The 52003-nt window shown below is 58.6% G+C and carries 48 protein-coding genes and 1 pseudogene; 23 read left to right on the top strand and 26 right to left on the bottom strand.

Annotation, left to right across the window (positions count from 1 at the left end; genetic code table 11):
• The coding region (locus HMPREF3039_RS14255) for a hypothetical protein (RefSeq protein WP_231863817.1) at positions 1–361 on the top strand (361 nt) is incomplete at its 5' end.
• 7 nt (positions 362–368) lie between these two features.
• Positions 369–1235, top strand: coding sequence for an IdeS/Mac family cysteine endopeptidase (locus tag HMPREF3039_RS01495; RefSeq protein ID WP_197483350.1), 867 nt, complete (start codon positions 369–371; stop codon positions 1233–1235).
• A gap of 14 nt (positions 1236–1249) precedes the next feature.
• On the opposite strand, the gene HMPREF3039_RS01490 is transcribed toward HMPREF3039_RS01495, so the two are convergent.
• Positions 1250–1603, bottom strand: a complete 354-nt coding sequence (locus HMPREF3039_RS01490; RefSeq protein ID WP_067573422.1) for a YkgJ family cysteine cluster protein — start codon at positions 1601–1603, stop codon at positions 1250–1252.
• A 9-nt stretch (positions 1604–1612) separates the two neighbouring features.
• A complete protein-coding gene (locus HMPREF3039_RS01485) occupies positions 1613–2446 on the bottom strand; it encodes a hypothetical protein (RefSeq protein ID WP_067982209.1) in 834 nt (277 codons plus the stop codon).
• A 129-nt stretch (positions 2447–2575) separates the two neighbouring features.
• Here HMPREF3039_RS01485 and HMPREF3039_RS14005 point away from each other — a divergent pair, with 129 nt between their 5' ends.
• The gene (locus tag HMPREF3039_RS14005; protein WP_067573426.1) at positions 2576–3484 is read left to right on the top strand and encodes a hypothetical protein; all 909 of its coding nucleotides are present in this window, start codon (positions 2576–2578) and stop codon (positions 3482–3484) included.
• 71 nt (positions 3485–3555) lie between these two features.
• Here the strand turns inward: HMPREF3039_RS14005 and HMPREF3039_RS01475 are convergent, their stop codons facing one another.
• From HMPREF3039_RS01475 to tatC, 9 genes are all read right to left on the bottom strand, one after another.
• Positions 3556–4155 carry a hypothetical protein gene (locus tag HMPREF3039_RS01475; RefSeq protein ID WP_167506759.1) on the bottom strand — a complete coding sequence of 200 codons (600 nt, stop codon included), beginning with the start codon at positions 4153–4155 and terminating at the stop codon, positions 3556–3558.
• On the bottom strand, positions 4142–4642 hold the full coding sequence (locus HMPREF3039_RS01470; protein WP_231863816.1) for a hypothetical protein: 501 nt from the start codon (positions 4640–4642) through the stop codon (positions 4142–4144). Before HMPREF3039_RS01470 ends, HMPREF3039_RS01475 begins: the two co-directional genes overlap by 14 nt.
• 113 nt (positions 4643–4755) lie before the next feature.
• Positions 4756–5301, bottom strand: coding sequence for a hypothetical protein (locus tag HMPREF3039_RS01465; protein ID WP_067573431.1), 546 nt, complete (start codon positions 5299–5301; stop codon positions 4756–4758).
• Positions 5302–5649: 348 nt separating this feature from the next.
• Positions 5650–7755: a sensor histidine kinase gene (locus tag HMPREF3039_RS01455; RefSeq protein ID WP_067573435.1), complete on the bottom strand. Its 2106-nt coding sequence runs from the start codon at positions 7753–7755 to the stop codon at positions 5650–5652.
• The gene (locus HMPREF3039_RS01450) at positions 7752–8543 is read right to left on the bottom strand and encodes a response regulator transcription factor (RefSeq protein WP_067951860.1); all 792 of its coding nucleotides are present in this window, start codon (positions 8541–8543) and stop codon (positions 7752–7754) included. Before HMPREF3039_RS01450 ends, HMPREF3039_RS01455 begins: the two co-directional genes overlap by 4 nt.
• Entirely contained in the window at positions 8543–9652 is a 1110-nt protein-coding gene (locus HMPREF3039_RS01445) for a vWA domain-containing protein (protein WP_067573437.1), read from the bottom strand. Before HMPREF3039_RS01445 ends, HMPREF3039_RS01450 begins: the two co-directional genes overlap by 1 nt.
• A gap of 669 nt (positions 9653–10321) precedes the next feature.
• Positions 10322–12610 carry a VWA domain-containing protein gene (locus HMPREF3039_RS01435; protein ID WP_067573440.1) on the bottom strand — a complete coding sequence of 763 codons (2289 nt, stop codon included), beginning with the start codon at positions 12608–12610 and terminating at the stop codon, positions 10322–10324.
• 346 nt (positions 12611–12956) lie between these two features.
• Entirely contained in the window at positions 12957–13793 is an 837-nt protein-coding gene (locus tag HMPREF3039_RS01430) for an undecaprenyl-diphosphate phosphatase (RefSeq protein WP_067951858.1), read from the bottom strand.
• Positions 13794–13817: 24 nt separating this feature from the next.
• On the bottom strand, positions 13818–14966 hold the full coding sequence (tatC, locus tag HMPREF3039_RS01425) for a twin-arginine translocase subunit TatC (RefSeq protein WP_067573445.1): 1149 nt from the start codon (positions 14964–14966) through the stop codon (positions 13818–13820).
• A 173-nt stretch (positions 14967–15139) separates the two neighbouring features.
• On the opposite strand from tatC, the gene gltX reads away from it, so the two are divergent.
• On the top strand, positions 15140–16441 hold the full coding sequence (gene gltX / locus HMPREF3039_RS01420; protein ID WP_067573447.1) for a glutamate--tRNA ligase: 1302 nt from the start codon (positions 15140–15142) through the stop codon (positions 16439–16441).
• A 525-nt stretch (positions 16442–16966) separates the two neighbouring features.
• Here gltX and HMPREF3039_RS01410 read toward each other — a convergent pair.
• Positions 16967–17305: an RNA recognition motif domain-containing protein gene (locus HMPREF3039_RS01410; protein WP_067573451.1), complete on the bottom strand. Its 339-nt coding sequence runs from the start codon at positions 17303–17305 to the stop codon at positions 16967–16969.
• A gap of 378 nt (positions 17306–17683) precedes the next feature.
• On the opposite strand from HMPREF3039_RS01410, the gene HMPREF3039_RS01405 reads away from it, so the two are divergent.
• The 3 genes from HMPREF3039_RS01405 to queC are packed head-to-tail and all read left to right on the top strand — an operon-like array spanning position 17684 to position 21274.
• The gene (locus HMPREF3039_RS01405) at positions 17684–20143 is read left to right on the top strand and encodes a mechanosensitive ion channel family protein (RefSeq protein ID WP_067982203.1); all 2460 of its coding nucleotides are present in this window, start codon (positions 17684–17686) and stop codon (positions 20141–20143) included.
• 39 nt (positions 20144–20182) lie between these two features.
• Positions 20183–20590 (top strand): preQ(1) synthase, encoded by a 408-nt coding sequence (queF, locus tag HMPREF3039_RS01400; protein WP_067573455.1) that lies wholly within the window; start codon positions 20183–20185, stop codon positions 20588–20590.
• Positions 20591–20605: 15 nt separating this feature from the next.
• Positions 20606–21274 (top strand): 7-cyano-7-deazaguanine synthase QueC, encoded by a 669-nt coding sequence (gene queC, locus HMPREF3039_RS01395; RefSeq protein WP_082770142.1) that lies wholly within the window; start codon positions 20606–20608, stop codon positions 21272–21274.
• Positions 21275–21359: 85 nt separating this feature from the next.
• Here the strand turns inward: queC and tmk are convergent, their stop codons facing one another.
• The 3 genes from tmk to HMPREF3039_RS01380 form a co-directional block, all read right to left on the bottom strand.
• Positions 21360–21980, bottom strand: coding sequence for a dTMP kinase (gene tmk, locus HMPREF3039_RS01390; RefSeq protein WP_067573457.1), 621 nt, complete (start codon positions 21978–21980; stop codon positions 21360–21362).
• The gene (locus HMPREF3039_RS01385; protein ID WP_067951856.1) at positions 21977–23347 is read right to left on the bottom strand and encodes an MBL fold metallo-hydrolase; all 1371 of its coding nucleotides are present in this window, start codon (positions 23345–23347) and stop codon (positions 21977–21979) included. Before HMPREF3039_RS01385 ends, tmk begins: the two co-directional genes overlap by 4 nt.
• 217 nt (positions 23348–23564) lie before the next feature.
• Positions 23565–24377 (bottom strand): hypothetical protein, encoded by an 813-nt coding sequence (locus HMPREF3039_RS01380; protein WP_067573458.1) that lies wholly within the window; start codon positions 24375–24377, stop codon positions 23565–23567.
• Positions 24378–24782: 405 nt separating this feature from the next.
• Between HMPREF3039_RS01380 and HMPREF3039_RS14250 the strand changes: the two are divergent.
• The 4 genes and pseudogenes from HMPREF3039_RS14250 to HMPREF3039_RS01360 all read left to right on the top strand — a co-directional run.
• Positions 24783–24881 (top strand): annotated as a pseudogene (locus HMPREF3039_RS14250) (DUF1232 domain-containing protein); the annotation flags it as partial.
• Positions 24882–24998: 117 nt separating this feature from the next.
• A complete protein-coding gene (locus HMPREF3039_RS01370) occupies positions 24999–25691 on the top strand; it encodes a DUF4230 domain-containing protein (RefSeq protein ID WP_067573462.1) in 693 nt (230 codons plus the stop codon).
• A gap of 83 nt (positions 25692–25774) precedes the next feature.
• Positions 25775–27022: an NADP-dependent isocitrate dehydrogenase gene (gene icd / locus HMPREF3039_RS01365; protein ID WP_067573464.1), complete on the top strand. Its 1248-nt coding sequence runs from the start codon at positions 25775–25777 to the stop codon at positions 27020–27022.
• A gap of 100 nt (positions 27023–27122) precedes the next feature.
• Entirely contained in the window at positions 27123–27785 is a 663-nt protein-coding gene (locus tag HMPREF3039_RS01360; RefSeq protein ID WP_067573466.1) for an ankyrin repeat domain-containing protein, read from the top strand.
• Positions 27786–27790: 5 nt separating this feature from the next.
• Here the strand turns inward: HMPREF3039_RS01360 and HMPREF3039_RS01355 are convergent, their stop codons facing one another.
• The 5 genes from HMPREF3039_RS01355 to nrfD are packed head-to-tail and all read right to left on the bottom strand — an operon-like array spanning position 27791 to position 33890.
• Positions 27791–30109 (bottom strand): cytochrome c, encoded by a 2319-nt coding sequence (locus HMPREF3039_RS01355; protein ID WP_067573468.1) that lies wholly within the window; start codon positions 30107–30109, stop codon positions 27791–27793.
• Complete coding sequence (locus tag HMPREF3039_RS13995; protein WP_067573470.1) at positions 30106–31335, bottom strand: hypothetical protein; 1230 nt, start codon at positions 31333–31335, stop codon at positions 30106–30108. The genes HMPREF3039_RS01355 and HMPREF3039_RS13995 overlap by 4 nt, the downstream gene beginning before the upstream one ends.
• Positions 31336–31351: 16 nt before the next feature.
• On the bottom strand, positions 31352–31999 hold the full coding sequence (locus HMPREF3039_RS01345; RefSeq protein ID WP_067573472.1) for a c-type cytochrome: 648 nt from the start codon (positions 31997–31999) through the stop codon (positions 31352–31354).
• Complete coding sequence (locus HMPREF3039_RS01340; RefSeq protein ID WP_067573474.1) at positions 31996–32556, bottom strand: quinol:electron acceptor oxidoreductase subunit ActD; 561 nt, start codon at positions 32554–32556, stop codon at positions 31996–31998. Before HMPREF3039_RS01340 ends, HMPREF3039_RS01345 begins: the two co-directional genes overlap by 4 nt.
• Complete coding sequence (gene nrfD, locus HMPREF3039_RS01335) at positions 32553–33890, bottom strand: NrfD/PsrC family molybdoenzyme membrane anchor subunit (protein WP_067573475.1); 1338 nt, start codon at positions 33888–33890, stop codon at positions 32553–32555. The genes HMPREF3039_RS01340 and nrfD overlap by 4 nt, the downstream gene beginning before the upstream one ends.
• Before the next feature lie 187 nt (positions 33891–34077).
• On the opposite strand from nrfD, the gene HMPREF3039_RS01330 reads away from it, so the two are divergent.
• Together HMPREF3039_RS01330 and HMPREF3039_RS01325 are read left to right on the top strand one after the other, a co-directional pair.
• Positions 34078–34947, top strand: coding sequence for a hypothetical protein (locus HMPREF3039_RS01330; RefSeq protein ID WP_147549748.1), 870 nt, complete (start codon positions 34078–34080; stop codon positions 34945–34947).
• A 60-nt stretch (positions 34948–35007) separates the two neighbouring features.
• Positions 35008–36015, top strand: a complete 1008-nt coding sequence (locus HMPREF3039_RS01325; RefSeq protein WP_167506758.1) for a chorismate-binding protein — start codon at positions 35008–35010, stop codon at positions 36013–36015.
• Between the two features lie 21 nt (positions 36016–36036).
• Here the strand turns inward: HMPREF3039_RS01325 and HMPREF3039_RS01320 are convergent, their stop codons facing one another.
• Entirely contained in the window at positions 36037–38448 is a 2412-nt protein-coding gene (locus HMPREF3039_RS01320) for a glycoside hydrolase family 31 protein (protein ID WP_067573481.1), read from the bottom strand.
• A gap of 219 nt (positions 38449–38667) precedes the next feature.
• Here HMPREF3039_RS01320 and HMPREF3039_RS01315 point away from each other — a divergent pair, with 219 nt between their 5' ends.
• The 4 genes from HMPREF3039_RS01315 (at position 38668) to HMPREF3039_RS01300 (ending at position 42665) form a co-directional block, all read left to right on the top strand.
• A complete protein-coding gene (locus tag HMPREF3039_RS01315) occupies positions 38668–39966 on the top strand; it encodes a glycosyltransferase (protein WP_067573483.1) in 1299 nt (432 codons plus the stop codon).
• 53 nt (positions 39967–40019) lie between these two features.
• Entirely contained in the window at positions 40020–41189 is a 1170-nt protein-coding gene (locus tag HMPREF3039_RS01310; RefSeq protein WP_067573485.1) for a glycoside hydrolase family 57 protein, read from the top strand.
• Between the two features lie 388 nt (positions 41190–41577).
• Positions 41578–41907: an autorepressor SdpR family transcription factor gene (locus tag HMPREF3039_RS01305; RefSeq protein ID WP_067573488.1), complete on the top strand. Its 330-nt coding sequence runs from the start codon at positions 41578–41580 to the stop codon at positions 41905–41907.
• Positions 41908–41912: 5 nt separating this feature from the next.
• Positions 41913–42665: an SdpI family protein gene (locus tag HMPREF3039_RS01300; protein WP_067573489.1), complete on the top strand. Its 753-nt coding sequence runs from the start codon at positions 41913–41915 to the stop codon at positions 42663–42665.
• A 519-nt stretch (positions 42666–43184) separates the two neighbouring features.
• Here the strand turns inward: HMPREF3039_RS01300 and def are convergent.
• The 4 genes from def to HMPREF3039_RS01280 are packed head-to-tail and all read right to left on the bottom strand — an operon-like array spanning position 43185 to position 46083.
• Positions 43185–43733 (bottom strand): peptide deformylase, encoded by a 549-nt coding sequence (gene def / locus HMPREF3039_RS01295; RefSeq protein WP_067573491.1) that lies wholly within the window; start codon positions 43731–43733, stop codon positions 43185–43187.
• A gap of 26 nt (positions 43734–43759) precedes the next feature.
• Positions 43760–44188 carry an ExbD/TolR family protein gene (locus HMPREF3039_RS01290; protein ID WP_067573493.1) on the bottom strand — a complete coding sequence of 143 codons (429 nt, stop codon included), beginning with the start codon at positions 44186–44188 and terminating at the stop codon, positions 43760–43762.
• A gap of 7 nt (positions 44189–44195) precedes the next feature.
• A complete protein-coding gene (locus HMPREF3039_RS01285; protein ID WP_067573495.1) occupies positions 44196–44819 on the bottom strand; it encodes a MotA/TolQ/ExbB proton channel family protein in 624 nt (207 codons plus the stop codon).
• A 49-nt stretch (positions 44820–44868) separates the two neighbouring features.
• Entirely contained in the window at positions 44869–46083 is a 1215-nt protein-coding gene (locus HMPREF3039_RS01280; RefSeq protein WP_067982183.1) for a hypothetical protein, read from the bottom strand.
• Positions 46084–46265: 182 nt separating this feature from the next.
• On the opposite strand from HMPREF3039_RS01280, the gene HMPREF3039_RS01275 reads away from it, so the two are divergent.
• The 6 genes from HMPREF3039_RS01275 (at position 46266) to thiM (ending at position 51612) form a co-directional block, all read left to right on the top strand.
• Positions 46266–46763, top strand: coding sequence for a single-stranded DNA-binding protein (locus HMPREF3039_RS01275; protein WP_067573499.1), 498 nt, complete (start codon positions 46266–46268; stop codon positions 46761–46763).
• A gap of 513 nt (positions 46764–47276) precedes the next feature.
• Positions 47277–47717 carry an Rrf2 family transcriptional regulator gene (locus HMPREF3039_RS01270; RefSeq protein WP_067573627.1) on the top strand — a complete coding sequence of 147 codons (441 nt, stop codon included), beginning with the start codon at positions 47277–47279 and terminating at the stop codon, positions 47715–47717.
• Between the two features lie 138 nt (positions 47718–47855).
• Positions 47856–49142 (top strand): O-acetylhomoserine aminocarboxypropyltransferase/cysteine synthase family protein, encoded by a 1287-nt coding sequence (locus HMPREF3039_RS01265; protein ID WP_067573501.1) that lies wholly within the window; start codon positions 47856–47858, stop codon positions 49140–49142.
• Between the two features lie 37 nt (positions 49143–49179).
• Positions 49180–50109, top strand: coding sequence for a cysteine synthase A (gene cysK, locus HMPREF3039_RS01260; RefSeq protein ID WP_067573504.1), 930 nt, complete (start codon positions 49180–49182; stop codon positions 50107–50109).
• Between the two features lie 21 nt (positions 50110–50130).
• The gene (gene thiE / locus HMPREF3039_RS01255; RefSeq protein WP_067573506.1) at positions 50131–50745 is read left to right on the top strand and encodes a thiamine phosphate synthase; all 615 of its coding nucleotides are present in this window, start codon (positions 50131–50133) and stop codon (positions 50743–50745) included.
• Positions 50746–50796: 51 nt separating this feature from the next.
• Positions 50797–51612, top strand: a complete 816-nt coding sequence (thiM, locus tag HMPREF3039_RS01250) for a hydroxyethylthiazole kinase (protein ID WP_067573508.1) — start codon at positions 50797–50799, stop codon at positions 51610–51612.
• An 83-nt stretch (positions 51613–51695) separates the two neighbouring features.
• Here the strand turns inward: thiM and HMPREF3039_RS13990 are convergent.
• On the bottom strand, positions 51696–52003 hold a 308-nt coding region (locus HMPREF3039_RS13990; protein ID WP_197457868.1), incomplete at its 5' end, for a PEP-CTERM sorting domain-containing protein.

Here is a 52003-nt window from a genome sequence, read left to right as displayed (position 1 = left end):
CGGATTTGGAATCCGGAGTCAAACTACAATTTTGAGAGGAAAACATTTAGGCTCATTCCTGGCGTTGGGTCAGGAGTCTTTTTCACTTGGAAAACGAAGCTTGCCGCCTTCGCCGATGAATGATTTCCAAATCTGCGCCACGGAGAATTTTTCTTTCGCCTGTGCCGTTCAAGACTTATGCAGGAGAGAAGAGAGCTCCTTTACTCCCAGTAACTTGTATTTATCAGTAAAACCGGGAAAATTTACTGCGGCACGGGAACGTCAAATGCTGAAGCAGACCGAGGAAAGAAATGGCTTATTCCCGTACAGGAACCTTCCGGATTCCAAATCCGCTAAGGATTACACAATATCTCCAACTTGACATGATCATGAAGCCTCTCTCCCTGATCGCAATTTGCACATTTGCCGCATCTTGCGCAAACGCCGAACTTCTGGAAACCTGGACCTGGGGCGTTTCTCCGCAGAAAGGATGGTATGACGCCAATAAAACGCTTGCTCCGGGAGACGACAATCTTTGCTGGGCCGCCTCCGCCAGCAATATTCTCAACTGGTGGCAGGACAGGTACGTCATTCCATCCGGAACTCCCACCGGAGAGGCCGTATGGACAACCTTCAAGGATTCCTTCACGGATTTGGGAGGAAACGCCTCTTATGCGTTCCAATGGTGGCTTTCCGGGAATTATCCGCCTGCGGGATTGGAAGGATGGTCCCAGCTTAAGGAAGGCGCCGCCGCGGGAGGATATTACCGGAGCATTTTTTCTGAAAATCAGGCGTTTTTCTTGACCAGCGCCTACAATGCCACTTCCTATTCCGCTTCCTCCCAGTATATTCTGGACCGTTTGAATGAGGGATACGGCCTGACGCTCAGCATTGGCGACACTCTGGGGAAAACGGCGCACGCCATCACCCTGTGGGGAGTGGAATATGACGACCAGACTTCCCTGCTGACGAAAATGTATCTGACGGATTCCGACGATCTCCAATACGGCTACCACTCCTCCAATGGTATGTTTGAAGTGGCCTGCTACACAGGCGAAGACGGCGGCCTGTACTTCCAGACGACGGAAGACGGCTGGTACCAACGGGAGGACCGCGAATTTTTCATCAAGGGAGTGTACGGGCTCTCCACGGATGTAGGCAATGCGCTGGCGCTAATTCCGGAACCGGGCACCGCCACTTTGAGCCTGGCCGCCCTGCTCTGTCTGGCATGGAAACGCCGCAGGCAGGCTTGTTGAGACCGTCTTTCCTCCTACCGGGGTTCCGGTGTCTGATTCACTTCCCGCGCACGGCACAACTCCCGCCAACCGGGAAAGTTCCATTTATTGGGGAAATCGCGGCACTGGCGCGGTTTGACGGGATTGATCCGGCAGCCGTTTTCCGTCAGCATCAGGCAGGCGCCGTCCGCCGCATCCTTGATGGACAAGCCTTTGCGGTTGGCCCGCAGGCGGCAGCATTCATTGATGAATGCCTGTTCGTCCATCTCCAGGAAGAGGGCGATTTCACGTACTTCATCCTCCTCAATGCATACGTCGCCGGCCCAGCGGCAGCAGGCGCCGCACCGGGTGCATTCATACCATGTAGTTGGACTGCCCTCCTCCGCCATGGCTTCTCTTTAAGTAAAAATTCCCCGTATGACGCCTATGTTCATATGGGCATCCCGCCAGCGGGGGTTGTTGACGGCATTTTCAAAATCCTGGGGAAGCTTGCCGATGTTTCCCTGGGCCTGGGCCAGCCCCGCCAGTATCTGCCTCATTCTGGAACGGGCAATGAGCGTGGGCTGGTTGGTCCATTCGAAAACCTCGCTGTCAATGATATACCCCCCTTCGATCTTCCTGATGTACTGGGGAAAACGCAGATGAGGGTTCTGTTCCACATACACGCAGCGGCCGATGGAACGCTTGGAACGGACGGGGTGGAAGAAACGGCGCATGCTTTTGATCCAGTCCGGCGCTTCGGACAGGCCTTCCGCATGCATCCACAGGGTGGCCAGTTGTTCCACAGGGTAAAAATAGGAGTACGTATAAGCCGCCTTGTAGCGGGTGCTTCCGCGCCAGGCATGGCGCAGCCTCACCATGTCCGCCTGCCCGGAAACCAGCAGGTCCAGCGCCTGTTTCAGTTGCTTTTCCAGCGTTTCCCCGCGCAAATGCTCCCATACCATGCAGTCGTCCTCCGCCAGCAGCACGTAATCCGTGTCCAGTGTAGTGACAGCCGTAGCCAGGGCTCCGACGAATCCGCCCTCCATGCTGGAGGGCACGGCGGGAATACCGCAGACGCGGGCCGTATGCTCCACTTTGTCCCCCCCTTCCGGATAAACGACGCATGCGGCATCCAGATAGTCCAGCAATCCGGTCCGTTCATAAGACGCCAGTGTCATGGCAAGCGTATAGGGCGCATTGTCGCACAAAAGGGCAAGGCCTATTTTTTTATCTTGAAAGAGAATACCCATCGCGTAGAACGTTTTTGCAGTTTAAGACAAAAGGAAGTCGCGTTCCAAGCAAAAATATTTTAAACAAATGTGCATTTCTTTCAGCGCTTTTCATGTAAAGGGAGACAAACCCTGAAAGAATTTAACATCATGAAAGTATATGACCTTCTGAAAAACTCCATGCTGGCGGCGGCCGTAGGCTGTGCCCTGTCCAGCTGCTATGATCCTTACTACGACAATTTTAGCGTAGCGGGCTCCTACAGCAGCGGCGGTTCCAGCGTTTCCTACATGTATGACAATTCCGGCTATCCCATTTACGGGTATTACGGCGGCAGGCCCATCTATGCCTATGACACGTTCGGCAGCCCCATTTATTCCATCAGCCTGATCCGGCCCAATTACTACATTCCCACGTGGGGACCGGCACCCTATTACCGGGGCCATTACATCCGCCCTCACAACTGCCGCCCCATGGCAAGACCGCCCATGAAGCCCCAGTACAGGCCCGACCATTTCCGTCCGAACCACCGCCCCGGCGACAACAGGCCGGGAGTTCAGCCCGGCAGGCCCAATCATCGGCCGGAAATCAACAGGCCCGGCTCCCCTTCCCGGCCTCCGGTAGTAAATCCCGGCGGAAGCCATAACCGTCCGGGGGTCAATCGTCCCGGAGACAACAGACCCGGAATTCAGCCCGGCAGGCCGAACAATCGTCCGGAATTCAACAGACCGGGCAATCCTTCCCGGCCTCCGCAGATCAACAGGCCCGGCGGCAGTTCCCACCGTCCCGGAGTCGTCAACCCGAGCAATAACCGTCCCGGAATAAGCAGACCGGAAGCCAGCCGGCCAAGCCGCCCGTCTGCCCCGCAGATCAGGCCGAGCGGCCCGCGGCCCGGCAATTCCGGCATGAGCAGGCCCAGCAGTCCTCCCCCTTCCAGGCCGTCCTCTCCGCCACCTTCCGCCAGTGCGCCTCCCCGGCCTTCTTCACCTCCGGCCGCGGCACCATCACGCCCTTCCCCATCCGGGGGCAGCCCGTCACACGCCGCCCCGTCCAGAAGATAACGGCGCCAGCTGAATAAAAATGCCATCCCCCGGTTCCGGCAATCAGGAACCGGGGGATTTTTCAATCGTCATTAAGGTTTAGTGACCAACGTTGTCGTTCCCTTGTACACCCTTCGGACTCCCGGTTCTCCGCGTTCATCTACAAACTCCACTTCCAGCAAGTAGATTTCCCCCTTGGACAAACGTAGCGTTTCAGGGATAAAGTTCACCAGCAAGTAAACGTCCTTAATGGGTACTTCATGTTTCTCCCCAGCTTTCAAGGTAATAAAACGGATGTTCTGAAACATCTTGTTAACATGATAAGCGCCTATATACGAACCAACTAATTTTTTCTTTTTTCCTGTTTGCCGGCTCCAAAGTTCTATCTTGATACGCGGACCTAACGTTGGCTCAGGATAAAAGTCATCATAAAGACGAACAGGCTCTTTTCCCTTATTGGTAAAAACGAGTGTAAAATCCCTCAGCCTGTCTCTTACGTCAAAGAAAGTTTTTTCCATCTTGATGGTGCATTCCAAGCCGTTGTCAGCCTGATCACCCAAAGCGGCTCCGGCAAGCAACAGGCCAACCAGCAAATTGACGAAGAGACAAACCTTGTTCATAACTGTATGGAGAAATATTCCGTTTTCTTCTCCGCTGACCGGAATAAAAACAAATGTTCTATCGTCGTTCACCGGGATATTGCCCTCTATAGGGAGATTGATCTACCATGCTAAAATCCTGTTTTCCTACATATTCCCTCCAGAAACCCGGGTCTCCATATCCGTCGTAAAAACGTACTTCCAGCATATAATCTTTCCCGTTGGCCGCATGCTGCATATGTGTTGGAAGATACACCAACAGCAAATGAACATCCTTGATAGGAACGTCGTGCTTCTCTCCGGGCTTCAATATAATGAAATTCATGGGAGTTGCCAAGCCACGTTGAATCTTATAATTCGCATAATATACAGCTATCTTTTTCTTTTTTTCCCCCTCCTTCCTGTAAACTCTTATGATAATATTTGGTCCATCTTCTTTAACAGGATAGAAGTCGTCGAAAAGGCGAACGGTTTTTTCGCCCTTGTTCGTGAACACCAGCTTAAAGTCCGGGAAAGCCTCCCTCGCATCAAACCGGGTCTTTTCCATCACCACGGAGCATTCCACTCCGTTGTCGGCCATGTCCCCCCATGCTACCGCATGGAGGAATAGGCTTGTTAGAATTCCAAAACATAGGAAGATTTTTTTCATCACAGCACAAGTTTAAATGTTATCCAGAGAGTCCTATGAAACGACTATGGAGAATAAACTCCTTTTGGGGCCCGGCTCACCGTCTTAAAATCTGCTTTCCCTACATAATCCGTCTGAACACCGGATTCTCCATATCCATCATGGAATCTTACTTCCAACTCATAGCTCTCGCGATTGCGAAGATGTTCAAGATACACCAGCAACAGGTAAGCTTCCTTGACGGGCACTTCATACTTTTCTCCCGGCTTCAATGTAATGAAACGCATCAAGGCCCCTACCCGTTCGATTTTATACATGGGACTGTACCAGGCTAGAGGACCTTTTCTCTCTCCATTTACCTTGCGCCATATTTCGATGTGGATATTCGGCCCGTCATCCTTCAGGGGATAGAAATCGTCGAAAAGGCGCACGATTTTTTCGCCCTTGTTGGTGAACACCAGCTTGAAGTCCGGGAAAGCCTCCCTCACATCAAACCGGGTCTTTTCCATCACCACAGAACATTCCACTCCATTGTCGGCCATGTCCCCCCATGCCGCAGCATGGAGGGACAGGCAAACCAAAATTCCTAAATACCGTAAGATTTTTTTCATTACAATAAAAGTTTGGATATTGCCCGTAGAGTCCCCAGAAAACAATTTTTACCCTGTTGATTATAATAGTGCGTTTCGAGTTCACAAGAACATTGTTTCCAGTTTTCCAGCTTGACTTCATCCAGGCACACCGGAATCGTGACGCTGTATTCCTGGCCGGGGGCAAGCTCCCGGTAGTCCAAGGGCTGTGGGAAAGTCATTGTTCCCATTTCAGCGTTCAGAATGCGGACATCTACACCTCATTCAAGCCCCTGGTTGAATGGCCCTGTTTGCACCAAAACCGCCTTCCGCATCATCAATGAAGCAGATGCCCTGCCGGGTGTTCCATCTCTGAATGGAGATTGACGGTTAGTCCCTGACAAGCGGCAGCTTGAGGGCAAAGCGGCTTCCGTTTCCGGAGCTTTCTTCCAGCCACAGTTCTCCTCCCATGCCTCTGGCCAGTTCACGGGACAGGGCCAGGCCCAGCCCCACGCCAGGCTGTTTTCCGGCCGCTTCCTCCGCAGACCGGGAAAAGGGACGGAATAATTTCCTCCGCAGGGATTCGGAAATGCCTTTCCCTCCGTCCTCCACCCGGATCACCAGAAACCGTTTTTCCCGGGTCAGCTTCAGTTTCAGGATGCTTCCGTCAAACCGGGCGTATTTGGCGGCATTGTCCGCCAGATTGTACACGATCTGTTCCACGGCAGTCATGTCCGCCATGACGGATTCCGACTGGAGTTCCGGCGCTATGAAGAGCTGGGAATCCATGCCGGAAGCCGCCAGACGGGGAGAAATGCGGGCAATGATGGAAGAAGCCAGGGCCGGAACGGAAATTCTTTCCGGCCGGAGGGTTACGGAGTTTTTTTCCACGCGCGCATAGCTCAGCACATTGTCCACCAGATGCGTCAGCCTGGATGCCTCTTCCTTCAGAATGTCCACGTACGCCATTTCCCTGCCCTTGGGGACCAGGCCGGAGGAAAGCATTTCCGTGTACATGTTGAAGGTGGTCAGGGGAGTCCTCAGTTCATGCGTCACGGCGGAGACGAATACGGCCCTCCGTTCGCTCAAGCGGATGATACCGACCATGAAGCCGATGACGCCGCACAGCGCCAGAATGCCGCAGAACCACGCCATGGCAATGGATTTCCAGACCGTGCGCAAGGAATTCCCAGCCATGTCGGGCAGGCCTCCAGGATTCAGCATGGCCGGTATGCCCGCGAGCGTCAAATAACTTTCCTCCCCTTCTCCGGCAGGCTCCAGAGTGGCTTCCGGCAGAATATCCGCTACGGATTTCAACAGATAGCCGGACAGTTTCTCCCAATCCAGCCAGATACCCTGTACCCATACCTGCCCGTGGTCGGAGACGCGGCGCGTCAGGAAACATTCCTCACCCTGACTCCACTGGGGCTGGAGAGAGGAAATGGAGAGCTCCTTGTAGCTCCCCGGAGCCTTGGAGAGTTCCACGCACATCTCTTCCCTTCCCTTTTCTTTCAGACTTTCCGGAAAAATTTCTCCGGCATCATCCTGCACTGCGGAAAACGCTTCCCCGTCTGCTTCCTGTTCCCCGAATTCATCCCGCATGCCCCCCACTTTGCCGAAATGCAACACCCCATTCTCCGTAGAAAAGCCGCCCCCGATTGCGGAACCTTTAACTTCCTTCCTTTTTTTTGAAGCCAGGGGCAACGCTTTCGGCGTGGCCTTGTCCTCTGCCGGTTCCGTACCGCCCCTGAATGGAGATTTTCCCTTTTCCCTGGCCAGCTCCCCGACTTTTTTCTCCACCGTGATGTTGTATTCCACCGCCTGGCTGTTGGAGAGGTTTTTGCGCATGTTGTAGTCCTCAATGCCCTGCTGGAACGCCTTCTGACTGTCCACGGCAAGTTCCTGCTGCCTGGCTTCCTGCTGAACGGGGGAAAAGGCCACCTGCTTCTGACTCCTTTCCCCGGACGCCTTCTGTTCCGCCTGCATTCCGTCGGGATGGACTGATCCGGAAACGACCACATGCTCCGTTTTTTCCTCGTTTTTCCGTGGAACGGGCGCCGGAACATGCTGGTTTTTCACGGTCCCCAGCAACAGGCACACCATGCCGGAACGGTTCAACTGGTTTACATGGACCACGCTTCCCGGCCCCGTCTGGGGAGAGGAGACATTCCCCGACGGGTCTATCTGAAAGTACAGCTTGGCAAATTCCGACAAATCCGGCACGGAAGCATCCTTCCTGCCGGAGTCTCTCGTTCCATCGTTTTGAAGAAAATATTCTCCGGGAGACCTGTTGTTCTCCGCGGCAATCATGGCGGCCAGCAGGGAATCCATGCGCCACAGGGCCAGGCGGCTCTGCTCCACCAGGCGTATCTGGTGCGTTTCCGCCAGCCTCCTCTTTTCCGCATTCAGCATGGAATGGCTCAGCCACCCCATGACCCCCACCAGAATCAGCAGACAGGACCAAAGCAGGAAATGAAAGGAAAAACGGCTGATCATGCGGTTTCCTCCCAGACGTATCCCTGCCCCCGCAAGGTGCGGATGACGGCGGCATTCCTTTTACCCATTTTTTCCCGGAGCCGGGCGATGGTGGTGTCAATGCTGCGCGTTTCCACCAGGCGGGGGTCCATTTTCCATACCCTGGTCAGGATTTCCTCCCGCGTGATGATTCTGCCGGCATTGGCGGCCAGATGGCGGGCCAGGTCAAATTCCTTGGTCGTCAACACAATCCGCTCCTCTCCCAGCACCAGGGAGCGCGTGGGAAAATCCAGGTATCCCTCCGGCAGCCCCACCCTGTCCAGCGTCCGGGGCCTTTCCGGGGACCGTCTCAGCACCGCCTCTATCCGGGCGAGCACTTCCAGCAGACTGAACGGCTTCACCACATAATCGTCCGCTCCCAGCTTCAGCCCGCGCACCTTGTCCGCTTCCGCCCCCTTGGCGGTCAGCATCAGAATGGGAACGGTCGCCCGGTCTTCCCGGATGAGCCTGAGCAGGTCAAAACCGCTTGCCCCGGGCAGAACCACATCCAGCAGCGCCAGGTCGTAATCCTCCGCGTGGATCACGTTCAGGGCATCATAGCCGTCCTTGACGGGCAGCACGTCGTAGCCGGACACCGTAAGAGCGTCCGTAAGCCCGTTTCTGATGGCGTGATCGTCTTCTACGACCAGAATGCGGTAGCGGTGCATGGGAAAATAAGTATAGGAAATGAAGTACGGAATAAAAGTTTTTTCAGCCGGAGCATTCCTGCGGGGCCGCCGGAAGACCGGAGACCCCGCAGGCGCACTCATTACTGCTCTTTATTCATAGGGGAATTTTCATATGGCACGTTCTCCTCCACAAAGGAGAACTTCTTCCTGCCGGCCTGCCGGCGCACGGCCTGGATGATGGCGTCGTCCAGCGTATTCGCCTTGCCTCCGCCGGAAGCGCTCTGCTCCGCCTTCCATTTGTTCAGCCACGTATCACGCTGCCTGCCCACATCGGCAATTTTCTTCTGCAATCTGGCCCGTTCCTCCGCCTTCTCCTTCACGACCGCTTCAACCTCCTTCGCGCTCTTTCCCTTCAACTCTTCCGGGAGAATTCCGGTGTTGCCCAATTCTTCCACAGCCCGGGAGCCCTGTTCTTCATAAAGGTCCACCAGGTCCCAGGAAGTGTTGCGGTAAGCCGCCTTGTTGGCTTTTGCCGCGATCCGTCCGGCGGCAGCGGCGGGGGAAGCGGCCTCCGTCAATTTGTCCTGCCGGGCCTGTCTTTCCAGTTTTTCCGCCCGTACCTCCTGGAAGCCATACGCCAGATAAGTCCCGTTCAGGGAAACGTTCAATGTGGCAAGTTCCGCGTCATAGGGGGTTTCCGGTTCGGGAGGAGCGGCGTTGTGGTCAATATTGAGGAAACTGCCGTCCCCCTTTCTGGCTCCGTCCTTCCAAAGCACGGAATCGCCGTCTCCCGCGCTTCCGCAGTAAATGGTGTTCACGGTAATGCCGCATTCCAGTCCGCGGGCAATCACGGGGGCATAGGGCACATTGCCCTGGTTGAAGGGTTCGTTGCCCGCAATGAAGATCAGCTTCAGGGCGTCGGGATTCTCCGTATTCCATTTCAATTCCTTCAGGGCCCGGTCCATCACGGCGCCGCAGTATTCTTCACTGCCTCCGGTCTTCAACTTGAACAGTTCATCGGACACCTTGTCCAGATCGTCCGTAAAGGGGAGCACCTGGCGGACCCACGCATCTTTGGAGGACAGCCTGCCGCTCCCGTACTCGTACAGGGCGATCTGGATGGCGGGAAGTTTGCCGTTCTGGCGCGCCAGCGTCATGTCGTTGACAACCTTCCACAGATACGTGCGGGCCTGATTGATCAGCCCCTGCATGCTGCCGGAAGTGTCCAGAAGAAGGGCTATCTGAATCACGGCGCGGTCGTCCTTTTCCGCGGCGGCGTGGCCAGGGGCCTTTCCATCGTTTTCCGGCAGCGGGGTTGTTCCGACCTTTTTTTGCTGGTCCGCAATGACGGAACCGGGTTCCGTGCCAGTCGTCTGTTCATCTCCCTTTTTTTGAGAAATGGTTACCGTAAATTCCCCCCCCTTTTTCGGGTTTTGCGGCCGTGGTGATGGAATAGACCGCTTCCGCCACTCCCTCATCCCCGGAAGCCTTGCTGGTGGCAAGTAAAGCCGGAGGAATTGACTGCCGGTCCGGACCGGAGGAAACCTGGCTTATGGTGAGAACAAAGTCCCCTGCTTCCGGGCTGTCCGGACGGGACTTTGAAATGGCAATGCCCGGAATTTCCCGAGGTTCACGGCGGAGTTTCCGATCTTCCGTACGTTCTATTGCGGCATATATTTTCCGTTTTTCGGCGTCGCTCTTCTCTGTTCCCGCTCCGATGAAGGAAATCGGCCTCAAGTCAGGTGCAGGCAGCGCCCCGGTTCCGGCCTCCTGTTCCGGAGGTGGAACGTTTTCCGGCCGTTCAGTCTTTGATTCAGCAGAGGCGCAAAGCGCTCCGGAGCCCAGCAAAGCCAGCGAGTATTTGACAGCATGGTTCATCATGATTGGTGTGTTTGTTGTTAGATTTATAGTTGAAAGGATTACGGGAACGAGTTCTGCATCAGCACGGTTTCCCCGTCCAGGCGGATCATGACGGAGCCGTCCAGGGCCAGAAGCCCCTGGCGGTTCGTGCTGATCAGCTTGTCCGCCACGGCGGCGTATTCCGGCGTACCCACTTGCACGGTGCGGACGGGACTTTCCTTGTCCGGAGTGCGCAGGACCGTATTTTCCATCCATACTCCGTTCTGATTGAAATAACCGTTCTGGGCAATCTGGGCCGTTCCTTCAAAGGAAACGGAACGCCCGTGCTTGTCCATCTGGCGGTTGAATTTGTTGACGGACAATTCCCTCTTTTTTTCCACGGCATTTCTCTGCAGGGCGATGGAACCCAGCCCTTCGCGCGATTCCTGCATCACCCGTCCATAATCCCGGAACCTCGAGGACGAGGGGGAGACAGATTCTCCCCGCCACGGAGCGGAACTGCCGTCGTCCGCAAAGAAGGAGGCCGCCGAACTCAGTATTCCGAAATCCCGGGAAAGCTGCATGATTTCCTCAACCAGTTCCCGGGTCCGGGGATCATTTCCCAGCACTCCCGTATGGGCGGGGTCCGCTCCCATGTCCATCAGGGCGGTTTCCAGGCTGCCTATTTTGCGCGCCGCCCACATTCTGGCCGTAAAGTCATCTTTCACGCTGGAAATCCGTTCCGGCTCCACCACTACGGAAAACGACTGTTCCCTGTTGCTCCGGTCCAGACAGGTTCCTTTCAGCAGAAAAGGAGACGTGCCCACATACCTGCCGGCCAAAACGGCAGGCGCTCCGGAATAGATGTCCGGCAGCCGCCCGGAAGGAATGGCATCCTGCACCCTTCCCGGCTGTTCCCTGCCGTCCAGGGAGCAGACGGAATAGCGCACGTTCCGGAACACCGGGCCGTACAACTGGTGGAATACCTGCGCCAGCTTGAGTTCCAGGTTTTCTCCGGAAAGAACGTAGGAGGGCAATCCGCCGGAAATTTCCGCCATGCGCCTCAGAAGGGGGGCGTTTACATCCTCCCCCACTCCGATCGTGAAAATGCGCCGTCCTTCCCTGTTGCCCTCTCCGGCCAGGGAGGCAATGGATTTCTCGGAAGTCCGGCCGATGGTCGGCAGGCCGTCCGTCAAAAACAGCACGACCGGCAGCATCCCTTCGCGGGAGGGCTGGGCCAGCGCCGTCGCCAGAGCTTCATGAATGTTCGTGCCGCCGCGCGCCACCACGGCATCCAGCCACGCGTGCGCCGCTTTTTCCGTAGCGGCGTTCCTTTCCACGGGAGCCGCCTCAAACAGATTCACACCTTCGTTATAAGTGATGATATTGAAACGTTCCCCGGGATTCAGACCGGAAATGATCTGCTTGGCCGCCTCCTTCATGCTGACGAGCTTTTCCCCGCGCATGCTGCCGGACCTGTCCAGCACCAGGGTAAGCTCCCGGCGGATTTGCTTTTCATTCCCCGGGCTATCCTTTCCGAGCATGACCAGAAAATATCCGTTCCTGCCGTTTTCCGCATCCGGAGCCGCATAGACGCTGATGTCGGGGCCGTAAAAGGCCTCCCCCTTTTTGGCGGCGGATTCCATCCATGACAGGCGGAAAGGCCCCGGACTCATCTTCTCCTCCGCCAGGGTGAGGACGAGGGTTTCATCCTTCAGCCGATGGCGTTCCATCGGATGGGAGGGAGTGAACACATTGCCGATGCCTTCAGTTCCGGGGGAGATTTCCACCCTCATGGTCCATGCCGCATGGCCAGAAAGCGCTTCCGTCCGGGGGAGCACGTAATCCAGGCGTCCGTCCACCGGAGTCAGCAACTGTTCGTACACCACGCCCAGCTTCACGGAAGACTTGGCGGGAACGGGGAATACGCTGGAGCGAATGGCGCCGAATCCGGCGAATTCCAGCAGGGCCGGATCCAGCCTGCGCGCCACAATGCGGTCATACAGGCGGCGCGCTTCGTCGGCGGGCATCAGGGAGGCCTGCCAGGACGCCTTTCCGTCTCCGTAATAAAACCCTTTGACCACGACTCCTTCCGGAACGGGAAGAACAAGTTCCGCCTCCGTGGGAACGTTTCCGCCATTATGCACGCTCAGTTCCAGGGTGGTCTGTGCGCTGCGTCCGTTGACGCAGACAAGGGCGTTCACCTTTTCCAGAGTGACGGGCTGGCGCACGGTCCTGTTGACGGGCGGGATCACCCGCCGCTGCGGCAGGACGATGCTCCTATCGCCAATGTCTCCGTCAGGTGTCTGGGAATGTCCCAGCCCGGCCAATCCCGCCACTACGGCAATCAAGCACGGCATCAGTTTCATGCCCTCATGATGCCACAAGAAAAGATGCCGTGTGTTACAATCAGGTTACATTTGCGGAAAGATGCATCATCCTCCGGAATTTCCGTTGAAAAACGCCTTCCATCCATGGATGACGTTCAGCATCCCTGTTTGCAATCAACGGCGCAATTTCGATACTGCGAACGTTTTATGAAGTACTCGCAAAGACACCATTCACCTGATATGAGCCGAAATGAAAAGGATTGCAGCGCCAGGAATTCCCCGCGGAAGCCTCTGCCGGGAATGGAAGGCTTCCAGCTTGTACGGCTTCTCCCATGCGGAATGAGGTATTTTTCCTCCCCCGGAAGAGAAGGAAGAGAACAAAGGCTCAATGCACCAGTCCCCGGGACAGCAGCACCAGAGTCACGATGCCTATGGCAATGCGGTACCAGCCAAACACCGCAAAGCTGTGTTTCTGAAGGTAGGAGACCATCCACTTCACGGCCAGCCAGGCGGAGAACCAGCTCACGACCGTTCCGACGGCCAGGGCCTCCCAGCCGAAGGCTTCCAGCATCAGGGCTCCGTCCTTGTACGCATCATGCACCGTGGCCGCCCCCAGCGTGATCAGCCCCAGCAGGAAGCTGAATTCCACAGCGGCTTCCACGCTCAGTCCCACGAACATGCCTCCCAGCATGGTCATCAGGCTCCGGCTGGTGCCGGGAACCATCGCCACGCACTGGAGCACGCCTACGGTCAGGGCCTTGCCCGGCGTCAGGGTTTCAATGGAATCTCCCTTGCTGCCTTCATTGCTCTTTCCCTGCCTGGCGCGCCAGGCGCAGTAGGCCAGAATCACGCCGCCGCCTACGATCCACGAGTACGCCACCGTGTACGTGTTGAACAGGTATTCCTTGATCAGGGAGGCGCAGCACAATCCCACCACGGCGGCCGGCAGAAAGGCGAGAATCAAATTGACCAGAAGCTTGAATCCGGCGGGATTCGTGCCGCGGACACCCTCCACCATCGTCTTCACGCGCGGGTAGTACAGGCTCAGCACCGCCAGAATGGCCCCGCCCTGAATACAGACGGCCAAGGCATCCAAGGCTTCCTTGCTCTGGGACATGTTCAGCAGGGATTCCGTCAGAAGCAGGTGCCCAGTGGAACTGACCGGCAGATATTCGGTCAGGCCTTCCACGATGCCCAGAATGATGATTTCCAGAAGATTCATGGTAATGATGGTTGGATGTATGGCTTAGGAGTTGTAGGGAGAATTGTCGTTGTTGAAGTCTTCTTCAAAGCGCGCCACCTCTTCGCGGGCGCGGGCGGCTTCCTTGCGCTCATGCAGCCACGCCAGGATGATGCAGATTTCATACAGGGCGTACATGGGAACCGCCATCAGCATCATGGTAGCTACGTCCGGCGTGGGCGTGATGACTGCGGCCAGAATGGCTATCGCCACAATGGCATAGCGGCGGGTGGCCTTCATCATGTCGTAGGTCAGCACGCCCAGTTTCACGAAAGGCATCACTACCACGGGCAGTTCAAACGCCAGGCCGAACATCAGAATCATTTGCGTAGCGAAGGAGAGGTAGTAGCCGATGCGCCATTCGTTGGAAATGCCGAATTCCAGGGAATACGTGTAGAAGAACGTCAGCACCCTGGGAAGCACCACAAAGTAGCAGAACAGCGTGCCGGCCAGAAACAGCCCGAAGCCGACCGCCATGCACTTGTACAGAAGCTTGCGCTCATGCTCCAGCAGGCCGGGAATGATGAACTGGAGCAGGAAGTACAGCAGCAGGGGAAATGAGATCACCACGCCCGCATACAGGGAAAGCTTGATGGTCAGCATGAACGCCTCGCCCGGCTGGAAGGCGCTCATCATCTTCAGGGCCCCCCTCCCCGTTCCGTCCGTCAGCACGGCGTCCTTGGAATGGAGGGCTTCCGCCAGTTCCCGCACGGCGGGGGCCGGGCTGGCTTCCCTGATAAAAATTTCCTTCCTGTCGTGCGGCAGGGCCTGCGCTCCACGGAGAACCAGGGCGGCTTCCGTCAATTCCGCCAGCCGGGGGGAAATCTCCCGGAACAGGATCCGGCGCTGGGCGGCGTCCAGCCCCACGGCGGCCGTGGCCGTTTCCTTGGCCTTTCCCCAGGCGTCCAGGTCTATTCCGGCGGGAAGGTGGGATTCCTCGAACATATCCCATACCTGGTTGACGGGGCGGCGCAGAATGTCCATCAGGTTGGAGGCGAACCCGGCACACAAAAGCATGCTGACCACCAGGCAGAACACCATCCTCAGCAGCATGGTGCGCAAATCGTCCAAATGCTCCAGAAAAGGCTTCTCTTCATCATCCCGCTGGATTTGCCATTTTTCCCGCAGCCGGAATATGTGCTTTAAAAAGAACACGGCGTTTAATGAAGCCTAAAAGGCCGTGCCGCGCAAGCCGCAAGGCCGACAACGCCATAAAAAAATCCGGGAAACGCCTGCCTTCCCGCTCCGTCCGTCCACAGGCCTTTTTTGGCATGCAAACCCTGTATCTGCTTGACGCGGGAAGGCAGGCTCTTACTCTCTAACGCATCATGAGTCACGTCAGAACAAGATTCGCGCCTTCTCCCACGGGTTATCTCCACATCGGCGGTGCGCGCACCGCCCTGTTCAACTGGCTGTTCGCCCGCAAGATGGGGGGCACCTTCATTCTCCGCATTGAGGATACGGACACGGCCCGCAACACGGAGGAAGCCACCCGCGCGATCTTCACCGGCATGGAATGGCTGGGCCTGGACTGGGACGAAGGCCCCATGAAAGGCGGCGACTGCGGCCCCTACTTCCAGAGCCAGCGCAACGATATTTACGACGCCTACTTCAAAAAGCTCCAGGACGCCGGGCGCGTCTATGAGGACGACGGCGCATGGCGCTTCCGCTTTGACCGCTCCAAGCCCGTCACGTTCCACGACATGATCTGCGGCGACATCACCATCGACTACCGGGACGCCTCCAACACCCCGGACATGGCCATCCGCCGCGCGGACGGCTCCTACATCTTCCACTTCGTCAACGTGGTGGACGACATTGAGATGAACATGACCCACGTCATCCGCGGGGAGGACCATATCATGAACACGCCCAAGCACATCCAGCTGTTTGAGGCGTTCGGCGTCACACCGCCCGTGTTTGCGCACATGCCGCTGATTCTGAACCAGGACGGCTCCAAAATGTCCAAGCGCGACGTGGGGGCGGCCCTGGGCACCTATCCGGAGGAGGGCTTCCTGCCGGAAGGCGTCATGAACTTCCTGGCCCTGCTGGGCTGGTCCCCGAAGGACGACACGGAAATCTTTTCCCCGCAAGAGCTGATCGAACGCTTTTCCCTGGAAGCCGTCAACCACTCCGCCGCCAAGTTTGACATCACCAAATGCCGCTGGGTCAACCAGCAGCACATCATCGCCCTGCCTCCGGAAGAATTTGCCGCCAAGGCGCGGCCGTTCTGCCTGAAGGCCGGCCTGCCGGATTCCGGCATTCTGGATGAAGCTATCGCCACCGTGCAGACGAAAGTCCAGACGCTGGCGGAAGTTCCGGATAAAATCCGTTTCTTCTTCGATCTTTCCATGGACCCGGAAGCGCTCGCCAAAGTCCAGCCGGAAGCCTTGGAACTACTTTCCAAACTGGCGGACAGGCTGGAACGGGAGCCGGAATGGGACGGCCATGAGCTCATCGGCGTGCTGAAAGCCTTTGCCAAGGAAAACGGAGTCAAGATGGGAGCGGTCATGTTCCCCGCCCGCGTAGCCCTGACTGGCCTGAGCGGCGGCCCGGACCTGTCCGCCGTTTTCTCCCTGCTGGGGAAAGAGGAATCCTTGAAGAGAATCCGTGCCTTTTCCCTGAACTGAACGGGGGCAGTTACAGCCTTTTGATCGGGATGCCGTTTCTCCCCAAGAGGAACGGCATTCTGCTTTTGAATTGCTCCGGAACTCGGAACAGGAGGAAGCGAAGAGGAAGGAGATTTGTCCAAATCCCTTCCCGCGGGTGCAGGATTCCCTGCGCGGTATTATCTTCATGATTTGACAAGCCGCCTCTCCGGACGCATGCAGGAGGCGCCTGCTCTTTTTCTTTCCTGGCTGAAGGCATGGGAAAAACACGGCCCGGGCTTTATTCATCGTCGTCCAGGCTTCCGTTTTCCCATTTTTTACCTCCTTTCCTCATCCTTTCGGCTCCCTTTATCCTCATTTGCGGCATAAGCGCAGCATGCCTCTGAGGCACAGGACAGCCCCCTGCTCTCTTTTTCTTTTACCCGTTTCCCCCACCACCATCCGCTGGTGGAACCGTCCTGCTTGAATAAAATAATAAGAGCCAGGTACATAAAGAACCTGGCTCTTATGAAAGGAAGAGATCAATGCTCTTCCTTTGCCATTTAATTAATAACGGCGGTTGCGGCCATAGCCGTTGTCGCCACGCCTGTCGCCGCTGTTATTGCTGCGGTAGTTTCCTCCGCCTCCGCCCCTGTTTTCCTGGGGCTTGGCTTCATTGACAACCAGGGCTCGTCCCTGAAATTCCTGGCCGTTCACGGCTTCAATAGCGGAGCCCATTGAATCGGTGGAATCCATGGTTACAAATGCAAAACCTCTGGGTCTTCCAGAGTCGCGATCTGTTGGCATGAATAGCTCAGTCACTTCACCATAAGAACCAAACAGATCTCTCAAGTCTTGTTCAGTGGCATCAAAGGACAAATTTCCTACATATAATTTTGTGTTCATATTACGGGGTTGACGGCCGACCTGAATTCTCTTAAATGCGCTCCCGAAAATCCGGGATCTGAATCATCAAAATTTCGAATAAAACAAATACTACCGTCCGGAGAACTTTATCTTATAAATAAAAAAAAGCCAAGGATATTTTACGTTAAACTAAACATTATATCGACAGGCGTCCACAACAAATTTCCGGAGGACAGCCGTCCTTCTGCACCGGACGGGGGATAAAACCGCAAAAACATATTCCAAAAACTCCTTGCTATTCCATCTCCAGTCCGCGGATTCCCGCCACGCCAGCAGCGGAAGGTACCTGCCCGAATGGAAAAGGCGGGAATATAACCCTTGACCATGAAGCCCGCACCCCCTAGAAATGACACATTCATGAGCATGCCTGATTACCGGTCATTTTTCCGCCGTTCCGCCTCATTCGTGCTGGCCGGTTTTCTGGCCGCAGGTCAGACGCTCGCCCAGCAGCCTCCGGAAAACGCGGCTCCCGTCCCGGACGCGGCCCAGTCCCAGGAAGCCGGGGAGGAACTGACCGCGGAGAATGCGACGGAAATGGACGTCGTCATCCTGGCGCTGTGCCATGAAATCTCCATTCTGCAAAAGAACGTGGAGAAAAGAATAGCCATCCGCGAAAGCCTGGTGACGGAAGCGGATAAGACCTACAGCTTTTTTGACACCAGGGTGTATGAAATGTCCGCCGTGCTCTATGCGCTGGACGACCAGAAGATTTTCACCATGGCCTTTTACTGCAAGGCCGCAACGAGGCTGGTGAAGCTCTACTATGAACGCAGGCCCGATTTCCAGGGGCAGGAAGCACGGGTGGGGGAAGAAATGGCCCGCATTCAAAAACTGATTCAATCCCTGGAGGAAGTCAACACGGACGGCCTGTCGGAAACCTCCATGGTCCAGCGGGACGAAGCCCTGACCACCTGCCATTCCCTGCTGGAAAAACTGGAGAAGGAAAAGGAGCAGCTAGCCTGTCTCAAGGAACTGTTCAACAATCTGGGCAACAAGGTCAACGCCCTGAACGCCGAAAGCAACAAACTGTTCAATACGTTGTTCAGCAAGGTATTCTACACGCCCTCACACATTGCCAGGTACATTTTCCTGAATCCCGGCATGATCTACCGGGCATGCATGTCCGCGTGGGAATCTTCCGCGGACAGCAAGCTTCAGCTCCCTTCCGACCGCGGGACCCTCCAGCATTATGGAATGGTCCTGCTGGGCATGCTCCTGTGCGCCTACTTACTCTCCCGCGCCATTGTATGCTGGGGCTTCAAAAAGATGCTGGAAAAATCGGGGAACTACGACAAGCGCCACGCATTCACCAATGTCACCACCATCCTCCTGATAGCCGTGCTGCTCATCATTTCAGAAATGCAGAGCACGGACTACCTGCTGAAAAGCGCGGCTTCCCTGGGAGCCGAATTCCTTCTGCTGACCAGCGCCATCCTTTTTTCCCTGGTCACGCGCCTGAAATACGGCACCATCAACGCGGGAATACGCATCTACATGCCCTATCTCCTGCTGGGCGGCTTCTTCATGCTGCTGCGCATGTTCATGGCCCCCAACATCGTGGTGAACGTCTCCATGCCCGTCCTGTTCACCCTGGTTTCCCTTTTCTCCCTGCTGACCTGGGTGCGGCAGCGGCACAGGCTGCCCCGTCTGGACCGCTTTTTCGCCACCATTTCCCTGGTACTCACCATCCTGGGCAGCATCCTGTGCTGGGCGGGCTTCAGCTTCATGGCCTTCCTGGTGCTGATGACCTGGATCATGCTGATGACCAGCATCCTTCTCCTAGTGGGCCTGTGGGACCTGCTGCACCATTATGAAAAACGCCGGAAGGAGCGGAACAAAAAGGAAATCGTCTGGTTCCGCCCCTTCATCTCCAAGCTCGTCCTGCCCTGCCTGGCCATCTTCCTCATCCTGTTCAGCCTGATCTGGCCCGCCGCCACCTTCGACATGGGCGACCTCATCATCAGCAAGATTTACACTACTACGGAAATCAAGGACCTCATCACCTTCAGCTGGAGCCACGTCATCCTGGTCATCCTGATCGCCATCGTGCTCAACTACCTCATTTTCCTGGGAAAAAACACGCTCCGGGAAATCTACGGGGAAAACTATGAAGTAGGCACCATCCCCACCTTCGTCACGCTCTCCACCCTGTTCCTGTGGGGGCTGTTCGTCTTCACGGCCCTGGTCATCATGAATGCCAACTACAACGGCATCCTGATGGTCATGGGCGGCTTGAGCATGGGGATAGGCTTCGCCCTGAAAGACACCATTGAAAACATCATCAGCGGCCTCTCCCTGATGCTGGGGCGCCTGCGGCAGGGAGACATGATCGAATGCGACGGCTACCGGGGGCGCGTCTCCTCCCTGGGGTACCGTTCCACGATGATCGAAACGCTGGACGGCTCCATCATCGCCTTCCAGAACTCCCAGCTCTTCAACAAAAACTTCCGGAACATGACCCGCAACCACAAATTCGAATGCGTGAAGGTGGAGGTGGGCATCTCCTACGGAACGGACGTGGAAAAGGCGCGCGGCATCATTCTGGAAACGCTCGCCTCCCTGTCCTTCCTCTCCAAGATCAAGAAAACCAGCGTGGTGCTGGACAGCTTCGGAGACAGCTCCGTGAACCTGGGCGTATGGGTATGGATTCCCGTCATGACGAAATCCTCCAGCCTTTCCACGGTGCGGGAACGCATCTATAATGCGTTCAACGAGCACGGCATCTCCATCCCCTTCCCCCAGCAGGACCTGTACGTGAAAGAATTCCCCGGCAGGCAGCCTGGGGAAGAACCCAACGCTTCCCCACGGGAAGAATGATCTTCCCGCCCCTTCATCATTCCACCATATCAACCAACCATGTCTGACAATCTGACCCTTCTCGGTTCCCAAAGCTCCTTCTTCACCAGCCCGGACGACGCCAAGCTGGAATCCTTCCCCAACCACGGCACCCGCCCCTACACCATCACGCTGGACACGCACGAATTTTCCTCCCTCTGTCCCGTCACCGGCCAGCCGGATTCCTGCCACCTGACGATCACCTACGTGCCGGACGGACACTGCGTGGAAACCAAGTCCCTCAAGTACTACCTGGCTTCCTACCGCAACTATCCCGCCTTCAACGAACAAATCGTCAACCGCATCACGGACGACCTCGTGGCGGCCATCTCCCCCCGCTGGCTGAAGGTAGAGGGCAGGTTCTCCCCCCGCGGCGGCATCCAGCTCACCGCCATGGCCGAACACAACCCGGAAAACCGCCCCCTGTAACCCTTAAAAACCGCCATGGAAAGAATGGAAACCGCCGTCCTGCTCAGCGGGGGCCTGGACTCCAGCGCGGCCCTGCACTGGGCGCACAAAAACCACCACGTGAAGCTGGCCCTCAGCTTTGACTACGCCTCCAACCACGCCGCGCGGGAACTGGAATGCGCCGCGTGGCAGGCGGCCAGCCTAGGCGTGGAACACCGCATCATCGACATCACCCCCATTGCCGCCCATCTGAAATCCGCCCTTCTTTCCGGCGCGGATGACATTCCGGACGGAAAATACGACACGGAGCTGATGAAACAGACCGTCGTTCCCTTCCGCAACGGCATCTTCCTGTCCATGGCGGCGGGCATTGCGGAAAGCCACGGCGCGCAGCAGCTCGTCATTGCCGCCCATTCCGGGGACCACAGCATCTACCCGGACTGCCGGGAGGAATTCATGGCCGCCATGACGGACGCCATCCGGCTGGGGACTTATGCCGGGCTGGGCATCCTGCGCCCCTTCATCCACACCTCCAAGGGGGGCATCGTCCGGACAGGCCATGAACTGGGCGTGGACTTCTCCAGAACCTATTCCTGCTACAAGGGAGGCCGCATCCACTGCGGCGCCTGTTCCACCTGCCTGGAACGCCGGGAAGCCTTCCGGGAAGCCGGAATCCCGGATCCGACGGTTTACGCGGACCAATAAGCCCGGTCATCAAAAATCAAGGGGCAGAGAAGCCAGAGGAAAATATCCGGACTCTAGCGGTGATACCCGGTCCGGCCCTCAATCCTTATTCCGCCGTATTTTCCGGCAAAAGCTCCCGCAGGGCCTCCCGGACTCTCCGCGCCACCTCCTCCTGTCCGGCGTCCGCATCCACGCGGAGCATCCAGGGTTCATGAACGGAGGCAAAGACGTTGCGGCAGGCGGTCAGCCCGGCCTCCGTTTCAAAGGCGTCGCGTTCCCCGCGGCTACCGATGCGCTCCAGGGCCACGGAAACGGGAATATCCAGCCAGACCACGGCATCCGGCACGGGCGCGAATTCTTCATTGGCGGCGCGGATGGCGGCAGGGTCCACCCCGCGTGCGCCCTGGTAGGCCATCATGGAAAGGTAATAGCGGTCCAGCAGCACCCACGCGCCGCGGGCCAGCGCCGGGGCAATCAGCGTTTCCACGTGCTCGCGCCTGTCCTTCAGGAACAGGTCCACCTCCTCCCGCACGGACAGGCGGCCCGTCACGGCGGAATCCCGGAGCATCCGGCCCCATGGGCCGCGCGTGGGTTCAAAACTCTGCACGACTTCCACCCCCCTGTCTTCCAGATACTTTCTCAAATGGCCGATGTGGGTGGACTTCCCCGTCCCGTCAATGCCTTCAAAGACGATCAGCCTGCCTTTTCTCTGTCCGGTGAAGCTCATGAGTCGAACGTATAGCGTTTCCCCGGAACGGGGGCGATGATCTCGGCATCCGGCATGCGGGAAGCCAGCGTGTCGTGCATCCATTCCACGGCGTCCGGGTCCCCGTGCACCAGAATCACCTGTTTGGGCTTCAGCTTCACGGCGTAATCCACCAGGGAATCGCGGGTGGCGTGGCCGGAAAAATCAAAGCAGTCAATCGTGCATTTCCGGCGCACCGGCTGCCCGTTCGGCCTCATCTTGACCAGTTCGCCGTGCGGGGTGGTCTTCAGCTGGCCCGCGGGGGAATCGGGGTCGGCATACCCTACGAAAAGAATGGCGTTCTTCTCATGGGGAAGCACCTGCTCCGCCATCACGTTGGAGAGCGTCTTCTCCGTCATCATGCCGCTGGAAACCACGTAAATGTTACCGGGAGTGCAGACCAGCGGAGCCTTCCCCTTGCGCGGAAGCGGCACGGTCTGAATCTCCTCCTTGAGCTTGAAATCGTGGTCGTGCCGCCGGGTCAGCCCGGAAAAACGGTCATATAATAAAGACACCTTCGCGCTCAGGCCGCCGAAGTACACGGGCGTATTGGCCGGAATCACGCCCTGCTGCTTGAAACGGTGGATGTTGAACAGCATTTCCTGGCTTTTGCCGATGGCGAATACGGGGATCAGGACCGCGCCCCCGCGTTCCAGCGTATCCGCAATGGCCTGCCCGAACCGCACCATTTCCTCAGGCCGGGAATAATGGGCGCTGCGCTGGAAGCCGCCGCGCGTGCATTCCATAATCAGCGTATCTACGCCGGATTCGGGGAAATCCGCTCCCGGAATCATGCTCTGGTTCTCAAACTGCACGTCTCCGGTATAAAACACCGTATGGCCGGACTCGCTCTCCAGCATCACCCCGGCGGACCCCAAAATGTGCCCGGCATCGTAAAAGGTGGCCAGCAGATTCTGGCGGAAGCCCACGCGGAACACCTCGTTGCAGGACTTGGCATTCCAGGAGTCGCACAGCCGGTCCAGGTCCGCATGGGTGAAAAAGGGATACTCCACGATGCCCAGGTCCAGCCTCTTGGCGCTCATCACGTTTACGGAATTATGCAGCATCACCTCGGACAGAGCGGCGGCGGCGGGCGTCATGAATACCTCCGCCGCGGGCTGCTTCTCCTGCAGTACGGGCAAGGTGCCCAGATGGTCCAGATGGGAATGGCTCAGGAAAACGGCCTCCACGGAATTGGGTTCCAGAACGTCAAACTCCGGCATGGCCGCCATCCCCTCCCTCTTGGGGTGCATCCCGCTGTCAAGCACCACCCGGGTGCCGTCCATTTCAAGCAGATAACAATTGGCCCCGATCTCTTCGGCCCCGCTGATATTCGTAAAACTGATCATTATATGCGGCAGGAGAGTAACGGCTCCCCCCGCCCGTGTCAATGCCGCCCTGCCGCCCAGGGTTCACAGAGCCGCCGGAAACACTTTTTAACTGGAAAAATGGAGAAGACAAAGGAAGCTCCTTGCCTTTTCCGGGGAGCTCGGAAAAGACTCCGCCGGGCATGCCGCCGGAAAACGCCTTTTACTGATTCCCGATACCCGGCTCCCCTTGCCTCAATCACTCTACCGGACGACAATATTCCTCAAACACGTCGGCGGAAAATGAAACGGGAATTCCCCAGAAACAGACTTTACGCTCTCCCATAACGATATCCACCACCGTCATCACGTCCACCCCGAACCTGTCCTGCCATCTGCGGAGCGCCTCCTTCATTTGACTTTCCAGAGCCCCGTACTGTTCCACCAGTTCCTGGTGCCGTTGAATATATTCAAACTGAACGTCCATCCCCACGCTTGACTCCACCAGTACCCACTGGGCCAGTTCCCCGCCGCAGGAAACCAGTTCCTCACTCAGGGACTCTAATTTTTCCATGTCCCCCATCCGGTCAAGAATGTCGATGTAACGCTTCATTCCATCCATGATCTCCCGGCCGTAATACTCCAGAACAAGGTCGTTCAGACGCGCAACATATTCGGGCGTATCTTCTTGGACCGCATAAGCCCTTTTTCCGGACACCATCCACTTTCCCGGGTCGGATTCCGCCCCCTTCGGGATGGAAACGGGAACTATTCCCGCACACTTTTTACCTTCTGCGGGAGAAAAACCCGGATGATCTTCCCCCAATCCGGCCATGACGGCCTCGTCCATCTGATGATTATTCAGCTTGCCAATACGGACCATCCAGACTCCCTTCTCCCGGACGCATTCTCCCTGAAACCCGGCGGGAACCTTCCCGTCCAGCTCCTTTTTCTCCGGAAACCCGGCCTTCTGCTGCGCCCCGTCTCCGCCATGCCCTGCGTCATGAGCCGGGCATACGGGAAAGAGGGAGAGTGCGCACAACGTAATCAGGGTAAACAGGGCATGTCTCATGCATCCATTACAGCACACGGGCAGTCCGGCATCAAGATAATTGCTCTGGACGCAGGCTGTTGCGCGTGTGATAATTCCATCATCATACCCCTCATGAAAAACAAGCCCCCTATCAGGGACGACTCCAGGCGGTCCCTGCCCTGCGCATCCCCCCGAACGAATTTTCAGGGGGCCCGGGCCGCAGCCGCCGCCATTGCCGGACTTCTCTCCGGCTCCCGTCTTTCCTTCCTGTTATCCCCAGCGGACGGCAACCCTTCCGTTCCGTTAAACCTTTTCTTATGCAATCACATGAAAAACAAACTTCCCACCCCTCCCAACACCCCTCATCAGCAATTGCTGATCCGGGCCATCAACTACTTCCGCAGCCGGGAGGGAGAACCGCGGCTTTTCACCAAACGGAAGCTGGTGCTCCTCCTGCTGACGGCGGCCTACGCCTTTTCCCCCATTGACCTGATTCCCGATTTCATTCCCGGAGTGGGCCAGCTGGACGACCTGACCGTCATCGCCTTCGCCTTCCTGGCCATGTTCCTGCCCCCCATCAGGAAGGACGGCTCCCATGAGGACCCGGAACCCTGACTTTTCCGGCAAACCGCCGCATCCGCATACCCGGAAACCTCTCTCATGCGTCCTCCCCATTCATCCTTTCTCCACTCCCCCCTGGCCATCGTCATAGCCAGGGGCGCCGTTCTTGCCGGAATACTGGCCGTGCTGTTCTGGGGCATCCGCTCCTGCATCACCGCTCCGGTGGAAAAACCCATGGAAGTGGCCGAAAAACTGATCGAGGCCGGAAAGGAAGTGGGCCTGACCCTCATCAACAAGGGATTCTCCTCCGACCACGGCGGCCTGACCCTCATTGTCCAAAATGACAAAAAGGTGGCCAACCTGGTGACGGTGGAACGGACGTTCGAATATGAATACCAGTATTCCACCACGTGGTGGTGGAGCAAAAAAACGCTGGTCCTGAAAGCCGCCTACCGGGCACACGGCGGCGTTGACCTTGACGGCCCGGAGCCGCTCCGGATCATCATTCCCCCGGCGGGAAAAGGCCCCGTCACCGCGGAGGGCCTGCACGGCAAACTGGTCTCCTGCGAGATGATCGAAGGTTCTCTCCGCGTGGTTCGGGATGACGCGGGCCTCTGGAACAAGCTCACCCACCGGGACACGGCCATTGCCGTCAACCAGCTCAACGAGGCGGCCAGAAAACACATCATGGAAAGCGACTTGAAGCGGCAGGCGGAAGAAAACTTCCTGCGCCGCCTGCGGGAAAGAGCGCAGGATTCCCGGGAAAGCGCGGGAAAGGACGGCTGGTTCTGACCTCCGGAAAAGGCGCGGACGCCCGGAAGCGCCGTTCTTTTATCTTGCCAAAGCGCGCCGCGTCCTATAAAGGAACGCACGTCATGGCCAACTTAACATTCACCCCTCCCGCAGACGGCGCGGCCGTCACCATGCAGAACGGCAGGCTTTGCGTGCCGGACAGGCCCATCATCCCCTTCATCATCGGTGACGGAACGGGCCCGGAAATCTGGGCGGCCGCCTCCCGCGTCATTGACGCGGCCGTGAACAAGGCCTACCAGGGGAAGCGCTCCATAGCGTGGTATGAAGTTTTCGCCGGACAAAAATCCTTTGACAACCTGGGCACCTGGCTCCCCGATGAAACGGTGGAGGCGTTCCGCACCTACCTGGTCGGCATCAAGGGCCCCCTCACCACTCCGGTGGGCGGCGGCATCCGTAGCCTGAACGTGACCCTGCGCCAGGACCTGGACCTGTTCGTCTGCCTGCGCCCCGTGCGCTACTTCAACGGCATTGAAACGCCCGTGAAGGCCCCGGAAAAGGTGGACATGGTCGTTTTCCGGGAAAACACGGAAGACATCTATGCCGGAATCGAATTCAAGGAAGGCTCCGAGGACGCCAGGCTGTTCTTTGAAACCATGAGCCGCGTCTTCCCGGACCGCATGAAAAAGGTCCGCTTCCCGGAAAGCTCCGGCTTCGGCATCAAGCCCGTGTCGCGGGAAGGGACGGAGCGCCTGGTGCGCGCCGCCATCGACTACGCCGTGGAAAATGGCCGGGAAAGCGTCACGCTGGTGCACAAGGGCAACATCATGAAATTCACGGAAGGAGGCTTCCGCGACTGGGGCTACGACCTGGCGCGCCGGGAATACGGCGCCCAGCCCATCGGGGACGGCCCCTGGCTCCGCCTTCCCAACGGCATCGTGATCAAGGACTGCATTGCGGACGCCTTCCTTCAGGAAATCCTGCTCCATCCGGAAAACTTCGACGTCGTGGCCACGCTCAACCTGAACGGGGACTACATCTCCGACGCGCTCGCCGCACAGGTGGGCGGCATCGGCATCGCCCCCGGCGGAAACATCAACTACCTCACCGGGCATTCCATCTTTGAAGCCACCCACGGCACGGGCCCCAAACTGGCGGGACTGAACAAGGCCAATCCCAGCTCCGTCATCCTGTCCGCGGAAATGATGCTGCGCTACATGGGCTGGACGGAAGCCGCGGACCTGCTCATCCAGGCCATTGACCAAACCATTTCCGGAAAAACCGTCACCTTCGACCTTGCGGAAATGATTCCCGGCTCCACGGAACTCTCCTGCTCCGCCTTCGGAGACAGGCTGGTGGAAGCCCTGAGCTGAACGCGGTATTATCCATCTCAACCGGGGCCGTTCTTCCAGCGGGAAGAATGGCCCTTTTTGATGGGTGGACAAACCGTGAAAAAAATGGCATCAAGACAGAATGATTCCCAAAACGGATTCCTATCCCCTGCCTGTTCAGAAAACTTTCCGGGCCAGAAAATGGGTGGCTGCGGGAATTCTGCTGGCTCTATTTATTGAGGGGATCGGCTGGTGGCGGGAATATGAAAGGAGACCGAGGGACCCTCAAATCGCCCGGAGAATTGAAATGTTCCATACCCGGACGGGTGGCACTCACACTGCCCTTGCCGAATCCCTGCGCCGCATTAATTCCGGAAATTACCACGCAGACAGGAACGAACTGAATACGGCATTGGCAGGCGTTCTTGAAGCGCCTCTCCCGGATGATATCAAAACACAGGGAATTCTGCTCGTATGGGTGCGCCAACAAGGAGCCGACCTTTCATCCTTTCCCGTTCTGAACCGTTCCCTTTCCGTGGAACTTCTGGAATGGTGCCTGCAAAACGGGGCCGATCCCAACATGCAGGACAAGCAGGGCAATACGGCCCTGCACTACCACCGGAACGAAAAAGAGCTTGCCACCCTCCTGAATGCCGGGGCCGATCCCTCCATCCGAAACAAGGAAGGCCGGACTCCTCTGGAAAACGCCGTTTTACGCGGTGAACCGGAAGCGGTAAGAACGCTGCTCCAGGAAGAAACTGCCGGCCGCCGATTGCAGAGACCTCCACAAGTCCCTTCCCCTTGACGGGATTACTTGCCGGAACGCATCTCCTCCATCTGTTCCAGCGTGTAGGTTTCCCCTTCCATTCCGCCGAAGTGGCGGCGCAGGAAGGTCAGCAGGTCCGCCAGGTCGCGCGGGTCCGTGACGCCCGGAGGAAGCATGGTGGAGTCCCATTCCTTTCCGGCCACCGTGATCGGTCCCGTCAGCCCTTCGGTAATGATCTTGACGATTTCCGCGGCAGGCTTTTCCTTCAGCCATTCGGATCCGGCCAGGGGCGGATACGTCACCTTGTCCCCCATGCCGTCGTTGCCGTGGCAAATGGCGCACTTGGAGAGGTACACGCTCCTTCCCTTTTCCATCACGGCGGCGGCGCGCGCCTTTTTCAGGCGTTCCATGTCCACTGCGGGAGGATGGGCGGCATATTCCGGATGGATATGGGACATTCCCGCGGATGAATTCACCGCGTCCCTTTTCTGTTCAGGCTCCAGCCTTCTGAGGGAGGACAGGTAGTTCAGCAAATGCTGTCCGCGGGAAGAGGGCACCAGCTCCCGCCCCGGCTCCGTGAGGACGGGAAGAGCTCCGGCGGAAGGCGCATTCCCTTGAATCCGGCGGTATTCGAACATGCCGGGCATGGCGGCGCATACGCTCCAGGGAGTCCTGAACTGGGATTCGCGGGGATTGTAGAGATGCAGGGCCAGCCACTCCCGCGGCTGGGCGGCCCGGCGCGTGCTTCTGGAAACGGCGTCTTCATATTCCAGCCTGCCTGCCGCGTATTCCGCCGCGTTGCTCAAGTCCGGCCCGACGGAGGCCACTCCCAGTTGCGGCGCGCCCTCACGGTTGAATTCGGCATCCGCGTCTTCCGGTTCGCTGACGCGGTAGGGAAAATCCGGGTCCGTCCCCCGGTCGATCGCCGTCTGCCAGTCCCTGCCGGACATGGAACGGCGGATCATCTGCGTATGGCACAGCGCGCACCCTTCCGCGGCGTAGATCCGGGCTCCTTCCGCATCCTGCGCGGGGCGCTTGACCTCCAGGGAGGAATGGGAAGGCGCATGCAGCAGGACACCCGCGAGAGCCGCGAGAACGACGGCAGCGGCGGACGCCAGAGCCGGAAGAACGCGGAGGGCTCCGGCTTGATCCGGTTTTCCGGCGGAATCCGGCTTCCACAGCCACAGGGCCCCCGCCAGGCACAGAAGCATGGCAACGGCATGCACGCAGGCGGCCATGCCCACCCAGCCACTCATCAGTTCCGCACGCTTCGCATAGGGAAAAGCCGTCACATCCACGGAGGCGACCACGCCTACCGCGTAAGCCAGCAGCACGCCGCCAATTCCCGCCGCCAGCATCCACCAGGCCGGAGAAAGTTTTCCGGTTTCCGCGGGCCGTCCGGCCATCATCAGCACCCCGGCTCCCAGGAACGCCCACAGTTCCGCCTCATGCCAGGAGGACAGGGAAAACTGCGCCGTTTCCGGCATGCTTCCGGCAAACACGTTCCAGACCGCCGCCAGGGCCAGCAGGGAGCATCCCGTTTTCAGCCATGTTCCGGATTCCGTTCCGGAGGCCATCCACAGATGGAGAGCCGCCAGCACGACAGCCGCGGCGGCGCACCAGGACCACACCATGCCAGCCTCCGCAAGCGACCACGGCACGGGAAATCCCTGCAAACGGGCCACGCCGCCGATCAGCGGAGCCGCCGCCAGCACAAGGGCCATCCAGACGGACAAGACGCGGAACCACCTGCCGGACGCCAGCCCCAGCCGGAGCGCGCCGGCGCCCAGCGCCGCACAGGCAAGCCCCCAGGAAAAGCAGGATTCCAGGGAGGAGGAATCCAGCAGGCCGTTCATGGAGAGAGCCCGCGTATGCCACAGCACCAGAAGGGCCGCGGCCATGCACCCGGCGCAGGAGCAGAACAGGAGGCGCAGAGGCCACACCAGCGGCCCCGACCACACGGCGCAGGCCATTCCGGCGGCAATGAGGGCAAAAACAGGACAGACCCACCAGTCAAAGGGCATCAGCAGCAGCCCGCTGCCGTTTCCGGCCGCAATGGACGCCAAACCCAGGACCAGACAGCCGTGCCAGCACCACGCCGCCAGCCGGGCCCACTTCCCCTCCGTGCCGTTCATACGGGAGAACAGGACCGGGAGGGCCCATCCATAAACCAGAATTCCGTAAAAGGCGAACATCAGGCGCCCCGCCGGCCACGGCAGAGGCTCTCCGAAGAGAAAGCCGAAGGCATACGCCAGCGACCATGACAGGCCCAGCACGCAGGCCGCCGCCAGCCAGAAGAGCGGCAGGCGCTCTGCCGGGTGGAAGCCGGAAGCGGACGGAGCGGGAGCGGAATTCTTCATCATGACCGGGGAAATACGTTGCGGACGCTCAGCGCGCCCAGGATGGAAACGGCGGCAATGCCTCCCATCACCGCCAGAAGCAGCAGGAGGGGCGTCCACGTTCCCCACGCATGTAATTCCAGTCCCAGCCGCGGGCAGAATATCCAGCAGGCTTCCAGCAGGGAACCGGCCAGGATGCACGCGCAGACGGAGAGGAGTGCGGAGGGCCTGCGCCGCAGCGCGGGGAACAGAAGAACAAGGAAGGGAACCAGCAACTCCAGAACCAGCGCGGCGGCCAGCACTCCGGACCACCCGGACAGGGCCGCCGTGTAAAAGGTCATTTCCCCGGGAATGGAGGCATACCAGGTAACGAGGTACTGGGAATAGGTGATGTAGGCCTTGATCAGCACCATGGCCATCAGCATGCCGCCCATGCGGGTCCATGAAAGGGATTTTCCGCCTTCCAGCCTTCTCAGGCAGACGGCGGCCAGCACGGCAAACGCCAGGGAGGCAAGCAGAACCCAGGCAATCATGTACACGGGGAACATGGAGAGCGCCGCGCCGCCCGGACCGGCCAGCACGTCAAATCCCAGCATGCCCAGCGCCAGGACCGCCGCAATCATGCTGAAGGCGGCGGCTCCGCGGTGGAAGGAACGCTTCCAGACGGAATTCCCGGAAGTCAGCGTTACCCATATCTGGGCCATGCTCCACGCCAGCACCGCCAGTATTCCCATGTGCACGTACAGCCACGCCGGGTTCCACCAGGAAAGATCGGACCAGTCCATCACGCTGAACGCCCGGACGCCGGGGGATGAAACATCCGCCACGCCCCAGTAGCGGGCCGCTTCCGGAAAAATTACCGTCGTCAGGCAGCCGACCGTCCCCGCCAATGTCAGTACGCCGGGAAGGCCCCCCCACAATCCGGCGGCCAGCACGCGCCGCAGGGAGATTCCCCATCCGGCCCCCGTCACGCAGGACAGGCAGAGCCAGAAAAGACAGCCCAGGCAGATACCCGTGCCCAGCAGCCCCACGCTCATGCCGGCGGCGGCAAAGGGGCCGCGCATTTCATAAAGTTTCACGCCGAAGGCGGATATGTCGTCCCACGGCATCGCGATGTAGGACTGGCGCATCAGCACGCACCAGAGAAGCGCGGAGATCAGCCACAGGGCCAGCGCCAGGGAGCGCCCGGCCCAGCGGAATCCCGCCCTGTCCCTGCGCTCCCGCCCGGTTGATGCTGCATTCCTGTTCATGAGTAATGTCTTTTCTTTAATTTTCCGTTTTTTCTGCGGGGGAGGAGCCGGCCTGCATCTCCCGGACGACGGCCACCAGGCACCAGATTTCCCGCGCGCTCAGCACATGGCCGAAGGCCGGCATGTTGCCCTGCCCCAGGCGGATGCTCCGGAACATCCTGCCGGGGGAATAGGAGGCATACTTTTCATCCCGGAACGAGCCTATCTGCGGGTAGGATTCATAAGCGGCCATGTTTCCCCGGCCGCTTCCGTCCGGCCCGTGGCAGACGGCGCAGTGCGCCGCGTACAAGACCCTTCCCTCCGCCAGAACGTCCCGGCTCCGGGAAACGCCGCCCAGTTCCAGCGGCATGGCTTCCTCATCTCCGCCCTGCGTCCGGCCGGAAGAAAAATAGGAGCCGTCCCCGGCGAAAACGTCCCGGAGGTCCCTGTCCCGCGCGGCATACGCCCCGCCCACGGACTGGGCCACGGCGCGCGGAGGCAGCAAACGGACCTTCCTGCCCGCGGGAGTGGAGGCGGCTTCCACGTGCTGCGCGTCCGTCAGCGGGCGCTCGCTCATGTTGTCAAAAAGGTGGGGAACGGCTTTCCTGCCTCCGTCGTCATGAACCAGGAACCATCCTGCCGCCAGCACGGCCAGAACGGCAACCACCGCCAGGGCCCTTTTCACAAACGGCCTCCTTCCCCGTCAATATATTCGGCAGCCGCGGGATTCAGGGATACGGCTAGCGCAGCGGCGCGTTCTCCGTTATCCCCTTCCAGCAGGATAAAATAGCCGTCCCCGTGCTCATCCGTCCTGAAAAAATCGCAGTCAAACGCCCAGTCGTGCCATTGGGGAAGAAAAGCCCCTTTCAGGAATCCCAGGGCGGTCAGCACTCCGGCGCCCAGCAGGGTGCCTTCAAACAGGGGCGGAACATAGGCGGGCCAGCTTTCCCAGCCCTGCACGCGGCCCTGCGTCACCAGGGGGTCCGCACAGAACTGGGTCCAGTAAATCCAAAGGGCCACGGCCAGAAAGCCGCACAGGCCGCCCGCCACCGCCCACAGCCGCACACCCGCGCCCACGGCCCGTCCCGCATGGCGGTTGGCCAGCCGTACGGCGGCGCAGGGATAAGGCGCGCAGACTTCCCAGAGCAGTCCTTCCTCCTTCAACAGCTTTTTCACGGCTTCTAGGAGGGACTCTTCGGAAGAGAATGAAAGCACCCAGCCGGATACGATGCGTTTTTTCATGCCCTGCCCTCCCTGTCCAGAGACTGTTGTTCCCGCACGTCACACAGGGAAAAGAAGGGCGTAACGCGTACCAGGATCATGTACAGGGCCGTAAACAGGCCCGCGCTTCCGGCCATCATGGCCAGGTCCGTCAGGCTGGGAAAGTAATCCCCCGCATTGGCCGCCAGCAGGGACGCCTTCAGGGAATCCACCACAATCCATAACCGCTCCATCCACATGCCGGCAAGCACCCCCAGGGCCACCACGACGATGACGAGCGGATTGGTCCGCAGGGAGCGGAACCAGAACAACTGGGGCAGAACCACGTTCCCGGCGATCATGGCGGCCATGAAAACGGCGCCCACCGGATTCCGTCCCGGGAACAATTCCGGAGCGCCCCCGTTCAGCAGCACGGCCATGTGCTCCCACAGGTACATGGCCCCCATCACCAGGGCCAGGGCCAGCACGAATTTGGAACTCAGATTCAGGATGGCGGGCGTGATCGCCTCCCGCACGCCGCTTCCGGCCATCAGCCGCCGCACCGCCAGCAGAATCAGCTGCACCATCGCCATGCCGCTCAAAATGGCGCCCCCCACGAAATAGGGCGGAAAGATGCTCTGGTGCCAGCCGGGCACCTGGGTCACGGAAAAGTCAAAGCTCACCACGGAATGGACGGAGACCACCAGCGGGGTCAGAATGGCGGCGAACAGCAGGCTGGCCTTCTCATAGGCCCTCCACTGCCGCCCGGTTCCCTGCCAGCCCAGCGCCAGCAGCCCGTAACGGCGTTTCAAGCGCCCCGTGCAGCAGTCGCGCAGCAGGGCGAAGTCCGGAACCAGGCCGATGTACCAGTACGTCAGGGAAAGCAGGAAGTACGTGCTGACGGCCATCACGTCCCACATCAGGGGGGAGGCCATGTCCGGCCAGATGCCGCTCACCTCCGGCAGGGGGCCGGCCATCCAGGCCATCCAGACGCGCCCCACGTGGACCACGGGGAACACGGCGGCGCACACCACCGCGCACAGGGTCATCAGTTCCGCGCCGCGGGCGATCGGGCTTCTCCAGGACTGGCGCGTCAGCAGCAGCACGGCGGAAATCAGGGTGCCCGCATGCCCCAGCCCTATCCAGAAGACGAAATGCACGATGTCCAGCCCCCACACCACGTTGTTGTTCAGCCCCAGCACGCCCACGCCTTCCGCGGCGATGCGCCAGGAACTCCACCCCACGCCCCAGGCGGCCAGCAGAACGCTGGCGAGAAACACGCACCACCACACCGGCCCCAGCGGCTTGCGCACTTCCGCCAGCATGGCCTTTACGGGAATCCCGGCAGGCAGTGTTGAAGGCGTCGAATCATCCATGGCGGCAATCGTGGAAAGGCTCGCTAAAGATTACTTGCCGCTCCGCCAGCGTCAACCTAAAAGACATGACATTTCCCGTATGCACACTGCGCACCCGGTGAAAAACATTGATTCCGGAAAAGCATTCATTAGCATGGCCCTTGAAGGAACAAGCCGCGGATTTTCCGGAACACAACGCCGAACCAGTATGAAACCAGCCGAATCCAGTCATCACCCCCTTCCCCCTCATGCGGGAAAAGATTCCGAACATATTTGCATCAAACGCAAATATCTCATCTGGTTCCTGCTCGTATCCCCTGTTCTCATCATCTTGTTACTTGTTCTGGAACATCATTTCATTCCCCAAATAACCCATCTGCCTTATCCGACAAGCATTTCCGAATTTGCCAACCAGTTTATCCTGGCCAGCACGCTGTTCACGGGGCTGGCTTTTTCCGGCCTGGTCATCACCATTCTGCTTCAATATACGCAATGCAAGCAATTGTCGGAGCAGCAATGCCTCATGAACAGGCAAATGTTTGAGAATTCCTTCTATAACCAATTGCATCATCTGCACAATCTGGTCAACAACACCCAAATCACTTTTTACAGAAATTGCTGGTCTCCCCATCTGGAAACCGGACATGAAGCGTTCTCCCATCTGTTCGACGTCGTTCAGTCCGTCGGCCTGAAGCTGCAAAACTGTAAAAAGCTTTCCCTCTCCGAGGAAAATACCATCCGCCAAGCGGACGCCTCCATCTCTCCGTTTTTAAGATCGTTCTTTTCTTTCGCCCACATGCTCCTTGGAAATGCGAATTTTTCCGGCGAAGAAAGAGAACACTACGTTTCCCTGTTATCCGACAGCCTTTCCTTCAAAGAGGCTTATATCCTGGGAATATACGGACGGACCTACCAATTCAATTACGCGGAAAAAAAGATCAACGAAGTTTTAACGTACATGAACCGGCGCCGCCTGTGGCAAAAGGACGTCATTCAGGATGTCTTTGGCACCCAAAGCATTTTTTCCATATTTAAAGCCGTCGTCAACCGTGACAACAAGGACCGCCCGGAAGAATAGACGGTCATTTGCATCCAGCTGAAACGCGACCCGCCCTTCCCATATTCTTTTTTCATGGAAATGCCATTTTCACCATCCGGAGCCCTCATCAAGCATCCTTCCGCCGGCCTGCTGCTGGGGGAAGGACCGTTTCGGGAATCGGCCGTTCCTCCCGAATCCGGAGCCGCCTTTTACGTCAATACGTTCAGGCTGGACGATCCCCTGCCCTGGAAAATACCGGCGGCCCTGCATTCCCTCCCCGAGCCGGAGGGCGGACTGCCCCCCGCTCCGGAAATCCGCTGGGAAGCCCCGTCCCCGGACGCCTATGCTCAGGTGTTCACGGAAATAATGGAGCAGATCGCCTCCGGGCGCCTGGTCAAGAGCGTCCCGGCCACACCCCAGTTCGGGGAGCTTCAGCCGCCGCACGTTCCGCAGGAACTCATCCGCAGGGCCTTCGGAAGCTCCCCATTCCATTATCCCTATGCCTGGTGGACGGAGAAGGAGGGCTTCTGCGGAGCGTCTCCGGAAACCCTGTTCCACCAGCAGGGGCGCCGCCTCACCACAATGGCCCTGGCTGGCACGGCGCGGCCGGAGGATGAAGGCGTGTTCATCAACGACGACAAGGAAATCCGGGAGCATGAAATCGTGGCCGGGAGCATCCTCTCCCGCCTGTCCCCCTGCGGCAGCGTCAGCCGCACGCCCCGCCGGGTGCTGAATCTCGGCACGCTGATCCACTTCGTCACCTACCTGACGCTGGAGGCGGATCACCCCCTGCCGCCGGACCACTGGATTCGCCTGCTGCATCCCACGCCCGCGCTGGGTTCCCAGCCGCGCACGGAAGAGACGCTCGCCCAACTGGACGACTGGCGTTCCCGCCTGCGCTGCCCTCCCCATTTCGGCGCGCCCTTTGGCCTGCTGCTGGACGGGGATTTTTTCTGCCTGGTAGGCATCCGCTCCATGTACTGGCAGGGCCGCAGGCTGGCCCTGTGCACGGGAGGAGGCGTGGTGGCTTCCTCCACCCTCACGCACGAATGGCGGGAACTGAAGCTGAAAAGGGAGACGGTCAGGCACAGCTTCCACCTGCCTTGAATCCTGTCCCCTCCTTCCGGATTATGCGGAAAACGGGTTTTCCCGGTCCCAAGTGACGGAAAGATGGTCAAATTTGCCCTCCACGGGAATTCTCCATACCCTGCCGTCTCTCCTGACGGAGCCGCAGGGAATGCCGTCTATGGCCGCCGCGACGAAAACCGCATCCGACAGGCCGTGCAGCACCACTTCCGCGGATTCATGGAAGGCGCAGGGGTCCCCCTCGCAGGTCCATGACAGCTCCAGGGAGGAAGGCCCTCCCCGGAAAAGGAATTCGTGCTCCGCGCATTCCCCGTGCCTGTAGCCGTAACCGTCTCCGGCATCCTCGTACAACCGGGATTCCACTTCCCCGGACGGAGCCCACCAGACGTCCAGCGACAGCGGAGGCCGCGGCATTTCCCCCACATACTGCTGGACGGGCCAGCGCGGCACCACCGCCCCGCCGCGGACATACACGGGCAGGAAGTCCAGCGGGCACTTCACCCACACGTCCCTCCCGGTTTCCTTCATCAGGCTGTCGTCATGGTAGGAATACCAGACGCCCTCCGGAATGTAGAGAAAACGGCCCCCTTCCTGCGGTTCATGGATGGGGATGACGTACAGATGGTCCCCGAAGAAGAATTCCGCGCCGCGCCAGTAGGTGTCCATGTTCTCGAAACACTGGAGTGCCAGGGAGCGCAGCACGGGCATGCCCGTTTCCGCATAACGGCGGAACTGGGTATAGATATAGGGAAGGAGACGGTAGCGCCCTTCTATGGCGGCTTTCACGTATCCGGCCGCTTCCAGCCCGAACATCCAGGGTTCCTGGCCGCCGAATTCCCCGGAGGAATGGTTGCGGAACAGGCCGTGGAAGGCGGCCATCTGCATCCAGCGGCAGAACAGTTCCGGCGTGGGGTGGCCCAGAAAGCCCCCTGCGTCGGATCCCGCAAAGGAGATGCCGGAGGCGGCAAGGCGCTGGCACTGAAAGTTGGCCAGCTTCAAATGCTCCCAGTTGGAGCGGTTGTCCCCGGTCCAGGTGGCGGAATAACGCTGCAATCCCGCAAATCCGGACCGGGAGAGCAGGAAGGGCCTTCTGCCGGGGGCATGGCGCTTCATCGCCTCCCGGGAGGCTTCCGCCATGCACTGGCCGTAAATATTGTGGGCTTTTTCATGGGAGCAGGGCATGCCGTCGTATTCGTGCCGGGTATCCATCGGGAACGTGCGGTCCGGGAAAACGACCGGCTCGTTCATGTCGTTCCACAGGCCGCAGACGCCGATTTCCTCAATGTCCTTCCTGTACAGTTCCGCCCACCAGTCCCGCACGGCGGGGGAGGTGAAGTCCGGAAAGTTGCACAGCCCCGGCCAGACTTCCTCCGACAGCAGGTTGCCCTCCGAACGGCGGCAGAAATAGTTGCGTTCCATGCCCTCCCTCCACACCGCGTGTTCCGGGTTGATCCTGACGCCGGGGTTCACGATCAGCACCGTTTTGATTCCCTGCTCCTTCAGCGTGCCGACCATGCCCGCGGGATGCGGGAAATTCTGCAAATCCCACGTGAATCCCTCCTTGTTCCTCATGTAGTGCTGGTCCAGGTGCACGGCATCGCAGGGGATGCCCAGGTCCCGGAAACGCTCCACCAGGTTGAACACGGCCTTGTCCGGGTAATAGCTCCATTTGGACTGGTGGTAGCCCAGGGCCCACAGGGGCGGCAGTTCCGGCGTGCCGGTAAGGCGCGTGTAGGCGGCCACAATGTCCAGGGGACGGCGGTCGTAAATGAAGTAATAATTCATCAGGCCGCCGAAGGAGCCGAAGGAAAGAACCGTTTCATCCGTCGCGCCGAAGTCGAAGTAGGAGCGGCACGTATTGTCGAACAGTAGTCCGTAGGCCCTCCCTTCCCTGAGGCTGAGAAAAAAGGGGATGCTCTTGTACAGGGGATCGGACTCCTCGTGAAAATCGTAATGGTCCGCTCCCCACATGGAGAAATACTTGCCCCTCAGGTTCAGGGCGCACGGCTTGTCCCCCAGGCCGAAGAAGTGTTCCGTGTCCTGAAGATGCTTCCGGATCCACACGCGGCAATCCCCCGTCCAGTCCTTGGATTCCCGGCCGAATCCGCTTTCATCCGTGAGCAGCGGCTCGTCCGTGACAATATCGTAAAAATCCACTTTCTGCTCTTCCGTCCGGACGCGAATCCGCAGCAGGCGCGTTTCAATGACATGAATTCCCGGTTCGTCATATTCCCGGATTTCCGCGCCTGGCGCCACGTATTCCGGACTGACGGCGTAACTCGGCTCATCTTCAGCCACCGCGCCGGGAAAATAAGCCACCCTGACGAGACCCTCTTCCGCAATCCACACGCTGAGAGTTATTTTGGAAATGACGTTTCCATACTCCCGCCTGATCACAGGGCCGCGGACAAGGGGCAGTTTCCGTTTTTCAGTGTTGTGGAAGGCGGCGCACATGGGAGCAAAAGAAGGGAAAATAAGGAAACGCTCTGCCCATGCTAATCAATTCCATGACGAACGCAAGATTGAACTAAACCACCATTTTTCTTTTCATTAATAGAACAAAATTACTAATTATTACTCTAGACCGGACATGAAAAATTTGATTCTATGGTTGTGGTGTACAACACGTCGTACCACCGCATTCTTCCCGACACCGACAACCCACATCAACCAATGAGTAATATCAAAGTTCTTACATTAGGGTGGGAGTTTCCACCACTGGTTAACGGAGGTCTGGGCATCGCCTGCCTGGGTCTTTCCAAAGCACTGGCAAAAAAGGTGGATTTAAGGGTGATCGTTCCCAAGGCCGATCCTTCCGTCCACACGGACGGATTCCAGCTCACGGGTCTCAACAACGTCTCTTTCCGGGAAGTGGAGCAGGTGGACCGCAAGTACTCCTATGAAAGCTTTGCCATGGTGGAGCACGCCCCCATTGAACTGGACCCCTACACCACGGTGGAAGGAGAGTCCGGCATGATCCAGTTCACGCAGGAAGGGCGCATTTCCTTCTCCAGAACCCACGAGGCGGACCTCCAGCTTTTCAAAAACAAGGAAGACCTCTACGCCGGGGATCTGGCGCTGAAGGTCATTCAATTTTCCAAGATCGCGGCCAAAATCGCCATGCAGCAGGACTTCGACGTCATCCACGCCCACGACTGGATGACCTACCTGGCCGGGGTGGAAGTGAAGAAGGCCACGGGCAAGCCCCTGGTGGTGCACCTGCACGCCTCCCAGTTCGACCGCGCCGGAGCGGATGCCCGCGGCTGGATTTACGACATTGAAAAATTCGGCATGGAACAGGCGGACGCCGTCATTCCGGTCAGCAAGTACACGGGCACCATCGTCAGCGGCCATTACGCCATTGACCCGCACAAAATCTTTCCCATCCACAACGGGGCGGACCCGGTCAAGGTCTTCAAGGGCAAGAAGAAATTCCCGGAAAAGCTCGTGCTTTTCCTGGGACGCCTCACCGCCCAGAAAGGCCCTGGCTTCTTCCTCCAAATCGCCGCCAAGGTGCTGGAGCAAACGGACGACGTGCGCTTCGTCATGGCCGGGACGGGGGAAAAACTGCGCCAGTTGATCGAATCCGGCGCTTTCAAGGGCGTGGGGGACAAATTCCACTTCACCGGCTTCCTGAACAAGGACAAGGTGAACGACCTGCTCTCCATCACGGACATCTACTGCATGCCCTCCGTATCGGAACCCTTCGGCCTCTCCGCGCTGGAAGCGGCCCAGTTCAACATTCCCGCGGTCATCTCCAAGCAGTCCGGCGTGGCGGAAGTCATGAAAGGCGCGCTGAAGGCGGACTTCTGGGACGTCAACAAGATGGCGGAACACATCGTGAACCTCTGCACGGACGAAGAGCTGTACCGCAAGGTAGTGGAACAAAGCACGGAGGACATCAAGGCCTCCACCTGGGATTCCGCCGCGGACAAGGTCATCAGGGTTTATGAACATGTGCTGAACCGCTAACCGGCAGAAAACATTCCATCCGCATCCACCAATCATCCAGCCCTCCTCCGTCCATGAGCAACATATCCCTCACCTTCGTAGCGCACCAGCCCAACCGCCTGATTCATTACGATTTCTTCAAAATAGGCGAACACGCCTTTTATGAAGACGACGACCTGAACGCACGCGTCTTGAGCACTGTTGCGGAACGCTGCTACTTCCCGGCCAACAGGCTGATGAAGCAGCTGATCGAAATGACGGAGGGAAAATTCCGCTTCGGCCTGGCGCTCAGCGGCGTCATTCTGGAACAGGCCCTGTACCACAGGCCGGACCTCATCGCCTCCTTCAAGGAACTGGCGGAAACCGGCTGCGTGGACTTCCTGATCATGCCCTACTACAACTCCCTGGCCTCCGTGTATTCCCCTCAGGAATTCGCGGAACAGATTGAGGAGCACAGGGTATTGATCAAAAAACTTTTCCATCAGGAATCCGACGTGCTGATGAATACCGGCATGCTGTACTCCAACGCCATTGCAGCCCAGGCGGAAACGCTCGGCTTCAAGGGCATCATGGCGGACGGAAATCCGGCCATGCTCAAGGGGTTCCAGAGCAATGAAGTGTTCCTGGCCCCGTGGGTGTACACCACCACCACCATTTTCCGCAACCGGGAACTGTCCAATGACCTGGCCGTGATGCGCACCAATCCGGAATGGCCCGAATACCCCCTTTCCCCGACCACGTTCGCGGACTGGCTCACGCACCAGCAGGGCAGCGTCACGACGCTCTCCATGGACTATGAAACCCTCGGCGAACGCCAGTCGGACGCCACAGGCGTTTTCGAATTCTGGCGCACCATGATCATTTCCTGCCTGGATGCCGGCAACCGTTTCATGACCCCGTCCGAGGTCGTGCGGGAAATCAAGCCCCTCTCCGTCTGCGAATGCACGCAGGAGATGACCTGCTCCACCTTCGGCACCATGTCCCATTGGAACGGAAACGTCATGCAGGACGAAGCCATCCGCAAAATCTACCGCCTGGAAAAGCCCGTGAAAGCCGCCAATGACGAGGACCTCACGCACGTCTGGCGGAAGCTTCAGAGCGCGGACCACTTCCATTACATGGAAAAGGAAAACTCCTTTACCCCGTACGCCTCCGCCTTTGACGCGTACATTTATTACATGAACGCTCTGGCGGACCTCCAGATCCGCGTCAAGCGGGAATCGCCGAAAGCCGCCGCCATCTGACATGCTTCATCAGGCATTCCGGAGTGCCGCACGTCTCTGCGGCAGCTTCTGGAATATTTCCGGGCCGCGAGGAAGGCGTTATTTCCTTTTAACAATTTCACGCATCTGCGCCTGCCCATGTTTCCCATGGCCGGCAAGGGCCTGCGATATTCCCGGAAAACGGCTTTAAACCATTTTCCCGCTGGACCATGGTAGTTCCCGCCTCCGGACAACGGGCGGCAGTCCGGCAAATGCGGTTTCCTTTTTTCAGGCATAAACGCTGCCGGAGCGGCTATCACGGCACACGGGAACGGGATGAATGAATGCCTGCGTCCGGCCTTTTCTCCATTTCTATTGACTCCACCGGGAATCCGTATTAAAAATATTTAACAATAAAGTTAAATGTAAAATGAATAACCCCGCTTCCCTGCAACATACGCTCAGGGCCCTGGCTGACCCCACGCGCCGTGAAATTCTGGAAATACTTAAAAACGGCGCCATGCCTGCCGGAGAAATTGCGGAACATTTCAGCATCACCGGAGCCGCCATCTCCCGCCACCTGTCCGTTCTGAAAGAAGCCGATCTTGTCCGCGACCACAGGGACGGCAAATTCATTTTTTACGATGTCAACCTGAGCGTCCTTCAGGAAATACTGGTCTGGATAGGCAATTTCAAGGCGGCCCGCGAAACGTCCTCCGGCAAACGGAACAAAATCATCGGAACCCAGCCCAACCATTAAACGCCATGCAGCCATCCCCGCACCCTGCTCCATCTTCCCCGTCCTGGTGGACCGGGCCGATTTTCAGCGAACTTGCCATCGCCCTGTTTCCCGTGCTGACTTACTATGCCGCCGTATCGTCACGGCTGCCCACCCGCGTCGCCGTGCATTTCAATGAGTACGGCATTCCCACCCGTTTCGCGGACAAGCACAGCATGGACGCCCTTCTGGGATTCATTGGCCTGGGAATCCTGGGTTTCCTCATCGGGAAGGTTCTTCGCCTGATCATCCTTCTGCCCATTCATTTCAGCAGGAATGAAAACAACAGGCGGATTGGCGCGAAGATGGCCACCTACGTGGAATTTTTCCTGGTCGTCCTGTTTTCCTATCTTTGCCTGGCCATTCAAAAGACAAGCCTGACCAATACGGTCAGCCTGGGAGACACGGCCAAAGTCATCTTCATAGGCATAAACATATTCCTCCTGCTCATGGTGAACGTTTGTCCCAAGATAGCGCCCAACAAATGGTTGGGAATACGCACCCCTTACGTCTTCAGCAGTGATGAAGCATGGGTAAGGATTCAACGCCTTGGCGGCAGGTTCCTGTTCTGCGGAAGCCTGTTCAACATCCTTGTGACGCTTTTCCTTCCCGGCTCTTTTCCTGTAATCTTCATCTTTAACATGGCCTCCCTCCTGCTCCAGTCATTGGTCATATTTCTTTGGAATCCCCACAGGAACAGGTCTGAAATTCCACCTTCGTCCGGCAGCGGCGGCTGTTGATGACCAGCCCGGCCGTTTTCTTCTGAAAAACATTGGCGGGAGAAAAATCCAAGGAGGGGTGGACGGTCGGCAGGGAATGCTTCTCATGGACAGATGAAATGTGCCCTCCAAATTCTCCATGCGCCTCAACGGCCAAACGGCAGACCCGGCATGACCGGGAATCTGGAAGGAGGAAAATACCCTCCCTTCCCCACACCGCGGGAAGCCATGCCGGGTATGATGAATAATGGGAGTGTCCCGCTTCCACGAGGAAATCATCACTCTGTTTGGCGAAAAAGGAATCAAGACCTCCTGTGCGCCCCGGTATTAACTCCTTGAGCTGATGTGGAGTAAAACAAGGATCATGGAAAAGGATTCAGGAACGTGCAGAAAGAAGCTCAGTCCAGCCCCTCACACACCCGTTACACCTCAGGATGCAAAAGGCTTAGCCCCGCGCCGTGTCGCGGCCTCTCAAGAGTGATTTGGCCTGATGCCGGGGCTTTTCCCAAGCAGACGGTCCGATCCCGGTCCGGGAAACCGTCAATACCCGGTTGCCAGGCGCTTCAATTTATTGCGCAGCGTGATTTTCTGGGCGGAAGAAACGCGTTCCACGAACAGGATGCCGTTCAAATGGTCGCATTCATGCTGGAGGCAGCGGGCCAGAAGGCCGTTGCAGTCGATCGTTACCCGTTTGCCGTCCAGAAGCGTCAGGGTGGCCCTGACGAAGTCCGGGCGCACGACGGAGGCGCGTATCTTCAGCACGCTCAGGCAGCCTTCATGGCAGGGATGCATGGGACCGTAGGGCTCCAGCACCGGATTGATGAACTTCAGCGGCATGATGTCGGACAGCTGTTTGTCCTCCCCGTCCACTTTCAGCCAGGTGACGGATTCCTCCTCCGCCGGGATGTCGATCACGACGAGCTGCACGGGCACGTTCACCTGCGGGGCGGCAAGGCCGACTCCCTCGGCGGCGTACATCGTCTCCAGCATGTTGTTCGCCAAGTCTTTCAAACTGGCGTCAAGATGTTCCACGGGGCGGCATTTTTCTTTCAATACCGGATTTCCATACTGTACGATTTCCAACAACATGCGGGAGGGTGTTCTTTCTGGAGGATTTATGGTGCGGGGGATTTGCTGATTTCTATTCTGGCAGGAACTTCCCCGGCGTCAATACCCACAGACGTCAGCGCGTCCCAAATGCCTACGATGACGCCGAAGGCCGCCTTTTTGTCCACGTCAAGCTGAAGCTTGATGTCCGGATTTTCCCTTTTCAGCCTTTCCAGGGCGGCCGGCAGTTCGCCGATTTCCACCAGGCGCCCATTCAGGGAGATGGAGGATTCCTCCGTCACGGCCAGCACGGCGCGCTGTTCCGTGGAGGGGGCGCCTTCAATGAATTCCGCTCCCGGCACGTCTATCTTCAACAGGGTCTGGGGCTTTTTCCACTGGGTATGGACGATGAAGAAGATGAGCAGGATGGTGAGGATGTCGATCATGGGGACGATGGGCACCCCCATGGTTCTTCCTTTTTTACGGTAAAACTGCATGGCCGGATTAGCGTTGGGAATGATAGCGGAAGGAAATCAGCTCCGTGAGCAGCACCTCCATGAATGCGGAAATGCGCTCCAGCTTTCGGGAATAATAGACATGGGCGATGACGGCGGGCGTGGCGATGGCCAGACCGGCGATCGTGGTGTTCAGCGCCTGGGCGATGCCCTGGGCGATCTGGCCGTGGCTTTCATCCATTCCGAAGACGCTGAATATTTCAACCAGCCCGCTGGCCGTACCCAGAATGCCGAACATCGGCGCAATCATCACGATCATGTCCAGCAGGGGCAGACCCGCCTGGAGCGTGACGAATTCCTCCCGCGCCTTGACCTGGATCATTTCCTTCATGGACGCTTCATCCTCCATGCGGGAATTCAGGGTTTCCAGGACCAGCCTGCCCAGCACGGAACGGGAGGCGAGCGCCCGTTCTTCCAGTTCCCTGCGGTCCAGGCCTCCCTGCATGTACTGTTCCACGGCGCGCACCAGCCTGTCCGGGGCGATTCCCCGCCGCCTCATGTTGAACATGCGGTAAATGATGGCGGCAATGAGCAGGATGGAACAGGCCGCAAGCGGGTACATGAAGATGCCGCCGGCCTGGAAGAATGTAATGCAGTCCTTGATGAAATTCATGATGGTATGTCAATGGATGGTGGTTATGGAATAGCTGTGTTGGTTGGTTTTAGAAATTGAAGTCGAAGTACATTTCCAGCGTCTCTCCCACGAGTTCGTTCCTCACTTCCGGCGGCATCGCGGGAAGCTTGGCGAGCTTGATGGCAAGGAAGGTAAAGGATTTCTGCACCTCGCTGGCCCCCACGCGGGAGGTCTGCCTCATGGAAGTGACGTTCCCGTTTTTGGCTATCAGAATGCGGATCCGGACGGTTCCCGCGACGATCAGGTCACGGTTCAGATCACATTGGCGGTACCACTGTTCACCGATGGCGCGGTAAACGATCATCTGGTACCTGCCCAGGGGGGTGGCTTCCACATCCAGGGTGGGACGGCGGCCAAAGCTGAATTTGCCCGTCAGCTTGGTCTTCCGTTCATGTGTCTTGAAACCGGGCTGGTTTTCCGCATTGAACATGGGATCGTACAGGGGCTGTTTCTGCGGAGGCCGCGCATTGGGGGGCAGCTGAAGATCCGGAAGATCGAGGGGGGGTCGGTCCGCGCCCCTGGCGATGCTTTTTGCCAGTTCCTCCAGGGCGTCCGGTTCTTCCGGCCTGCCGGGCCGGGGCAGCGTCACCGCGTGGGGAAGCTGCATGACATGTTCCCGCGCAGGCGTCCTGTCCTGCCGGGCAAGGCCTTCTTCCCCGGCGGCGGAGGGGGAGCCGGTGGCATTGGGGGAAGGATTCAGTGCGTCCGGATGCCCCGGCGGAGGGGAGGACGGGTCCAGCGGCTGGAAGGGCATGCTGGCGGAAGCCCCCGGGTCCGCGTCCTCATTCCCGTCGCGCTCATGGCTCATGTCGCCCTCCTGCCTTTCCTGGTCAAACAGGACGATTTCCCCGTTTTCCCGCTCTTCACCGTCCTGGGCGGGCATGTCCCTGCTGCTGTCCGGGTCCTTGCGGCCGCCTTCCCGGCGCGTATTGCGGTTGCCCTGGAAGCGGGGAGTTTCCGGTCTGGTGGCGCTCTCCTGTTCCTCACTGGTTTTCACCACGGAAGGCAGCCGTTCCTGCGGAGCCTGCCTGTTGCCCTCCTTCTCCGGCTCCACCTTCCTCACCATGCGGGCGGTCACCACCACCTGGCGGCGCACCTCCGCCGGCCGGGGGGAGGCCAGCCATTCCTCCGGCACCAGATAAGTGCCCGCCAGCAAAAACAAATGGGCCAGAACGGACAGCAAAAGACACGCGCCCCAGGAAACCCGGAACAGCCTGCCTTGCCGCCGTTGATTGAAACTCATGGGGGTAACCATTCCACGGTTCGGTGATGAATGCAATGGAGAAAGCAGACATGTTTGCAAACGATTCCGCAATTTAGTATTGCACAAGCCTGCGCGTGAAGACATAATTGTCAGCGATTATTCACACGCCCGCCTATACCGCACAGAAGGCGTCTCCTTATCATACTTAACACCTCCATTACATGGCCAATCTCAACAAAGTATTTTTAATGGGCAACCTCACTGCCGATCCCGAACTGCGCTACACGCCCAAGGGCACGGCCGTCACGGACATCCGCCTTGCCATCAACCGCTATTACGCCGGAGACAACAGCGAACGCCAGGAAGAAACCACCTTCGTGGACGTCACCCTCTGGAACCGCCAGGCGGAAGTGGCCGGCAACTACCTCAGCAAGGGGCGCGGCGTCTTTGTGGAAGGGCGTCTTCAACTGGACTCCTGGGAAGACAAGGCATCCGGCCAGAAGCGCACCAAGCTGCGCGTGATCGGAGAAAACATCCAGCTCTTCCCCCGCGGCGGCGATTCCTCCGACATGGGCGGCGCACCCCGCCAGCAGTCCGCTCCCCGTTCCAACAACTACGGGCAATCCCAGGCCCCCCAGAACTACAATCCTCCCCCCATGCCCTCCAACCAGCAGCAATCCAACGACTTTGGAGACATGGACGACGAGATTCCGTTCTAAAGCCCCAGGAACCCATTGATAGCTTTCCCAAGCCGCCTTTCCTCCGGGACAGGCGGCTTTTTCATGGCCCGGACAAATTTTCCAATAAACAAGGGATATGGGGGAATACTCCCCTCCCCCTTCCTTTTTCCCAAGGTAAGCGGTTTCTTTCCCGGAAGCTTCATCAGATTAAAAATACCTCTTCACGGGATTAAACATTTCCCGCCTTTCCAAAGGAATGGGCCGCACAACAAAAACAGGCCGCATTTTCCCGTATTCGGAATATTGATTTTCCGCTGCCGTATTCAATAAACAGGTCCGGAATACTTAAAAAACGGCCTCTGCATCTATGGAAAAACCGTTTTCCTGCAATGGAACGGGAGGAATATTTTATTCACACCGCCTGAAAAACAGGCAACCGCCTTCCAAATGAATTTACACTTTTTCTCCTGCTTGTTTTTTCTCAATTATTAAACATGCATCCATTCTCGATTGACGACCGTTCCGAAATTTCGTTAAGTCAGGCCTGCCATGATGAAAATTTCCACCAGGGGACGTTATGCATTGCGCCTGATGATCGATCTTGCGCAGCATCAGAACAAGGAATACATATCTCTCAAGGAAATCTCCATCCGCCAGGACATCACGGTCCGTTATCTGGAACAAATCATCGCCATTCTGCTGAAAGCGGGTTTTGTGCAAAGCTCCCGGGGAAAATCCGGCGGCTACCGCCTGACCAGGCATCCCCGTGAATACACCACGGAAGCTATCCTCAAATTGACGGAAGGTTCCATGCTGCCCATTTCCTGCGTAACTACGGAGAGCAATCCGTGCCCCCGCGCGGCAACATGCACCACGCTGCCTTTCTGGCAGGGCCTGCAGGAAGTCATTGAAGACTACCTGAAAAACGTCACGCTGGAAGATCTGGCCATCCAGCAGAAGGAGGCCGGATGCGACTACGGAGCCGGCATTTGACCTCTCCGCTACGACCGGAATATGCTGCCTGCCTTTTTCTCTTTCCGGCCCTCATGCCCCACTTTTTTCAGCCGGTACTTGACATGGGTTCCTTCTTTCACTATCTATTCCCTAGTTTTCCGATAGGAATATAAAAACATGAGCAAAAAATATCGATTTGAAACACGCCAGCTCCACGTGGGCCAGGAGAATCCCGACCCGGTTACGGACGCCCGCGCCGTTCCGATTTACGCAACCACTTCCTACGTCTTCAAGGACTCCGCCCAGGCCGCCGGACGTTTTGCCCTGGCGGAGCCGGGCAATATTTACAACCGCCTAATGAACCCCACGGCGGACGTTTTTGAAAAACGCATCGCCGCGCTGGAAGGCGGAGCCGCCGCGCTGGCCGTAGCCACCGGGGCCGCCGCCATCACCTACGCCATCCAGAACATCGCCCGCGCCGGGGACCACATCGTTTCCGCGGCCACCGTGTACGGAGGCACGTACAACCTGTTTGCCAACACGCTCGCGGAAAGCGGGATTGAAACCACCTTTGTGGACGCCGGGGACGTGAACAACTTCTCCAAGGCCATCCGGGAAAACACCAAGGCCCTGTACGTGGAGAGCCTGGGCAACCCGAACTGCGATATTGCGGACATGGAAGCCCTGGCGGAAATCGCCCATGCCCACGGCATTCCCCTCATTGTGGACAGCACCTTCGCTACGCCTTTCCTGTTCCGTCCGCTGGAACACGGCGCGGACATCGTGGTGCATTCCGCCACCAAATTCATCGGCGGCCACGGTACGGTGATGGGCGGCGTGATTGTGGACGGAGGCAGGTTCGACTGGACGCAGAACGACAAATTCCCCGGCCTTTCCAAGCCCAACGCCAACTACCACGGCGCCGTGTTTTCCGAGGTGTGCGGCAATCTGGCCTACATCGTCAAAATCCGCGCCACCCTCCTGCGGGACACGGGAGCGACGATCAGCCCGTTCAACTCCTTCCTGCTTCTCCAGGGGCTGGAAACCCTTTCCCTCCGGGTGGAACGCCATGTCCAGAACGCTCTGCGCGTGGTGGAATACCTGGCCGCCCATCCCCAGGTGCGGAAGGTGAACCACCCTTCCCTGCCGGAACACCCCAACCACGGTCTTTACCGGAAATATTACCCGAATGGCGGAGGCTCCATTTTCACCTTCGAGGTGAAAGGTGGCGCGGAAAAGGCTCGCAAGTTCTGCGAAAGCCTGGAACTATTCTCCCTGCTCGCCAACGTGGCGGACGTCAAGTCCCTGGTGATTCATCCGGCTTCCACCACCCATTCCCAGATGACGGAGGAAGAACTGAAGGCGGGAGGCATCACGCCCTCCACAGTGCGGCTTTCGATAGGCACGGAACACATAGACGACATTATCGAGGACCTGGAGCACGGTTTCCGCGCCATTCTCTAACGATTTGCCGTCAAAAACGCTCATTTTCTTACAAGACATGAAAATTTACAGGAACATTACGGAACTGGTCGGCAGGACACCCCTGCTGGAACTGGTCAATTACGACCGCAGGCACGGCCTGGACGCCGTCATCCTGGCCAAGCTGGAAGCCTTCAACCCCGCAGGCAGCGTGAAAGACCGCATTGCCCTGGCGATGATTGACGCGGCGGAAGCCTCCGGCCGGCTGAAGCCGGACTCCGTCATCATTGAACCCACCAGCGGCAACACGGGCATCGGCCTGGCGGCCGTGGCTACCTCCCGCGGGTACCGGATCATCCTGACGATGCCGGAAACCATGAGCGTGGAGCGCCGCAACCTGCTGAAAGCCTACGGCGCGGAACTGGTGCTGACGGACGGGACAAAGGGCATGCAGGGAGCCATTGCGAAGGCGGAGGAACTCGCCGCCGAACTGCCGAACAGCTTTATTCCCGGCCAGTTCGTGAACCAGGCCAATCCGGAAGCCCACTTCCGCACCACGGGACCGGAAATCTGGGACGATACGGACGGCAGGGTGGACATCTTCGTGGCGGGCGTGGGAACCGGGGGAACCGTGACAGGCGTGGGCAGGTATCTCAAATCCCGCAATCCCGCAGTCAAGGTCGTGGCCGTGGAGCCGTCGGCCTCACCCGTCCTCACCGAAGGCACGGCCGGACCGCACAAAATCCAGGGGATTGGCGCGGGATTCGTGCCGGAAACCCTGGACACCTCCATTTACGACGAAGTAATCACCGTCACCAATGAAGACGCATTCGCCACGGGCAAGGAACTGGCCCGCACGGAAGGCGTGCTGGCGGGGATTTCCTCCGGGGCGGCTCTGTGGGCGGCCACGCAGCTGGCGAAAAGGCCGGAAAACGCGGGCAAGACCATCGTCGTTCTTCTGCCGGACACGGGCGACCGCTACCTGTCCACCCCCCTCTTTGCAGATTAATCCGCCTGCCGGCATACCTTCATGAAATCATTCAACCTCCACCTCTACCTGGTCACTGACGAAGCGGCCAAATGCCGCCACAGCCTGCTGGAAACCGTCCGGAAGGCCGTGGACGGCGGCGTCACCATCGTGCAGTACCGCTCCACCAACCCGGACGCGGGCACCTGCTACCGGGAAGCCCTGCCCATCCGGGACTTCCTGGCGGCGCGCGGAATCCCCTTCATTGTCAACAACCGTGTTGACCTGGCGCTGGCGCTGGATGCGGACGGCGTCCACATCGGCCAGCGGGACCTTCCCGTACCCTCCGTGCGCGCCATGATCGGCCCGGACAAAATCCTGGGGCTGTCCGTCTCCAACATGGACCAGCTCCGCGCCGTGGACGCCTCCCTGGTGGACTACCTGGGGATGGGGCCCGTTTTCCCGACGATTTCCAAACTCAACGCCCCGCCCGTGCTGGGCGTGGAAGGCTTCGCCGCCCTGGCCTCCCGGTCCCCCCTGCCCGTCGTCGCCATCGGCGGGCTGGATGCGGAACGCGCGCGCCAGGTGCGGGCCACGGGAACGGCCGCAGGCATTGCCGCAGTCTCCGCCATTTGCGGAGCGGAGGACCCGGAAGCCGCCGCACGGGCGCTGGCCTGACTGTCCTCCTTCCCGGAAACGCCGGGCAATAAAACCATTCTTTCAAACGCCATGCCTTCATCATCCGGCCTTGTCAGCGCCGTCTCCTCAGATCTGGAAAAAATCAGGGAGACGGCCCCGCTGGTTCTCTCCCTGACCAACTCCGTCGTACAGCCCCTGACGGCCAACCTCCTGCTGGCCGCGGGAGCCGTTCCCGCCATGCTCAACGACGCAGAGGAAACAGTGGAAATGCTGCGCGGCGGAACAGGCGCCCTGCTGGTCAATCTGGGCACTGTTACGCACGAACAAGGCGCCGTCATGCAGACGGCCGTGCAGGAAGCCAACCGGCTGAACATCCCCTGGGTTCTGGACCCGGTGGCCGTGGGGGCGCTCTCTCTCCGCACGCGGCTGGCACGGCAGTTGAAGGAACAAACGCCCCGCATCATCCGCGGAAACGCCTCGGAAATCATGGCCCTGGCCGGCTATTCCTCCGTCACGAAAGGACCGGAAAGCACCAGTTCCAGCGCGGACGCCCTGCAGGCGGCCAGGGAACTGGCCCTGCACACGGGGGCGGCCGTTCTCGTCACGGGCCGCACGGACTATTCCACGGACGGTCACCAGGTGGTTTCCACGGAAAACGGGCATCCCATGATGTCCCGCGTCACGGGCGTGGGCTGTTCCATGGGCGCGCTGGCCGCCGCCTGTGCCGCCGTCTCCCCCTCCCCGCTTCAGGCGGCCGTTTCCACCGCCGTCCTGATGGGAATCGCCGGAGAAATGGCCTTTGAACAAAGCCCGGCTCCCGGCTCTTTTGCCGTCTCCCTCCTGGACTGCCTTTATTCCCTTTCCCCGGAAGACGTAGCCCGCAGGGCGCGCATCCTTTCCCTTTAGGAGCACTTTCCCTCCCTTGGGACGGGAAGAAAAACAAAGCGCCGCACCCCTCCCGGAATGCGGCGTTTGCAATTTACGGCCTTTTACCTGTTCCGCGGAACGGAGCGGCGCAGGCACGCCGCTCCCGCTGCGGCCAGCATCAGCACCGCGGCGGAAGGTTCCGGAACCGGCAGCGGCGCCGTAGCGGTAAATACCGCAGTCAGCGCGGGAGATACTTCCGGCGCGGCATTCGGTGTCCAGACCATGTTCATATCTTTGGAGTCTTCACTCTTTTGCAGGCTCCACTCACCGTAGGCCGAGTAATTCCCCGCGGCGGACGCATCCAGCGTGAAATTGCCCGTCAGCGTGGCGTTGTCTCCGCCGTCGATGAAATTCAGGATGTGCGATGTGT

This window comes from Akkermansia sp. KLE1798, assembly GCF_001580195.1.
GTDB lineage: Bacteria > Verrucomicrobiota > Verrucomicrobiia > Verrucomicrobiales > Akkermansiaceae > Akkermansia > Akkermansia biwaensis.
The sequence above is the reverse complement of the archived record's forward strand: the minus strand, read 5'-3'. Positions and strand labels throughout refer to the sequence as shown.

Excerpts from the sequence above, each read along its gene's own strand:
- HMPREF3039_RS01495 (WP_197483350.1), top strand. The coding sequence starts at position 369 with ATGAAGCCTCTCTCCCTGATCGCAATTTGCACATTTGCCGCATCTTGC.
- HMPREF3039_RS01490 (WP_067573422.1), bottom strand. The coding sequence starts at position 1,603 with ATGGCGGAGGAGGGCAGTCCAACTACATGGTATGAATGCACCCGGTGC.
- HMPREF3039_RS01485 (WP_067982209.1), bottom strand. The coding sequence starts at position 2,446 with ATGGGTATTCTCTTTCAAGATAAAAAAATAGGCCTTGCCCTTTTGTGC.
- HMPREF3039_RS14005 (WP_067573426.1), top strand. The coding sequence starts at position 2,576 with ATGAAAGTATATGACCTTCTGAAAAACTCCATGCTGGCGGCGGCCGTA.
- HMPREF3039_RS01470 (WP_231863816.1), bottom strand. The coding sequence starts at position 4,642 with ATGGCCGACAACGGAGTGGAATGCTCCGTGGTGATGGAAAAGACCCGG.
- HMPREF3039_RS01465 (WP_067573431.1), bottom strand. The coding sequence starts at position 5,301 with ATGAAAAAAATCTTACGGTATTTAGGAATTTTGGTTTGCCTGTCCCTC.
- HMPREF3039_RS01455 (WP_067573435.1), bottom strand. The coding sequence starts at position 7,755 with ATGATCAGCCGTTTTTCCTTTCATTTCCTGCTTTGGTCCTGTCTGCTG.
- HMPREF3039_RS01450 (WP_067951860.1), bottom strand. The coding sequence starts at position 8,543 with ATGAGTGCGCCTGCGGGGTCTCCGGTCTTCCGGCGGCCCCGCAGGAAT.
- HMPREF3039_RS01435 (WP_067573440.1), bottom strand. The coding sequence starts at position 12,610 with ATGAAACTGATGCCGTGCTTGATTGCCGTAGTGGCGGGATTGGCCGGG.
- HMPREF3039_RS01430 (WP_067951858.1), bottom strand. The coding sequence starts at position 13,793 with ATGAATCTTCTGGAAATCATCATTCTGGGCATCGTGGAAGGCCTGACC.
- gltX (WP_067573447.1), top strand. The coding sequence starts at position 15,140 with ATGAGTCACGTCAGAACAAGATTCGCGCCTTCTCCCACGGGTTATCTC.
- HMPREF3039_RS01410 (WP_067573451.1), bottom strand. The coding sequence starts at position 17,305 with ATGAACACAAAATTATATGTAGGAAATTTGTCCTTTGATGCCACTGAA.
- HMPREF3039_RS01405 (WP_067982203.1), top strand. The coding sequence starts at position 17,684 with ATGAGCATGCCTGATTACCGGTCATTTTTCCGCCGTTCCGCCTCATTC.
- queF (WP_067573455.1), top strand. The coding sequence starts at position 20,183 with ATGTCTGACAATCTGACCCTTCTCGGTTCCCAAAGCTCCTTCTTCACC.
- queC (WP_082770142.1), top strand. The coding sequence starts at position 20,606 with ATGGAAAGAATGGAAACCGCCGTCCTGCTCAGCGGGGGCCTGGACTCC.
- tmk (WP_067573457.1), bottom strand. The coding sequence starts at position 21,980 with ATGAGCTTCACCGGACAGAGAAAAGGCAGGCTGATCGTCTTTGAAGGC.
- HMPREF3039_RS01385 (WP_067951856.1), bottom strand. The coding sequence starts at position 23,347 with ATGATCAGTTTTACGAATATCAGCGGGGCCGAAGAGATCGGGGCCAAT.
- HMPREF3039_RS01380 (WP_067573458.1), bottom strand. The coding sequence starts at position 24,377 with ATGAGACATGCCCTGTTTACCCTGATTACGTTGTGCGCACTCTCCCTC.
- HMPREF3039_RS01370 (WP_067573462.1), top strand. The coding sequence starts at position 24,999 with ATGCGTCCTCCCCATTCATCCTTTCTCCACTCCCCCCTGGCCATCGTC.
- icd (WP_067573464.1), top strand. The coding sequence starts at position 25,775 with ATGGCCAACTTAACATTCACCCCTCCCGCAGACGGCGCGGCCGTCACC.
- HMPREF3039_RS01360 (WP_067573466.1), top strand. The coding sequence starts at position 27,123 with ATGATTCCCAAAACGGATTCCTATCCCCTGCCTGTTCAGAAAACTTTC.
- HMPREF3039_RS01355 (WP_067573468.1), bottom strand. The coding sequence starts at position 30,109 with ATGATGAAGAATTCCGCTCCCGCTCCGTCCGCTTCCGGCTTCCACCCG.
- HMPREF3039_RS13995 (WP_067573470.1), bottom strand. The coding sequence starts at position 31,335 with ATGAACAGGAATGCAGCATCAACCGGGCGGGAGCGCAGGGACAGGGCG.
- HMPREF3039_RS01340 (WP_067573474.1), bottom strand. The coding sequence starts at position 32,556 with ATGAAAAAACGCATCGTATCCGGCTGGGTGCTTTCATTCTCTTCCGAA.
- nrfD (WP_067573475.1), bottom strand. The coding sequence starts at position 33,890 with ATGGATGATTCGACGCCTTCAACACTGCCTGCCGGGATTCCCGTAAAG.
- HMPREF3039_RS01330 (WP_147549748.1), top strand. The coding sequence starts at position 34,078 with ATGAAACCAGCCGAATCCAGTCATCACCCCCTTCCCCCTCATGCGGGA.
- HMPREF3039_RS01325 (WP_167506758.1), top strand. The coding sequence starts at position 35,008 with ATGCCATTTTCACCATCCGGAGCCCTCATCAAGCATCCTTCCGCCGGC.
- HMPREF3039_RS01320 (WP_067573481.1), bottom strand. The coding sequence starts at position 38,448 with ATGTGCGCCGCCTTCCACAACACTGAAAAACGGAAACTGCCCCTTGTC.
- HMPREF3039_RS01315 (WP_067573483.1), top strand. The coding sequence starts at position 38,668 with ATGAGTAATATCAAAGTTCTTACATTAGGGTGGGAGTTTCCACCACTG.
- HMPREF3039_RS01310 (WP_067573485.1), top strand. The coding sequence starts at position 40,020 with ATGAGCAACATATCCCTCACCTTCGTAGCGCACCAGCCCAACCGCCTG.
- HMPREF3039_RS01305 (WP_067573488.1), top strand. The coding sequence starts at position 41,578 with ATGAATAACCCCGCTTCCCTGCAACATACGCTCAGGGCCCTGGCTGAC.
- HMPREF3039_RS01300 (WP_067573489.1), top strand. The coding sequence starts at position 41,913 with ATGCAGCCATCCCCGCACCCTGCTCCATCTTCCCCGTCCTGGTGGACC.
- def (WP_067573491.1), bottom strand. The coding sequence starts at position 43,733 with ATGTTGTTGGAAATCGTACAGTATGGAAATCCGGTATTGAAAGAAAAA.
- HMPREF3039_RS01290 (WP_067573493.1), bottom strand. The coding sequence starts at position 44,188 with ATGCAGTTTTACCGTAAAAAAGGAAGAACCATGGGGGTGCCCATCGTC.
- HMPREF3039_RS01285 (WP_067573495.1), bottom strand. The coding sequence starts at position 44,819 with ATGAATTTCATCAAGGACTGCATTACATTCTTCCAGGCCGGCGGCATC.
- HMPREF3039_RS01280 (WP_067982183.1), bottom strand. The coding sequence starts at position 46,083 with ATGAGTTTCAATCAACGGCGGCAAGGCAGGCTGTTCCGGGTTTCCTGG.
- HMPREF3039_RS01275 (WP_067573499.1), top strand. The coding sequence starts at position 46,266 with ATGGCCAATCTCAACAAAGTATTTTTAATGGGCAACCTCACTGCCGAT.
- HMPREF3039_RS01270 (WP_067573627.1), top strand. The coding sequence starts at position 47,277 with ATGAAAATTTCCACCAGGGGACGTTATGCATTGCGCCTGATGATCGAT.
- HMPREF3039_RS01265 (WP_067573501.1), top strand. The coding sequence starts at position 47,856 with ATGAGCAAAAAATATCGATTTGAAACACGCCAGCTCCACGTGGGCCAG.
- cysK (WP_067573504.1), top strand. The coding sequence starts at position 49,180 with ATGAAAATTTACAGGAACATTACGGAACTGGTCGGCAGGACACCCCTG.
- thiE (WP_067573506.1), top strand. The coding sequence starts at position 50,131 with ATGAAATCATTCAACCTCCACCTCTACCTGGTCACTGACGAAGCGGCC.
- thiM (WP_067573508.1), top strand. The coding sequence starts at position 50,797 with ATGCCTTCATCATCCGGCCTTGTCAGCGCCGTCTCCTCAGATCTGGAA.